Here is a 57,671-nt window from a genome sequence, read left to right on the forward strand (position 1 = left end):
CAACCCCTGATGGCGAACAACATCGCGTCGACAAGCTTGAGTATGCGAGCCTGACCATTCAGGGGCGCAATCTTGAAGCCTATCGCTTTCGGGACTCCCGAGGAATCGTCGGCTACTACGACTCAACCGGCCGGTCGCTCCGTAAGTGGCTGATGCGCACGCCGGTCGATGGGGCGCGGTTATCCTCCGGGTTCGGCAAGCGCCGCCATCCCATTTTGGGCTACACCCGAATGCACAAGGGCGTGGATTTCGCTGCACCGAAGGGTACGCCAATCTACGCAGCCGGCGACGGTGTCATCACGAAGATCGGTCGAAATGGAGGGTATGGCAATTTCATCCAGATTCGCCACAACAAGGAATACAGCACCGCCTACGGTCACATGAATGGCTTCGCGAAAAATCTGAAGAAAGGATCACGCGTCAAGCAGGGCGAAGCCATCGGTTATGTCGGTTCAACCGGTCGTTCGACCGGCCCTCACCTGCACTACGAAGTTCTTGAAAACGGAATTCAGATCAATCCGATGAAAGTCAAGAAGCAGGTCATTACCCGACTTGAAGGATCTGACCTGACCGCTTTCAAGAAGCGGGTCGCCCAAGTCATCGCCCTGATGGAAGAATCTCGCAAGGATCAACCCGTTTTGGCCAACAACGACTGATCCTTGCGGTTTTATTGACTGAATCCCCTCAGCTACAAGTTGAGGGGATTCAAGAACCGGAGTCGATTTGAGATCGACTGTCGTCCACGGGCTCGCTTTCCTGTTCCTCGATATATTGCTGGATCATTTCATCGGTGATGTTGCCCGAGCTGACTGAGCTACTCCCCGAAATTCCGACACTGAGGTAAGCTACGACTTGTTGTCTGCTGACCTTCGACGAGAAGGAGAACAGAGATGTCGAAACGGAAGCAGCATTCGCATGAGTTCAGGGCGGAAGCAGCATTCGCATGAGTTCAGGGCGAAGGTGGTGCTTGAGGCACTGAACTGAAGGGTGAGCAGACGGTGACCGAACCGTGCTTGGACTGGCGTTTTCCAAGCGGGTCGCCAACAGTCGAAAATCAGGATTTCGAACCCCGAAAACGGCCTCGCCTTTCTGGCTTTTAAAGGCGTTTCAGGAGGATGAAATGGAAATGGCGTCCCCAACGGGATTCGAACCCGTGTTTTCACCTTGAAAGGGTGACGTCCTAACCCCTAGACGATGGGGACCGCTCGGCAGCGTTTAATCGCTGGAATCGGAAAAAGCAAGGCTTTACAATCTGGCAGTCACGGGTTGCCGGTCGGAGGGCGAGGCGGTTTTTTTCACTCGATGTCGAGTGTCACTGCCTGGCGCTTTGCTGCGGGCTTGCGTTCGGGCAGGGGTGCCCTTTCGTCGAAGGTGAAGAAGGTACAACTGCCATCCGACATGATGACCGCCCGGCGACCGAACAACTGGCCGGCCGCACGTGACACCGGATAATCCAGCACGTCGAGCAGGTCGCTCTCCTCCTCGATGCCCAGGGCAAGAACACTGACGCCGGCCTCGCTGAGTGCCGTGATTTGGTGATAAAGTGGGTCGTTCGCAAGCGGCACATCGCTGCGCCCGCATAATTGCGCGCCACCCATGGCCACCTGGGATACCTTCTGGCCCGCTATCCAGCGGACATCGACGGATTGCGGTTCGTCGATCGAGACCGCGACCTTCAGGTTTGCCGGAATATTCTTCAGTTTGGGCAAGATCTTGCGGGCCTCGGCCAGATCCACCGCGAGCACCAGATGGACGCTGCCGGTCAACGGATCACCGGCAAGCTGCTCAAGACGGCGCAGGATGTTGCCTTCCAGCAAGGCCGTCATCGAAGTCTCGACCACGACCTCACGGTCGATCAGATCGGCCGCGTGGGTTTCCATCATCGCAACCGCCCGTTCCAGAATGGCGGCGTCAAACCGCAGCAATTGTTCCTTCGGTATCCGATGCCGCACGAGCTGGTCGCGACTGGCCGAACGCTTGGGCGACGTGACGATGCGTCCCTGTACATGCAGACCGACCCACCGGCGCTGCGGAACGACGACGATGGGAGCGGCAATACAGCGTATCCCGCTGTTCTCATTCCTCGCGCGGGGCCTGACCATGACCGGAGAAGCAGTCTCGATGGCACCGTTCTCCAGACCGGGAGAAACATCGCTGCCTTCGCGCTGTGCGGAGATGACGGCCCCGGACTTCCTGCCGCGAGACTTCTGCCGGTTGGCACCATCGTCAACGGTTCCGATTTCTCGAATGTCGCGGTCACCAGACTTCTTGCCGAATGTCCGTTGCGGAGAAGAGAACGTCTCGACGGGGCGGGGTCCAAGGTCATCAAGCGTCAGGTCATCGAATGTCCCCGCCGACAGGCTTGCAAGCGACGTATAGCGTTCCCGGTCATGAGACGGTACCCCTGCCGGAAGATCTGCCTGCCGGCGCGTCGGGGTCCACTCGCGAAGGTCAAGCTCCGGCTTGCGGACTCGGGTCGCTCCCAGCATGGTCGCGATCTCACCGATAAATTCCTGCATGAAGGCATTCAGCCGATCGAATGTCATGTCATGTCCTTCCAACGGCACCCCTTCACGTTGGCGCCTGGCGATATAGACTCCGAATAGTGCCGTGCCGATCAGCGTGAGAGCGGCCATGTAGCCCAGGACCGGTATCAGGAATTCGGGCGGCAGGATGAAGGCGGCGCCGACGAGACCCAGCACATATCCTGCAGCGAGAGCGATCCAGAAGAAATATGGCATGATCCCAATCCTTGGCTTGCACATTCAATGGATAATCACAGGTTCCTAAATTATGGTTAACGCTTCCGTATGGTTGATCTTCTTCATGAGCAAATGACTTCCGATATCGCAGGCATTTCGATCCTGCCGCCCGTCGTGCGGGACTGGTTTGACAAGCGGGGATGGCGGCCACGCGCCCACCAGCTTGCCCTGCTCGATGCAGCCCGCGACGGTTCCGATGTGCTGCTGATGGCGCCCACGGGTGGCGGCAAGACCCTGGCCGGGTTCCTGCCGGGCATCGCGGAACTGATCGAGCGAGGATCGAGCGGCCGGCTGCACACGCTCTACATCTCGCCACTGAAGGCGCTGACCACCGACATCGCCCGCAACCTGCAGACGCCGGTGCGCGAAATGAACCTCCCCATTCGCATCGAGACCCGCACCGGCGACACACCGCAAAACCGTCGCCAGCGGCAGAAGAGCCATCCACCGGACATGTTGCTGACCACGCCCGAAAGCCTCGCCCTGCTCCTCTCCTACCCCGATGCGGCCGAGTATTTTGCCCGACTGTCGAATGTCATCCTCGATGAACTGCATGCCGTTGCCACCAGCAAGCGCGGTGCGCTGCTCAGCCTGGGCCTGAGCCGCCTGCGCCGGCTGGCACCGTGCGCGCGGTTCACCGGCCTGTCCGCCACCATTGCCGACCCGCCCGCCATGCTGCGCTTTCTGACCCCCGAGCCTGAACAGGGTCGCGTCGTGGCTGCTGATGCGGGGGCACAGCCACAGACCGAGATCGCCCTCGCCGATGCCTACATGCCATGGTCGGGGCATGTGGCGCTCTACGCCACCTCGATGATCTACGAGCGGCTGAAGCAGGTCCGCATGGCGCTGATCTTCGTCAACACCCGGGCCCAGGCCGAGCTGCTGTTCGGTCACCTGTGGCGATTGAACAGCGATTCCCTGCCCATAGCGCTGCACCACGGCAGCCTGGCCGTGGAACAACGGCGCAAGGTCGAGGCATCCATGGCTGCGGGGCAGCTGCGGGCCGTGGTATGCACCTCCTCGCTCGACCTCGGCATCGACTGGGGTGATATCGACCTGGTCATCCAGGTGGGGGCACCCAAGGGTGTCAGCCGTCTGCTGCAGCGCATCGGCCGCGCCAATCACCGCCTCGACGAGCCCAGCCGGGCGATACTGATCCCGGCCAACCGCTTCGAGGTCCTGGAATGCCTGGCCGCCGAGGAGGCCATGGAGGAGGGTTCACTGGATGCCGATCCGCCAGCCCACGCCGCCCTCGACGTCCTGGCCCAGCATATCATCGGCACGGCCTGTTCGGCACCCTTTGATGCCGACGCGCTGTTCGAGGAAACGCGATGGGCGGCGCCTTACGCGGATCTCGACCGCAAGACCTTTGACGAAGTGCTCGAATTCGTCGCCACGGGCGGCTATGCGTTGCGCAGCTACGAGCGCTACCGCCGCCTGACCATCGGCGACGACAGGCGCTACCACCTCTCCGATCCCCGCATGGTCCGGTCCTACCGCATGAATGTCGGGACCATAGTCGAAGCGCCGGTGATGCGGGTACGCATGGGGCGCGGGGCGGTTCTGGGCGAGATCGAGGAATACTTCATTTCGATGCTGACGCCGGGTGACAGCTTCCTGTTCGCCGGACAACTGCTTGAACTGGTTGGCATTCGCAACAATGAGGTTGTCGTCCGGCGATCACGTTCGACAAGGGAGCCGAAAGTCCCGGCCTATGCCGGCGGACGGCTGCCCATGTCCAGCCACCTCGCCAGACGCGTGCGCCGGATCCTCGCCGAGCCGCGACGCTGGGCTGATCTGCCGCCGCAGGTCGGAGAATGGCTCGAACAGCAGGAACATCGTTCGGCCCATGTGCGCGACGATGAATTGCTGGTCGAGACCTTCGAGCGACGCGGCCGCCATTATCTCGTTGCCTATGGCTTCGCCGGCCGCAACGCCCACCAGACGCTGGGAATGCTGCTCACCCGCAGGATGCAGCGTATGGGTTGCCGGCCGCTTGGATTCGTCGCTTCGGACTACTGCATCGCCACCTGGGGTCTGGAGCCGGTGAGCGATGTCGAAGCCCTGTTCGCCCTCGATCTTCTTGGCGACGATCTCGAAGAGTGGATGGCCGAAAGCAGCATGACCCGCAGGCTGTTCCGCAATTGCGCAGTCGTTGCCGGCCTTGTCGAGCGCCGCCACCCGGGACGGGAAAAGACCGGCAGGCAGGTGACCTTCAATGCCGACCTGATCTATGACGTGTTGCGCAGGCACGAACCCGACCATGTCCTGCTGCGAGCCGCCCGCATCGAGGCTGCCGAGGGACTGACCGATATCCATCGCCTCTCCGACCTGCTCAACGAGATCCAGGGCCGTATCCGTCATCGCCGGCTGGAGCGGATTTCACCCTTTGCCGTGTCGATCATCGCCACCATCGGACGCGAATGGGTCCAGGGCGACAGCATCGATGCGATGCTTGACGAGATGACCCGGGAACTTGTCGACGAGGCTCTTTCATGACACCGCCAACAATCCCGAAAAGCCACAAGCCGTCGACTATCGAACACCTCACCGTGGAGCTTGCCGGCGAAGCGGTGCAACTCGACCCGCGCGGTGTGCTGCTGCTGGACCACGGGCAGACGATAGTGGTTGCCGATCTGCACCTGGAAAAGGGCAGCGCCTTTGCTCGCCGCGGCACCTTTCTCCCACCCTATGATACACTGGCCACCCTTGTCCGACTGGAGACCATCGTCAACTCGTTGCGACCCGAACGGCTGATCAGCCTCGGCGACGGCTTCCACGACAGTGCGGGCGCGCGCCTGCTCACGGGCGAAGTCGCCGACCGCCTGCAACGGCTGGCGCAACGGCTCGAATGGATATGGATCCGCGGCAACCACGACGAACTTCTACCCGATACACTACCTGGCACGATTCGCGACGACCTCACGCTGGGGCATCTGACGCTTCGCCATCTTCCCGACAGGGAGACGGGTAACCTCATCGCCGGCCACCTTCACCCGATCGCCCGCATCGGCGACCGCCGCCGCAAGACACGCCGCCCCTGCTTCGTTCACGATCGACGCCTCATGCTCATGCCCGCATTCGGCAGCTATACCGGAGGATTGAATATCCTCGACCCGGTCATAAGCGGGTTGTTCGACACGACCTTCACGCCGTACCTGCTGGGTCAGCACCGGCTCCATCGCACGCGCCCCGATCTTCTCATTCCCGACCCGCCCGACTGGCGACGGCACAGGATTTAGCCGAACGGCGATATGACCGGATTGATAATATTCCACGTCAGAGGGAGGGGACCGAAAGGGCTGCAAGGGGAAGCCCCGCCATTGCGGCGGGGCTTCTGTACAGTGACAGGGTCAGGATGCCGGTGAAAACAACCTGCCGTGAAACATCTGGCTGTCCCTGAATCGGTCGAGATTTTTCACCACGGCAAGTACGGCCAGGTCGACAAGCGGCTCCACGATGATGACCGTCATGTAGGCAGCGCCAAAGGAACCGATCTGGGCCAGATTTTCAGCACCGAAGCCCTGGCCATAAAAAGCCCAGAAGGCCACCCAGGCAACGATGCCGGATTGATAGCAGGTGGACAACGCCAAAGCCTGAGAATACCTGATATCCTTGTAAGCCGTCTTGTTGGGGATGATCTTCCGTGCAAGCAGACTCATGATGTATAATGGTACGAGAAGTGTCGTGACGTTGATCCCGTATTGGGGCAGATCGGCGGGCGCGAACAGCAGGCCCTGCGCCAACAGGCCAAACGCCAGCCCAAGTGCCGCGGCACCGCCTCCGAAGATCAGGAACAAGGTTGAACCAAGGATGAGGTGAACCTCGGAAACGCCGATGCGATAGTGAGGAAATACCTCGAAAAAGCCGAAAACGAGTGCCGTGGTTGCAACGGTCCGCGCCGCCAGCCAAGCCACTCCGCTTTCATTCTTGATCGCGCCGAAAGCCATCTTGCCGGCAAACCCGAAGGCTCCTGAGGCAGTAACGTAACTCAGTGCGATTTTCGCGCCGTGAACGACACCAGGTTCGATGTGCATTTTTCTTCCTCTCGCCGCACCCAGCGTGCGGCAACTACGAGTGATGACCAATACTCAGGCAGGTTTCCTGACTCGCGCTTCATCACCTGCTATCCGCCTTCCCAGGCTCGCGCCCAGTGGCTCACTGGATAGGGCTCGCGCTCACAGTTGCGTGGGCAGTCACGGATCAAGCCCCGATTGGGTCATCTTTACCGTGTTCCCTTTTGATCCCGGGGACTTCGTCCCGCTTGGAACCTGAGCGGAGGAAGTATGAAAAAATGCAGGACGAATTTCACGTTTTTTCTTGCACGGCAATGAAAGTGCAGCCCGGGCTGGCATGAGGGTGCCATGGTTCCCATGCCATGCCCCGGGCAGCCATTGATGCGGCAATGCCAAACGGGGGCGTGATGGTTCCTCCCTTTCCATCAGCGCGGCCCGTGAACGAAATTCCTGACAGGCCCTCCCATGGACGGGATCAAGAACGGCATGCAGCGGCAAGGACGAAGATCGTGTCGTTCAGGGGAAATTCTGCCAAAGGCGACTCTACCCGGCCGGCAAGTGCCCTGGAATTTGGTTGTGGAGGGCATCCGCCGCCATATCGCCCGGCGCCGGATCTGCGAGCCCTCTCCCCTTGCCGACCGCCTCAGGCGGGTACGAGTTCGGCCTGGGTGACCTGGCCCGTCTCGATGGCGGTGATCTCGTCGATGATCCGGCGGATGGTGCGTTCGCAGCCGTGGTTGGGGATCTGGCAGGTGCCGGCGGCATGGTGGCCGCCACCGCCATAGTTCAGGCACAAAAGGCCGATGTCGGTGCGGGCACTGCGGTCGAGGATCGACTTCCCCAGCGCCAGCACGGTGTTCTGCCTGTCACGGCCCCAGAGGACGTGGCAGGAAATCGTGCTCCGCGGAAACATGGCATAGATCATGAAGCGGTTGCCGGGCCAGATGGTCTCCTCTTCGCGCAGGTCGAGAACCGCGAGCGATCCGTGCAGGGTGGTGCAGCGGCGCAACTGATCGCGGAAGCGTTCCTGGTGGTCCATGAACAGCTCGACACGCTCGACGACATCGGGCAGTGCCAGGATATCCTCGATATCCTGATGCGTACGACAGTACTCTATGAGGTCCATCATCAACTGATAATTGGACACGCGGAAATTGCGGAACCTGCCGAGGCCGGTACGCGCATCCATGAGGAAGCTCAGCAGGTCCCAGCCCTGCGGATCGAGGATGTCCTCGCGGCTGAAGGCGGCCGAGTCCGCCTTGTCGACGGCCTGCATCATGGCCTCGGTAACATTGGGAAACCTCGCCGCGCCTCCATAGTAATCGTACACGACGCGGGCCGCCGAAGGGGCCTCGGCGTCGATGACATGGTTGGCGGGATTGCCGCTGACCCGCTCGGTCTCGCTGGCATGGTGGTCGAAGGCGAGATGGACGCCCTCGACATAGGGCAGGTTGGTGGTGATGTCCTTCGGCCCGACCCTGATCTTGCCGTCCTGCATGTCCTTGGGATGGACGAAGTCGATCTGTCCGACGATACCCAGTTCCTTCAGCAGCACGGCACAGACAAGGCCGTCCATGTCGCTGCGAGTGATGAGGCGGAAGGCCTCGCCGTGAGAATGCGCTTGATCGGTCATCGGCCGGATTCCATCATTCGGGGACAGGAGACAGGGGGACGGTTCGAATTCGTGACTGTCCGCCCAGACTACATCGAAACGGTTAAGGATCCCTCAATGACAGTCCGCGACCGGTCTTGCCCCGAGGCCGACGGAGAACGCATGGAGGCCGGCCGGCTGCTGTTCGCCCGCCCGCCCGCCTTCATGCTGGGCGTGGCCCGGATCGACCAGTTGCCACCGGCCGACATTCCCGAGGTGGCGATCGCCGGCCGGTCGAACGTCGGCAAGTCGAGCATCATCAATGCCCTGACCCGGCACAGGGAACTGGCGCGCACCTCGAACACGCCGGGGCGCACGCAGCAACTCAACTTCTTCGACATCGACGGGAGGCTGCGGCTGATCGACCTTCCCGGCTACGGCTACGCGAAGGCGCCGAAGGACCAGGTGGATGCGTGGCACGCGCTGATCTTCGACTACCTGCGCGGACGCCCGAACCTGCATCTGGTGGTGCTGCTGATCGACGGCCGGCACGGGATCAAGGACCGCGACCGCGCCGTCATGGATACCCTCAAGAAGGCCGCGGTGCCGTTTTTGATCGTGCTGACCAAGTGCGACCTTGTCGGCAGGCGCGAACTCGCCCAAAGAACGACGGCGCTGGAAGATGACCTGCGCAAGACGGTCGGAGCGCTACCGCAGGCGCTGCACACCAGTTCGCGCAAGCTGGAGGGCATCGAGGCGTTGCGGGGAGTGCTGGCCGGCTATGCGCTCGACGACGACCGGCGGGATCGGGGCGGCGGAGACAGTGGGGATGGATCGTGACGGAAGGGAAGAGATGACGCGGGGCCAGGTGGACGTACACAGCATTGCCTCCACCCTGATCGAGGCGCTGCCGCACATGCGCCGGCACAGCGGTGCGACCTTCGTGGTCAAGTATGGCGGGCATGCGATGGGACACGAGCATCTTGCCCGGGATTTCGCCCGGGACATCGTGCTGCTCAAGCAGGTCGGCATCAACCCGGTCATCGTCCATGGCGGCGGCCCGCAGATCAAGGCCATGCTGGGCCGTCTCAACATCGAAAGCGAATTCGTCGACGGGTTGCGGGTCACCGACGCCGCGTCGATGGAAGTGGTCGAGATGGTACTGGCGGGCAAGATCAACAAGGAGATCGTCGGCGCCATCCAGGCCGAGGGCGGCAAGGCGGTCGGCATCTGCGGCAAGGATGCCCGGCTGCTGACCGCGCGCAGGGTGACCAAGGAAGGGCGCGACATCGGTTTCGTCGGCGAGCCGGAAGAAGTCGACCGCACGGTGCTGGACCTCTTCACCCGCAGCGAGATCATCCCGGTGATCGCCCCTATCGGTGCGGATGCCGATGGCCAGTCCTACAATATCAACGCCGATACGGCGGCGGGAGCCATCGCCGGTGCGCTGCAGGCCCGCCGCCTGCTGATGCTCACCGACGTCAAGGGCGTGCTCGACGCGAAGGGCGAGTTGCTGCCCTATCTGGGCCTCGACGAGGCGCGGGCGCTCATCGCCGACGGCACGATTTCCGGCGGCATGATTCCCAAGGTGGAGACCTGCCTCGGTGCGGTCGAGCAGGGCGCACGGGCGGCCACGATCCTCGATGGACGGGTGCCGCATGCCGTCATTCTCGAACTGTTCACCGAACACGGCATCGGCACCCAGATCCGCTCGACACCGCCGGCCGGTTGATACCATGCAGCCTCACCCCTGGTTCAATCCGCCAATCCGCCGTCATCTCACCACGCTGTTCTGCGCCGGCTGGGTGGCGTTCGAACTGTTCTCGCGGCCGATGCAGGGCGTTTGGGTCATGATCGCCGCTGCCGCACTTGCCTGGTGCGTCTGGGACTTGTATCTCGCCGGCCATTACCCGGTGGTCGAGGCGAAACCGGGCGACGAAGCCGGGAAAGGGTCCGAGTGAGCGATATCGGATCCAACCGGCTGCTGAACCGGCTGCTCTATCGCGACGGCATGATGCTCATCATCGACAAGCCGGCCGGACTACCCGTGCACAAGGGTCCCAAGGGCGGCGAGACGGTCGAGGATCATCTCGACGCGTTGCGCTTCGGCCTCGGCGAGAGGCCGCACCTGGCCCACCGCCTCGACCGCGACACCAGTGGCTGTCTCGTCCTCGGCCGCCACAGGAAGGCGCTGCGGCGGCTGGGCAAGCTGTTCGAGCACGGTCAGGTCCGCAAGACCTATGTCGCGGTCGTCCATGGCTGCCCCGATCCGTCGTCGGGACTCATCGACCAGCCCCTGATGAAGCGCTCCACGGCCCAGCGCGGCTGGTGGATGTGCGTCGATCCTCAGGGCAAGGCCGCCCGGACCCGCTACCGCACGCTCGGCAGCGACGGCACTTTCAGCCTGGTCCAGCTCGAACCGCTCACCGGCCGCACCCACCAGTTGCGCGTTCATCTGGATTTCATCGGATGCACCATCGTCGGCGATCCGTTCTATGGCGACCGAAGCGACGATGCCCCGAACCTGCTGCTGCACGCACTTTCGATCCGCCTGCCGCTCTATGGCAGCAGGCCGCCCGTCGAGGTCAGCGCCCCCCTGCCGGACCACTGGCCCGACCCATGGCGCAGGATGCTGGATGATGTCCTCAAGTCCGCCACGACCGAAACCGAGGTGCCAGCCACCTGATTATTGTACGTCCCCGCGGCGTACCGTTCAAAGGTCGATATCGGCCCAGATCGGCCAGTGGTCGGAGCCCTTTGCATCGCTCATCACACCGGCGGCGCGTACCTGTCCCGCCAGCGCGGCGCTGACGAGGATGTAGTCGATGCGACTGCCATTGGGATGTGTCATGCCCTCGCGCTCGTCATGTCCCGCCGCCGTCCAGCTGTCCACGAGCCCGTCGCGATGGGCGATCCGGCCGTATTTCTCGGTCCAGGGACCGATCAGCGCGGTGTATTCGTCGCTGGACGGCGTGAGGTTGAGATCGCCCATGACGATCGCCTCGCGCGGCATGGGCGGCATGTCGCCCTCGGTCCAGCCGGCGGACGGATCGGGATGGCCGCCGCACCAGGCACCACCCTCGCCATGTGCATCCTTCAGGATCTGCCGGATACGGTCGATCTGCGGCAGGCGGGTCTCCCTGCACAGATGGCTCAGATGGACCGAATAGACGCGAAGCGGTCCCGATCCGGTCATGATCACGCCTTCGAGAATGCCTTGCTGAATCGAATGCTGGCTGAGCGTACCCCATTTCGGCAGCAGGTGATTGCGCGACGAAAGGATCGGCGTCTTCGACAGCAGCATGGTGCCGAACTGCCGCCGCCTGCCCGGATCGTCCGGTGTCGCCGCATGAATGTCGAGATTGGCACCATAGACCCAGTAGTAACCCCGCAGATGGCCCGCCAGCACTTCGGGAGAATCGACATTGCCGGAACGTTGCCAGAACCGGTCGACCTCCTGAAGGGCGATGACATCGGCTCCCTCGGCCTCGCGGGCGATGCGTTCGAGATCGTAGCGACCGTCGCTGCCGAGGCCATACTGGATGTTATAGGATACAAAACGCATGACTCATTCCGCCCGCAAGGTGATGGAGAGGATTTCATGATCGGAAATGGCCACGCCATTCCCGTCGACAGCCGCAAGGGTCTCGGCTGCGAGAATGTCCACACTACGGGTCATGAACCAGTCGATGCGCCCGAGCTCCTTTTCCGGATCGCCCGGACGAAGGCGCTCGCTCGCCGCATCGTCGTTGCACCGTTCGATGTCATAACCGAATACCGCCGCCACCTCGAACATCGGTTCGTGCGGAACCGGGTTCATGCGTCGAGACGGATCCTCGGCCAGCAGGCGGCCACGGATCGCGTCGTCGAGCCATTCGTCGCGTCCGGCACTTTTCGTGTTGAGATCGCCGCCGAGAATGGCCGGTCCGCCGCCAGACATGTCGTCGACAACCTCGAAGATCCGCTTCATCTGGCCCGCCCGGTGCCGCGGGTCGCTATGACTTTCGAGATGCACGCAGGCCATGACGACCCCGCCGATGCGGGCCAGCATGGCGATACGGCCGCCCACGCGCCGTTCGCCGTTGCGGTCTCCATCATACCAGGTGCCGTCACGGTCGAGCCGCAGCAGGGTCGCATCCTCGATGGGCATGCGGGAAAGGATGGCGGCACCGTGCAACCCGTCGGCATTGAATTGTCCCTCGTGCCACTTGCGCTCGCGTGCATCACCCAGCCCCAGCTCGATGAACTCGACGCCAAAGGCGTAACTCATGCCAAGTTCCCGGGCGAGATCGCGCACCGTATGCCGGTTGCCCGAACGCGCCATGCCGCAATCGACTTCGGTGATCAGCATGACATCGGCATCGACCTCCCGCAGTCGGGCAATGGACGCGTCAAGGTATTTGAGCCGCTCGGCATTCCAGGCCACCACCCGACGCGGCAGCCCCTCACGGGTGACCGGGCCGTGCAGTTCGATCTGATGCAGGCAGCGGGCATCCTCGAACCAGCGGTCGTGGCTCCCGCCGGCAAGGGCATCCCGCCGCCACTCGGGCAATGGCCGGTCGATGGCGGAAACCGTCGTCGTCACGATATCGAGCACCAGAGAGCCTCCAGCGCCAGGGGATCATTCGTCGTGATCCGGTCCGCGCCGAGACCGATCACGCGTTCCAGGACCCGGAGAGCATCGGGCATGTCGGGATCGATGGTCCAGCAATCGACCTCCTGTCCGCGCCGATGAGCGAAAGCTACCAGATCGAGATTTTCATCCAATGCGGATGACACCGCCTGATGCGCGAGATAGAGCAGGCGCGCCTCGCGCGCGTCAACACTCTCGATCAGACGGCACCAGGCCGTGAAATCCCGGTCGGCAAACCGGTCGCATGGATCGAAGCCCGCGACAATCCCGGGCGCACGGACCGCGAGGGAATGCACCAGCGGCCAGTCGTGACCGCCGATATCGAAGCGATTGGCGTGGGCGGCGACGATTTCGCCGAAGCGTTCTCCCGCCTTCCCGCTGCCCGACTTGATATCGAGTTGGACGCGCCCATGCGGAAAACCCGCCACGATCGCCACCAACTCGTCGAGGAAGAGGAGGCGATCCGGCTGTACCTGCCCGTCGACGGCACGCTGGCGCAGGCTTTCCATGGCCGCTCGCGGAGTTTCCGCGACGATGCCGCTGCCAGTGGTCTCGCCGTCGAGCGTATCGTCGTGCAGGCAGACCCAGTGACCGTCGGCGGTGGTCTGGAGATCGACCTCCAGCAACGCTCCCCGCGCCAGTCCCTCGCGCAGGCTGGAACGGTCGTGCGGTGGCACCCCGGCGGCCGAGCGCAGCTTGTGCCATTTGAGACGGACGGGGCCATGGGGTCCGCGAAGGGCGAGGCCCCGCGTGCTCAAGCAGCCCTCGCCAGGGCGGGAGCCTCGATGCGCAACCCGCTCGCACGGTCGAAGAGCAGCATGCCGTCGAGCGGCAGGTCGCAGCCCACCCTGTCCCCCTCGCGAAAGCGCCGCACGGTACCATGCTCCAGCACGTGGATGCGGCCAGCAACGCTGTCGAGGACGTAGAGGGTCTCCCGGCCCATGGGCTCGATCTGGACCACATCCGCCCTGACGACATTCTCGCCATCGGGATCTCCCAGCGTGATGTTCTCCGGACGGACACCCAGCACAACGTCACCGTCGGGAGCCTGGCTGCGCAGGTCCATCTCGCCGAGGCGCAACCGGCCGCGCGCGACCCGGCTGTCGATGAGGTTGATCGGTGGCGCGCCGATGAAGCTCGCGACAAACAGCGAGCGCGGTCGAAGGAACAGGTCGTCCGCCGTTCCCACTTGCTCGATCCGGCCCTTCGACATGCAGACGATGCGATCCGCCATCGTGGTCGCCTCGATCTGGTCATGCGTGACGAGAATGGTCGTCACCGCCAGTTGCCGCTGCAACCGCTTGATCTCCGAACGCATGGTCAGGCGCAAGGTGGCGTCGAGATTGGAGAGCGGCTCGTCGAGGAGCAGGAGCTGCGGTTCCTTGACCAACGCACGCGCCAGCGCCACGCGCTGCTGCTGCCCGCCGGACATCTGCCCCGGAGTACGGTCGAGCAGGTCCTCGACCTGCACCAGCCTTGCGGTTTCCTCGGCCCGGCGCCGGGCGTCGGCCGCCGGCACCCCCTTGAACTTCAGTGGAAACATGATGTTCCGGCGCACGTTCATGTGCGGATAGAGCGCGTAGGACTGGAAGACGATGCCGACATTCCTGTGCCGTGCCTCGACCTCGTTGACCACGGCCCCGTCGAAGCGCAACTCGCCGCCCGAAGGCGCATAGATGCCCGCCAGCATGAACAGCGTCGTCGACTTCCCGCAGCCCGACGGCCCGAGGATCGCGACAAGCTCGCCATCCTCAATGACGAGATCGGTGGGCTCGACCGCGACGACATCGCCCCAGCTCTTGGTCACGGATGAGAGTTCGATGCGTGCCATGACCCTATCCCTTGATGCCGCCGATGTTCATCTGCACCAGGTATTTCTGGCAGAACAGGTACAGCAATACCGATGGAATGACGTAGAAAACCGCGACCGCGGCGACGATGCCGTAGTCGACACCCATGATGTCGTCGCTGACCCAGAAGATGTAGAGGCTCATCACCCAGTTCTGCTTGTCGAACAACAGGGTACGGACGAAGACATACTCCTCGAACCCCTTGATGAAGGCGAAGACACCGACGGCGAGCAGCCCCACCTTGACCTGCGGCAGCACCACCATGAGAAATGCCTGCCGCCGCGACGCGCCGTCGGTCAGTGCCGACATCTCGATGTCCCACGGAACCGCGTCGAAGAAGCCCTTCATGATGAAGATGGCGAACGGCAGCTCCAGCGTGGTCACCACCAGCAGCACGCCGGTGAGCGTGTCCAGCATCCCGCTCCAGTACATGAGCAGGAAGATCGGAATGATGAGCGTCATCGCCGGAAAGGCGTGCAGGATGAGCAGGCTCTGCAGGAACGCCTGCCGTCCGGCGAACTGGAACCGCGAGAGATAATAGCCGGCCAGCGTGCTGACGAAGAGCACCAGCACCGTCTGGGCGCCGGCGAGCATGAGCGAGTTGCCGAAGGCCAGCCAGACCGACGGGAACTGGCTCTCGGTCGTCGCCTGCCGCCTTCCTTCCAGATCCTGCACGAAATTAGAATTGTGCAGAAAGACGTAATTTCCCAAATGAAGCTGGTCGCCAATCGAGACGATGATCGCCATCGCCGCCGCCACGAGGATGGCCGCAGCCGCGTAGAGCCTCCTCATCCGGTCCTCGACGAAGGCGTTGACCAGACCGATGCCGACGATGGTGGGAACGAGGATCGCCGAGGATTTCCACAGCACGATGGATTCGACGCCGCCGGTCTTGGCCGATACCGAGATCGTGAACATCCAGAAATAGGGAAGCATCACCGGCAGCGACACGGTGACGAGAAACGCGATCAGCAGACCCTGATTGCGCTTCGCCTCGAAACGGCCGCGCGCGGCGAGCGCATCCCACTCGGCCTGTTCGATCCTGCGCGTGGCGGTCATCTCACTGCACCTCGATGCGCGGATGCTGGAGCAGCCGTTTCATGTCGAAGAAACGCCACATGGCCAGCGATGCGGCAATACCAATCAGGACCAGCAACAATGCCAGTGCCGCACCATAGGCATACTGGCCGTTGTCGAAGGCCCGCTTGTAGACATAGAGGGCATAGACCGTGGTATCGTAGAATGGTCCGCCATTGGTGATCAGCCAGATGTACTCGAAGCTCACCAGCAGCGAGAGCGTCTGGTACACGGTGATGAATGACAGGGGCCAGCGGATGGCAGGAAGGGTAATGTGCCATGTGATGGCCAGTGGCCCGGCGCCATCGGCGCGCGCCGCGTGGAACAGGTGCTCGGGGATCGAGCGGATGGCGCTGGTGAAGATGATCATGCCCATCGACGCGCCGATGAAGCCGTTGGCAATGACGATCAGCACCACCGGATAATCGGTGCGCATGTCGATCGTCCCGAAACCGAGAAATCCGTGCAGCACCTGGTTGATGAGACCACGCTCGGTCGGGCTCGCCACCCATATCCACAGGAGCGAGTAGACCACCGACGGGCTCATGCGCGGAAGAAGCCACACGGCGCGGAAGAAACCGCCGATGCGGTCCGGAACCGCCGTCGTTGTCAGGGCGAGGATGAGGCCGAAGGTGACGTTGAAGATCGCCAGCGTGAAGAAGACATAGATCGCCGTCAGCGCCAGTGTCGGCAGGATGCGGCGGTCGCCGGTCAGCATCCGCTCGAAATTGGCGGTGGTGAGTTCATGGATCTTCAGCGACCTTCCCATGTCGGTGAAGGCGACGAACACATCGACGATCACCGGCAAGAGGAAGAACAGGGCGAGCAGGAAGATGGCCGGTCCGAGGAAGATGACCATGTTCTGCCATTGGCGCGATTGCGTGCTCAGGGCGTTCGTCCCGGATCATGGCCGGCCGGAGCGGAGAGAGCACCCCGGCCGGACACATGTGGCGTTCAGGTCGGTTCAGTCGAGCACGACGAGTTCGTCACCGAGTTCGCCCTGCATCTCCTCCACCACGAAGGCCGCGGCATCGGCCGGGTCGAGCTTGCCCGTCTCGACCGCCTGGATGCCCTTGTAGACCAGAGCGTTGTAGGGACCGATCATGGCATGATTGGGCATGAACGAACTGTAGTCGAGCATGGGCGCACCGGCACGCAGCGCCCAGCCCTCTTCGAGGAACAGCGGCATCGCCGTCTGGCCATAATTGATAGGCGTGTGGCCGGTGGTTACGGCATGGGCGGTATTGAGCACGTCCTGACTGGCAAGGCCGACGATGTAGGACGCCAGTTCGGGATGCTCGCTCTTGCCCGACACCACATAGATGATGGGATGGCTCAGATTGGCCGGCTGGCCGCCCTTTTCCGCCGGCGGGGCATTGGTCCAGCCGATGGCCTTGAAATAGCTGTCCTTGTCGAGGCCGCGTGCCTCAAGCTGGGCCGGGACGTTCCAGATCCCGTGAAACTTGATGAAGGCGCTCTTTTCGGCGCGGAAGGCAGCGTGCACCGAATCCCAGTCCCATGAGGTCATGTTCTCCGGAATGACACCGTTATCCACGGCATATTTGAGCCACTCGAAGAAAGCCGTCAGCCCCTTCTCGGAGACCTGGAGCTTGTTGTTCTCCTCGTCGTAGATATCGTTGCCGAAGACCGCCATCAGCATCTGGAAATCGGGACCGACATTCGGACGGTGGAGAATGCCGTACTTGGCGGCACCGGCGTCGACGACCTCCTTGGCGAGGTCGGTCATGTCGTAGATGGTGAAGTCACCGCTGTTGACCGCATCCGGCAGGCCGTCGATGAACGCCTCGTCCTTGCCGATCTTGCGCAGCATGTCCTTGTCGTAGAAGAACATGCGCACTTCGGAATCCTGCGGTACACCGTAGATGCCGCCCTTGTAGCTCACCGCCTGCCACAGGGTCCTGATGATGTCACCATACAGCTCGGGATTGGCCCCGATGTGGTCGTCGAGCCTGTAGGCGTATCCCTCCTCGACGAACGCGCCGATCCATTCATGCGCGAGCACGTAGATGTCCGGCCCCTTGTCGACGGCGAAGGCCTTCAACATGTCGAGGGCGTCGTCGTCGAAGCCCTTGGCGTTGTTCTCGAACACGTCGACCTTGACGGTCGTGTCGCTGCCGGAGGCCGCGAGCATCCGGTTGAGCTCATCGGCGGCGGCCACGATGTTGCCGGCCCGCAATGGCCCCGAGCGGTCGGCACGGGACCACAACTTGAGCACGATCTCTTCGGCGGACGCCGAAACAGGGATGTTGCTTGCCGCCATCACCGACAGACAAAGGGCGGCACCCGCAAGCAGGCGGCGGGTCAAGGGCATCGGCATGAATCATCTCCCCTGGAGGCTCGTTGGATCCCAGTGCTTTTCTCGTTGTCGCCGATGACAACCTGATGACAATAACCTCAGGCGTTGGATTTAGCCAGTTTGATGACAGAACCATGACAGGAACGCCTTCGCATCGGCGACAACGTCGACGAGCCTCGTCTACGACGTGGGGACGAGGGGCGGTGCGGCCCCTGCTTCGGGAACCTGGCGTCGCATGCGTCTGGGCCAGGGCTGCGGCCCCACCCTGCCCGCACCGGCGCGCCGGCTGTCGAGGGCGATGTAGGAGGGCGGGGGCTGCGGCTGGTCGCGGCCGAGACTTTCCTCGAAGGTGTCGATCTCCTCCCTGATCCGTTGTCGTATCGCAGAAGGTGTCAGGGTGGGGTCATTGGCCAGAAGATCGGCAATCCGCCGGGCAATCTGCGGCGATGCCACGCTCGTACCATTGAGGACCACTGTCGAACCACTGTGCGTACCGGCAGCCAGCACACCGGGCAGGCCGCGCGAGTAGTCCGCGGGTGCGGCGGCGTCGGGCCGGCGGCCGTTACCGAAAGCGGTCGACGAGTAGGCCGTCTCGTGGCTGTTTCCCCCACGTCCGGAATAGTGACCGGACGAGAGATAGGCGCCGGCGATGAAGAACGGATCGTCATCGCCCGCGCCGCCATCGGTGGCCAGTCCGTTGATCGTGCCCTCGCGGCGAACCACCGACGAGGTTTCGGCGGGGTCGCCGACAAGCACATCGCCATCCGGCGTGAACCGCTCGTAGGACGGCTCGTCGAAATAGGATTGCCTGGCCTGCACACGGCTGCCGAACGGCGGTTCGTCGCGGGCGATCCAGGCCATGATGCGCGCTTCGGCCGGAACGGCGCCACCCGGCACCTCGTAGCGCAGCTCGAAGCGCCAGATCCCGGAGGGAATGCCGCGCCGGAGGACGGGTTTTCCCGCAAGCCACGGATCGGCCGGAATCTCCGTGGGTGCCAGGCAGACGACAAGCCGCCTGAGACCACCGGGAACCGGTTGATGATACCACAGCAGACCAGCTACGTCGGCATCCTTCCCGCCATCGGGATCGACGAGCAGTTGCGCACAATCCGGATGGGAGAACTCGGTCTCCTGTCCACCATCTCCTTGCGTAACCGGTCGCCCGTCCGGCGCGGTCAGTTTCAACACGACCTTTCCGGCATTTTCCGGAAACCACACCTCCATATAGCTTGCGGTCTGGTCGGCCGGCTGCAACCGCCATGGCAACGTTATGGAAGTGGCACCGGGTGCCGAGTGGGCATGACCTCGCGCGAGATTCGAGTTGCCCGCCGGCAACAGCAATGTGACTTCTCCGCCACCACGTGCCTTGTGGTTGGCGATCAGCAACCGCGTCACCCGTTCGATCACGTGGCGCCCGTCATGTGGTCCGCTGGTGATGCCATAGCTGAAATTGACGACTACGGGCAGCTTGCGGCCGTCGGCGAAAGCTGCCTGCATGTCCCGGACCCGTTGCAGCACATATTGCAATCCGGTGAGAAAATAGTGGTGAAGACGATATCCGGATGTGTCGAGTGCGATCTCGCGCGGCAGGGCGACAGTGACGATCCGCCGGTCGGCGGCATCCTCGGCGCCCGCCGCCAGATCGGCGACAGCCGTGCCATGACCGGCGCGCCCCGCCAGCGCATTGACCCCGTGCCGGCGATAGTCGACCAGTCCCAGCGCGCGCAGGACCCGATCCTCCGGGCCACCATCCCCGTTTTCCGAAACAGCCGCGTCAATTCCGTCCCGGTCGATCTCCCGGCCGAACGGCACCGTCGTTCCGCCCGGCTCGCCATCCTGGATCCAGGCGAAGTCGATCCGGGATTGTCCATCGGCATCGCGGAAATTGCGATGAGCCAGATTGAAGGCATCGTCGATGATCGCCGTCACCACCGACGGCCGGGCCTTCCCGGGCGACCAGCTTGTGGCGGGCTCGATCGAGGCGTCTGCCGCGTCGGGACGGGTCAGGAGCGTTGCATCGACCGGTACGAACGACTCCATGGGCCTGTCGTCATCGCCCGTTGCATCGTGGCCCCCATGTCCGGCGAGTTGCCCGGCCAGCCCGCGAGCCAGCTCGTCACCGTGGTCTCCATGCTCGCGCCGGTCGGGTCGCACGAAGCGGACGATGCCCGGCTGCCGTGGCGCCACGCCGCCGCCGCCATTCTCGCCGTTCATGCTCGCGAGGGCCGCATGATCGATGACCGAAAGGCAGTCCGGCTTCCTCCTCCGACCGGTGATCGCATAATCGAAATGGCGCCCCCAGCCGGCCAGCCAGACGCTGACGGGATCGACGGGTGGATGGGGCGGGCCTTTCGCCCCACGGTGCGCCGGATCGAAGAGAGGCCCGCGAAGCTGGTAACTGGTCATGGGTCATCTCCCCTTCATGCCGCCGCGTCCTCAAGCTCCCTGCGCGCCTCGTTCCACAGCCATTGCAGCGGTGCGGAGACATCGACGGGACTGGTGCCCGCCTGAAGCGTGACGATGCCGCCATCCATGTCCGTGCGTTGTCCGTTCCTGAACAGGTCGCCCGGCAGGAAGTCCGTGGACCCCATCGCGTTGCCGTCGAAGGTGGCCGTTCCCAGTTGGAGAGTGCCACCGCCGGCACGGTTGATGAAATATTCTCCCAGGGCGAGGCCGAGCATGGCGCCCGCCACGCTGTCGGCCGGAAAATGGACACCGGCGACCGTGCGATTGATGGCGATGCGCGCGGCCTGTGCCATCAGCATGGCTTCAAGCCGGTCAGGCAGGTGCCCCGTACCCTGGGCCAGCTCCAGGAGCACACGGGCGGCACAGAAAGCCTCCGTCGAATGGCCGCTCGGCAACGCGCCATGCGCCGGAGTCCGGATGATCGGCTGGATCTCCGCCGACATGGTATCCGGCCTCTTGCAGGCGAGCGCGTGCTTGACCCGGATCGTGACATGCGAGGCGAATTTCTGGCAGGCGGCCACCAGTTCCATGACATAGCCGTGGCGTTCGGGATGCAGCCCCATGACGGTAGCAAAAAAGCCGGTGGGATAACCGACCTGGTCGAGGATCTCGGATGCGCGGTCGGCACGCAGGTCGGCATAATTCGCCACCAGTGTCAGTTGCTGGCGAAACACGTCCATCGGTGGACGAATGATGTCGACAAGCTTGTGATATTGCGCGCCCTTCGGCACGCCATCCTCGGCGGGGGCATTCATATGCAGATGCGAGACTGTGGCCATCGTATCAGACTGACTACTGGAGGTTTTCCTGTACCCGACGACAGCAACACGAGACAGGAGTTCCATATCGAACACCAGTGAGCGGACGATGGTTGACCATTTGCCCATGTTCCGTGCCGCTTCGCCATCCAGCGGCTGCGGCATGCTGGCCGGCGCATCCCAGAAACCGGCGATGCCGTCGCGCGTCGCTATGAGCGAAGTGGCGGAGGCGGGCGCTGAATTGCCCAAACCGGTGAGGCCGGTAAGCCCCGTGAGACCCGTCAGGCCGGTGAGCCCCGTCAAACCCGTCAGGCCGGTAAGGCCCGTGAGACCGGTCAATCCGGTGAGACCCGTGAGTCCTGTCAATCCCGTCAAACCTGTGAGACCCGTCAAACCCGTCATGATACAAATCCTCCTTCATTAAAATTCGGCGAATACCTTTCAGACCCAGGTCATTCCCCGATCAGGGGAAATGACCTGATCGAGATGGAATGGCATGAACCAAATATTCCCCAAGCAATGCCCGACCGGAATCGGGCGGAAAAAACTTCAGGAAAGCCCGACCTTGCGAAAGGCCCTGGCACATATCTTGCCTACCGAAAATCCCGCGGCAGGATGGTAATCTTCATAGTTCCTGACGGAAAAACCCGGCTCGATACGCATGAGGCGGGCCGCATATTTGCGCGCCTCATCCTCCCTTCCGAGTTCGACAAGCGCCGGAATCAGGCTGCGATAAGTCGAATTGTGACGTCCGTTGACCTTCAGGGAGTCCTCGGCGAACCGAACCGCATCCTCATATCGGCCCGCGGCCACGGCCGCCGACGCCGACAGCGAATCATAGAGAAATCTGTGGGGGTCGAGAGGGGACAGCCGGCAGGCCCTGGCAGCCGACTGCACCGCAGTCTCGCCCTCGTCCTTGAAGGTTTCCATCACACTCTTGAACAGCCACGCCAGTGAATTGTTGGGATTGATGCGAAGAGCCTGATCGTAGCTCTCGCCCGCATCAACGAAATTCTTCGTGAAAAACGTCTTGGCCAGGCCGTCCATCGCGAGCGAGAACGAGCAGTGCGGATTGGCATCCAGCGCCCTGTTCACGTGATCGAGCGCGATCCGGCCGTCCTTCGCCCGGTCGATGCTCCAGCCCTGCTGGATCGACAGGTTGTACCACTGTGCCAGCCATGCATTCAGGATCGACGAATTCGGTATCCGGGCCAGCAGTTCCTCAAGCTGGGTCCGCGATCTTGCGAAAAGGTTGAGGCGAAGTTCGTGCATGAGCGCGATGCTGGACATCAGCAACCGGTGGCTTTCGAGATCCGGCAACGGTTCGGTGGATGCCAGATCGATCGAATGGTAGACGATGGTCTGGCCGACCTGCTGCCCGATCTGCCAGATCGCCTCCTTGTCGCCGTTGAGGAAATCACTCAGATCCACCTGAAAATCGCTGGTCCAGATGATCTTGCCGCGATCGACGTCGATAAGGTCGATATCCAGCCGCAAGTGCCGTGCGTAGGGCACAAACTGCCCCTGGATCGCATAGTCGACATCGAGCAGCTGGCGTAGCTGTTGCAGGTCGGTCGTCCGGGAATCGATCTTGCGGCTGCTGAGATGCGAGATCACATCGATCAGCGACGAGCGGGCCATGGCCCGGGTCAGTTCCGCCGCAAGCACGTCACCGACCGCGTCATCGCCCGGTTGAACACCGAAGCCGGTAAAGGGCAGCACGGCGATCGATGGAAGCAGCCGCTGGTCAGCGGGAACATCCTTCTGCCCGGGGGTCGGCGACACCTGCTGACTGGCGCGTCTTTCGCTCAACCAGTTCCGGAAACCGGGCTCGTCGATGTCGAGACCCTCCAGCAACTGCCCATCGCCCTCGTCGCCGACGATCTCGAAGCATTCGGGGCGCAGCTGGATCTGGTCATGTCCGATGTCGAAGAAGTGCTCGCATTGCCCGCCAAATACCGCCCGCAGCGTGCGAAGGGACTGACGCAGGCTGGCACGGCCATGTTCGGTACCAACGCGGCCCCACAGCTTGTCCTGCAACCAGGACCTTGTTCTGACCCCTCGTGGATCAAGGGCCAGGAGGGCAATCATCGCCTTCAGCTTGCTACCCTTCAGGGGAACATCTTCGCCCGAAGGCCACGCAACCCAGAATGCGCCATATAGTCCTATTTTTAGCTTTTTTGGTTCCACATCCACCGCCCCTATTCACAACTTGATTTAATACGCTTAATATGCAAAGGACTAAATACGAGATTCACGAAGTATTTACATAAATTTCACGATTGATTACCCCATGAGGGCGATAGGTTGAAATTGTTCAAATTTGGATAAGAAATGAAATATGACACATGACTCAATCTCTGAAATCCGCGACTTGGCGGAATTTTGCGAACGTTGGCAGTCACTTCGCCATCTGGTGTCCAAAGATAGCCTCGACGAGACAATCCATAGTCCGCAAACAAGATCGGTAGTGGAATGGCTGGTTCTGCTGGCGGATCGTGCCTGTACGGACTTCGACCATTCCTCGGATGATCTCCCCACCAGCCGTTGATGCCCTGTTCCTGTCTTTGGCGTATCCATAAAAAAGGGGGCTCTCATGGAGCCCCCTCTCCTTTCATGCGCGAAAGGCGCGTATCACCCCGCCTTGGCAACGGCCCGCTTGGTCATCACCCCCACCAGATGCGCACGATATTCGGCACTGGCATGAATATCGCTGTTGAGATCATTGGGATCGGTGGAAATTCCCGCTACCGCATCCGCACTCCAGTTGGAGGCCAGTGCCTGTTCGGCTCCTTCATGACGGAACACTGTTCCCCCGGCACCGGTGATCGCCACTCGCGGACCATTGGCGGTCTGCGCCACGAACGAACCGACCACGGCGTAACGTGATGCAGGATTGGGGAACTTCTCGTAAGCGGCCTTTGTCGGGGCCGGAAAGTGCACCGCCGTGATGATCTCGTCCTCTTCGAGGGCGGTCTCGAACATGCCGACGAAGAAGTCGTCACCGGCGATCTCGCGCTTGTTGGTGCGGACCGTCGCACCCAGCCCGACCACGGCCCCCGGATAATCCGCCGCCGGGTCATTGTTGGCGATCGATCCGCCGATCGTGCCGCGGTTGCGCACCTGCGGGTCGCCGATCCCCTCCGCCAGGGCCGCCAGCGCGGGAATCACCCGCTTGACCGCATCGGAATGGGCCACCTCGCCATGGGTGGTCATAGCTCCCACCGTGATCCCGCCATTTTCCTCGCGAATACCCTTGAGCTCCGCGATGGCGGACAGGTCGATGACATCCGAAGGCTGTGCCAGCCGCTGCTTGAGCGTCGGAATGTAGGTATGGCCGCCAGCCAGCAGCTTGGCATCCTCCGAGCCCGACAGCAGGCTCGATGCCTCGCTGACCGAACCGGGCTTGTGATATTTGAATGCGTACATGTCTTGATCTCTCCCCGGTGACTATTCGGCAGCCTGTTGCAGGGCCTGCCAGACCTTCTGCGGCGTGGCGGGCATCTCGACCCGTACGCCAATGGCGTTGGTGATGGCGTTGATGACCGCCGGCGGCGACCCGATGGCCCCGGCCTCGCCGCAGCCCTTCACGCCAAGCGAATTGGACGTGCAGGCCGTGCCGGACGTCGTATGCACCTCGAAGCTCGGCACATTGTCGGCCCGCGGCATGCAGTAATCCATGTACGATCCGGTCAGGAGCTGACCCGCCTCGTCATAGACGGCACTCTCGGTGAGCGCCTGGCCGATGCCCTGGGCAAGCCCGCCATGGACCTGTCCCTCGACGATCATCGGATTGATCACATTGCCGAAATCGTCCACGGCAACCAGCCTCTCGATGGTGGTCACGCCGGTTTCCGGATCGACTTCCACCTCGCAGACATACGTACCCGAGGGATAGGTGAAGTTGGGCGGATCGAAGAATGCGCCCTCTTCCATGCCCGGTTCGACCAGCCCCTGCGGGATGTGGTGCGGCACATAGGCCTCGAACACGATCTCGCCGATCGACTTCGAGCGGTCGGTACCGGCAACGGTGAAATTGCCATCCCTGAACTCGATGTCCGCCTCGGATGCCTCAAGCAGATGGGCCGCGATCTTCTTGCCCTTCTCGATGATCTTGTCACAGGACCTGGCAATGGCCTCACCGCCCACCGCCAGCGAGCGGGAACCGTAGGTGCCCATGCCCACCGGGGTCTTCTCGGTGTCGCCATGGATCACCTCGATGTCCTCGTAGGGTACGCCGAGCTTTTCGGCGACAAGCTGCGAGAAGGTCGTCTCGTGACCCTGGCCGTGACTGTGGGTCCCGGTGAGGACCTGCACCTTGCCGGTGTGGCTGAAGCGCACCTTGGCACTTTCCCAAAGGCCGACCCCCGCGCCGAGCGAGCCGACGACGGCCGAAGGGGCGATGCCGCAGGCCTCGATGTAGCAGGAAATGCCGATGCCACGCAGCTTGCCGCGCGCCCCGGACTCCGCCTTGCGGGCAGGAAAGCCGGCATAGTCCGCAACTTTCAACGCCGCATCCAGCGTCGCCTCGTAGTCGCCCGTGTCGTAGGTCAGGGCTACCGGCGTGGCGTAGGGGAACGCATCCTTGGGGATGAAGTTCTGCCGGCGGAACTCGGCCGGATCCTTGCCCAGTTCGACCGCCGCCTGATTGAACAGCGTCTCCAGCAGGAAGCTCGCCTCGGGCCGTCCGGCACCGCGATAGGCGTCCACCGGGGCGGTGTTGGTGTAGTACGCCTTCACATTGCAGAAGATCTCGGGCGTCTTGTACTGGCCGGCGAGCAGCGTTCCGTAGAGATAGGTCGGCACGCTGGAAGAGAATGTCGACATGTAGGCGCCGATATTGGCCTTCGTCTCGACCTTCAGCGCGGTGACATTGCCGTCGGCATCGGTGCCGAGTTTCGCCACCGAGATATGGTCGCGGCCGTGGCAGTCGGAAAGGAAGCTCTCGCTGCGCTCGGCCACCCATTTCACGGGACGTCCGTCGGTGAATTTCGACGCCCATGTGACGAGGCATTCCTCGCCATAGATGAAGATCTTCGAGCCGAAGCCACCACCGACGTCGGGACCGATGACCCGAAGCTTGTGCTCCGGCGCCACCTGGATGAAGGCCGACATCACCAGCCGGTGAACGTGCGGGTTCTGGCTGGTGACGAAACAGGTGAACTGGTCGAGGCCGCTGTCATAGGAGCCGATGGCGGCACGGGGTTCCATCGCGTTGGGCACGAGACGGTTGTTGACCAGTTCGATGGTCGTGACATGCGCCGAGGAGGCAAGCGTCTTGTCGATCGCCCCCTCCTCGACATTGCCGAGCACCCAGTCATAGATGAGGTTGTTCCCGACCTCATCATGCACCAGCGGACCCGCGTCGGTCTTCGCCAGATCCACCGAGACCGGCAGTTCGGCATATTCGACCTCGAGCGCCTCGGCGGCATCCTTGGCCTGCGCATAGGTTTCGGCGATGACCATGGCCACCCGGTCGCCGACATAGCGCACCTTGCCCTGTGCCAGCAGCGGATGCGGCCCCGCCTTCATCGGCGAGCCGTCCCTGGAGTGGACCATCCAGCCGCAGATCAGCGTCCCGAGCCCGGCGGCGGCGATATCCGTGCCGTCGAACACCCCGATGACACCGGGCATGTTCTCGACCGCGGCCTTGTCGACGCTGACGACCTTCGCATGGGCGTGCGGGCTGCGCACGAACACCGCGTGGACCTGGCCGCGCTGGTTGATGTCGTCGGTATAGCGACCCCGGCCGGTAATGAAGCGCTGATCCTCCTTGCGGGGGACGCTGGCTCCGATTCCCTTTTCTGCCATCCGAACGCTCCTTATTCGGCAGCCGAACGCATGGTTTCGGCGGCGGCCAGAATGGATTTCACGATATTGTGGTAACCCGTGCAACGGCAGATGTTGCCTTCGAGCCACTCGCGAACCTCTCGCTCGCTCGGGTTCGAGTTGTTCTGCAACAGATCGGCCGCCGACATGATCATGCCCGGCGTGCAGAAACCGCATTGCAGCCCGTGGTTCTCGCGGAAGGCCTCCTGGATCGGGTGCAGGGTTCCATCGGCAGCAGCCATGCCCTCGATGGTGCGGACCTCGGAACCGTCAACCTGTACTGCCAGCGTGGTGCATGACTTGACGCTCTTGCCGTCCACATGGACGACGCAACAGCCGCATTGCGATGTGTCGCAGCCGACATGGGTTCCGGTGAGTCCGAGGTTCGAGCGCAGGAACTCGACGAGCAGCGTCCGTTCCTCGACTTCACCCGATACCTTCTTGCCGTTCACGCTGAGTGAAATGGCGACCATGCGTTCAACCTCCCTTACTGAACTGGATAAGCGGCTTCAACCGCCGAAGAAAAGATAGAGCAGAATGAGGACGATGATGATTGCACCGATCCACAGGGTCTTGTTGCTGCCGGCGGACTCCGTCGCGGTCGCACTGGCGCGCTGTGAAGTGGTGGCGGATGCCGGAGGTGCGGCCTGCGAGGCACTGCCGGACACGGACGAGGCGGCGGTCTTCACCGAATCGGCGGCACTGCCCGCGGCTTCGGCTGCGTCGTGAACCGCTTCGCTTGTGGCATGGGCTGCGGAGGACGCCGCAGCGGAGACCGCCCCGGCCGCATCGCCCGCAGCATGGACCACACGATCCGCGACACTCCCGGCTGCATCCTGCGCAGTCGAAGAACCTCCCGATTGGGCAGCATAGCCATCGGGAAGATCCGAGACGATCTGGGAGAACTTGCCGAAGAACTCGTCGGCCATCTTCTTCGAGGTGCCCTGGATGAGCCTCGACCCGATCTGGGCGAGCTTGCCGCCAACCTCGGCCTTGGCGACGTAGCTCAGGACCGTTCCGTCACCGTCCTCGGCCAGCGATACATCGGCACCGCCCTTGGCAAAACCGGCGGCACCGCCCTTGCCTTCGCCAACGATGGAATAACTGACAGGAGCGTTGATATTCTCCAGTCGGACATTGCCCCCGAACCGGGCCTTGACCGGGCCGACCTTCGCCGTGACCTTGGCCTCAAGCTCGGTGTCCGAGACCTTGTTCAGCTCGTCACAGCCCGGTATGGCCTGCTTGAGCACTTCCGGATCGTTGAGTGCAGCCCATACCCGCTCTCGACGCGCCGGGATACGGTACTCGCCGCTCATGTCCATCAAGTATCTCCCTGAGGCGTTCCTTCCGACACTACAGCGATGTGCTGTACACCGACACCCGCCGCGTCGCAAGCGAGAGGCGGGTGTCGCCCTCCACCATACCTCAAGTGCCGGCGGCGACAATCCCGTCTCGTTCCCCGTCACGAGTATTCCTCTCGACGGTCGGTCGCAAAGGGGCTACTCGCAAAACTGACGACCGGGGAGGAGATCATGCACGATCGGGATACGGAACCGCAACCTTCGGATATCGCCGCTGCAGCCCGGCGGGAGGCCATCAGTGCCGGACAGAAGCTGTCCGGCGAGATCCGCGAGATCACCCGCGCCCTCGATTTCGACCTCGAACCTTCGAGCTTTCTCGTCGCCCTGGAGGATCTCGCTGAAAAATCCCGCGATGTGGAAGATGATCGGTGAGTGATATTCTCGATTTGAGCCTGAGCGAACTGGCGGATGCCATCTACATGCGCAGGCTGTCCTCCACCGAGGCCACGCAGGCCTCGATCCAAGCCTTCGAGGAGCATGGCGGCAGGCTCAATGCGGTCGTCGGGATCGACGCGCAGAGCGCCCTGGCGGATGCCGAACGCTGCGACGCGGAGTTGCAGGCGGGCCATCGGCGCGGCCGACTGCATGGCGTGCCGATGGCACACAAGGACATGTTCTACCGCAAGGGCCGTCCATGCGCCTCCGGCACGCGGCTGCGCCGGGATTTCGTGCCCGACGTGACCTCGACCGCCCTGCGACGGCTCGACGATGCGGGAGCACTCGACATCGGCCGCCTCAACATGGTCGAGTTCGCGCTGGGAATCACCGGCCACAATCGCCACACGGGCCACCCGCGCAACCCCTGGAACACCGACCACATCACCGGAGGCTCGTCGAGCGGTCCGGTGGCATCGGTGGCCGCGAGGCTGACGCCGGCGGCACTCGGCTCGGATACCGGCGGCTCGATCCGCGTTCCTGCCTGCTGTACCGGCCTGGTCGGCCTCAAGCCCACCTACGGCCGGGTCAGCCGCTACGGGGCGATGCCGCTGTCGCAATCGCTCGATCATGTCGGCGTCTTCACGCGCACGGCCCGTGATACCGCCATCCTGCTGGGCATACTCGCCGGCCATGACGACAACGATGCGCTTTCCAGCCGCCGCCCGGTACCGGACTACGAGCAGGCACTGGAAAACGGCCTCGAAGGCCAGCGCATCGGCTATGTCGCCGACCCCGGTCAGGTCGATATTTCCGGCGAGATCCTCGACCTTCTGGAGGAATCGCGGCGCGTCCTGGCCGATCTCGGTGCCGAGATGGTGCCGGTCGACCTGCCTAATTTCCATGCCCTCAATACGTTGCGCCGGGCGATCATGTTCGCCGAAGCCTGCGGCCATCACCTCGACTGGCTGGAAACCAGCCGCGAGCAGTACACCAGCGAGACGCTGGCACGCATGGAACTCGGGCTGGGCATCGACGTCGCCAGCTACCTGCGCGCGCGAAGCTGGCGGACCACCGCCCTGCGCCAGTTCGTGGCGGGGACCATGGCCGGGATCGACATGCTGCAGCTTCCCTGCGTACCGCAGCCCATTCCGCGCATCGACGATACGGACACCGGCGGCGATCCACGTTTCGTCAAGCTGTCCAACGAGTTCGGCCACTTCATCTTTCCGTTCAACTATCTGGGACTGCCCTCGATCTCGGTGCCGATCGAGCACACGGCCAGTGGCCTGCCGATGGCGATGCAACTGGTTGCCCGGCCCTTTGCCGAGGCCCGGCTGCTACAGGCGGCACACCAGTTCGACCGCGCCACCCAGTTCAGTTCGCGAAAGCCTCCGCTCTGAACGGCGTCATCGAGGACTCCGCCAGCCACGCCCGCGGTATCGGCCTGCTGCTGCTGGCCATGCTGCTGATGACGTTCATGGACGTGCTGAGCAAGCAGCTGGTTCCCGTCTACGGCCCGTATCAGGTGGCCTTCCTCCGCTACGCCATGTCGCTGCCGGTCGCGGCCGCCTTCATGCTGCACGCCACCGGCGGCAAGCTGCGGCGGCCCAGGATGCTGCTGCTCCAGGTCGTGCGCTGCGTCATCATCACCATCGAGCTGACCCTTGCCATCATGGCCTTCGGCATGATGCCTCTGGCCAATGCCCATGCGGTCTTCGCCGCCACGCCGCTGGTCATCACCGCACTGGCCGTACCGATCCTCGGCGAGAAGGTCGGCTGGCGACGATGGCTGGCGGTGGCCATGGGCTTCATCGGCGTCATGATCATCCTGCGGCCGGGCGATGCCAGCTTTCAGGCGGGCTATGTCATCGTGCTGGTGGCCACCCTGATGTTCGCCGTCTTCCAGATCATGACCCGCATCCTCACCCGCCACGAGAGCGTCGGCATGATCTTCTTCATCCAGATCGCGCTGGGCACGCTGCTGCTGGCGGTCCCGGCACTACTGGACTGGAAGACACCCACGGGTGCCGACTGGCTCAAACTTGCGGGTACGGCCATTCTGGGCAGCCTGTCTCACCTTCTCCTCATCAAGGCCTACTCGCTCGCCGCAGCCTCGATCCTCCAGCCCTTCAGCTACAGCCAGCTCCTCTGGGCAATCGTCCTCGGCATCGTGTTTTTCGGCGACATTCCCGACATGGCGACACTGACGGGCGCCTCGATCGTCGTCGGCGCGGGGATATTTGCGTGGTGGCGCAGCCGCGTGACGGCCTGAAGGTTGCAAAATACCGCACGATCGAGTTGTTTGTCGTCCGTTTGAAGCCGAGCGGAGCACCATGAACGATACCCTGCCCATCGATGAGGGCGGCACCGGCCGCGCCATCCCGATCCATGGCGAAGAGGATTTCGCCGCCATGCGCCGTGCCTGCGAGCTGGCAGCACGCACGCTCGACCACATCATCCCTTTCGTGCAGCCCGGAGTCACCACCGGGGCGCTCGATGACGAGATCGACGCCTTCATGCGCAGGCATGGTGGCGTCGCGGCCACGCTCGGCTACCGCGGCTACCCCAGGAGCAGCTGCATCTCGGTCAATCACGTCGTCAATCACGGCATTCCCAGCGACACCAAGAAGCTGGCGAAGGCGGATATCGTCAACATCGACGTCACCGTCATCCTTGATGGCTGGTATGGCGACACCAGCCGCATGTTCGTCATCGGCGGCAGGACCGGCGTCAAGGCACAGAAGCTGGTGGACGTCACCTTCGAGTCCATGTGGGCCGGCATCGAGGCGGTGAAGCCCGGTGCGACGCTGGGCGATGTCGGCCACGCCATCCAGACCGTCGCCGAAGCCGCCCGCTGCTCGGTGGTGCGCGACTTCGTCGGCCATGGTGTCGGCCGCGAATTCCACGCCCCGCCGGAGGTGAAACACTATGGCCGGCCGGGCGAGGGTGTCGTTCTCCGCGAGGGGATGATCTTCACCATCGAACCGATGATCAATGCCGGCAAACCCGATGTGAAGATTCTCGCCGACGGCTGGACCACCGTCACCCGCGACCGTTCCCTTTCGGCACAATTCGAACATACGGTCGGAGTCACCGCCGACGGCGTCGAGGTCTTCACCCTCTCCCCCGCCGGACAGCACCGCCCGCCCTACGGCTGACGGACCTCACCGCCTTCGGCAGCTTCGTCCAGGGCAGCCCGTATCAGCCTTCCGACATATCTACGAGCGGCAACCAGTGTCATCGGCTCTTGCGGTCCCGGCTGGTCAAGGCCGGAATGCCGATGATGGTTGGCCGTATCGAGGAAGTTCTTCCAGACATCTTCGCCTGTGCCTGCACTCTCATGCAATCGGGCTATCCGGCATCTTCGCGCGTTTTTATCCAATTCCGGCCATTTGAACATAACTTCACGCGCATTGTATAAATCCACCCACGGATAATCCGAATTGAGGGATTGAGAATAATATTTAATCGCATCTTGAAAATATTCAGAATGAAGGATTATATTATTCCATCGATGAATATCAGAAATTGGATTATTTAAATTGACTGTAAAATTGAATCCTATTTTACCGGAAGCAGTAGATTTGGAATTCATTTTCTCTCTTATCAATTTCCAATCTCTGGAAAATGGATAATAATGCCCCGGCCTTACCTGACCGATATTTCCATAACGCGCCACGGCCGCAATGCCGTTCAGAAGTCCGAATATGTCCCTGGTTTTCAGGACAAATTCCTCACCGACAAGATCCGCCACCTCCGGAATCCAGACGCATGGCGCCATGTCCGTCCCGTCTACCTGGGTCGGCAACATGTGCACTTCATAGGGAGGCGAGGTAAAGGCTTCCTTCCAGAAATCGAGGTCCCACTGGCTGCCTTCCAGCTTGATGACCCACCGGATCTCGCCATCATCGCTCACCCGCTCACCCCCCTCACATGTTCGGGTAGTTCGGGCCGCCGCCGCCTTCGGGGGTGGTCCAGATGATGTTCTGGGTGGGGTCCTTGATGTCGCAGGTCTTGCAGTGGACGCAGTTCTGGGCGTTGATCTGCAACCTCGGGTTGGATCCGTCATCGTCGCGGACGATCTCGTAGACCCCCGCCGGGCAGTAGCGCTGCTCCGGCGCGTCATACTCGACAAGGTTGATGGCGATCGGCACCGACGCATCCTTGAGGCGCAGATGCACCGGCTGGTCCTCCTCGTGATTGGTGTTGGACAGGAACACCGATGACGGCTTGTCGAAGGTGATGACACCGTCGGGCCGCGGATAGCGGATCGGCAGGGCATTGTTCACCGTCTTCATCTTCGTGTGGTCCGCACCATGATGCGAGAGGGTCCATGGCGCCCCGCCCCTGAACACGAAGGTGTCGATGGCGTTCAGCGCCAGTGCGGGGAACAGCCCCCAGCGGAACGCCGGGCGGATGTTGCGGACACCGTGCAGCTCCTCGTACAGCCAGCTGTCGCGGAACCGCTGCGGATAGGAGGACGGCACCGGGCTCTCCGCCTCGCCGGCAAGCGCATCCATCACCGCCTCGGCCGCCAGCATCCCCGACTTCATCGCCGTGTGCGTGCCCTTGATCTTGGGCACGTTGAGGAACCCCGCGCAATCGCCGATCAGCGCCCCACCCGGGAAGATCAGCTCCGGCAGAGACTGCAACCCGCCTTCCGACAGCGCCCGCGCTCCGTAGGCGACCCGGCGCCCGCCTTCGAGCAGCTCGCGGATCTTCGGATGGGTCTTGAACCGCTGCATCTCGTCGAAGGGAGAAAGATGCGGATTGGCATAATCCAGCCCGATGACGAAGCCCAGCGAAACGAGATTGTCCTCGAAATGATAGAGCCACGAGCCGCCATAGGTATCGCTGTCCATCGGCCAGCCGATGGTGTGCATGATATGGCCGGGCCTGTGCTTCTCGGGCCGGACTTCCCACAGCTCCTTGATGCCGATGCCATAGGTCTGCGGCTGGGCGTTCCTCCGCAGGTCGAATTTCTCGAACAGGGTCCTGGTCAGGCTGCCCCGGCATCCCTCGGCGAACAGCGTGACGCGCGCGCGCAGCTCCATGCCGGGCTGGTAATTGGGGCCCTGCTCGCCGTCCTTCGTGATTCCCATGTCGCCGGTGGCCACACCCTTGACCGCACCATCCTCGCCATGAAGCACCTCGGCGGCGGCGAAGCCCGGATAGATCTCCACCCCCAGCCCCTCGGCCTGCTCGGCCAGCCAGCGGCAGAGCTGCCCCAGGCTGACGATGTAATTGCCCTCGTTGTGCATCTGCGGCGGCGTCGGCAGCGTGTAGGCGTTCTTTTCGGTCAGGAAGACGAAGCTGTCTCCGGCCGCCTCGACATTCAGCGGCGCGCCGAGTTCCTTCCAGTCGGGCAGCAGTTCGTCGAGGGCGCGCGTCTCGATGCAGGCGCCGGAAAGGATATGCGCGCCGACCTCCGAGCCCTTCTCGATCACGCAGACCGTGATCTCGCGTTCCTGTTCCGCGGCGAGCTGCATCAGCCGGATGGACGCGGCCAGCCCGCTCGGCCCGGCCCCGACGATGACGACATCGAATTCCATCGCCTCACGTTCCATCCCGCATCTCCCGGTTGTCAAAAGCGATCCGCGTGAGCCGGATAACACACCTGCGGACGGCCCTCCAAGGGCCTTGACCGCCCGTTGCCGCGGCAAGTCGCCCACAAAGACAAAGGGGCCAGCAACCTGCCGGCCCCTTTTCACCACCGTCTGAGGGAGCGGTGATGAGAGGATGGGATGACGATGATCAGAGGACGATCACCGCATCGTTGAGGATGATGGTCGCACCACCGCTGATCAGCGCGTCGCCGGCCTGGTCGCCGGTCACCTCGCCCGCCTGGTAGAGCAGGTTCTCGGCACCCTGCACCCGGATGTCGCCGAGCAGGTCGCCGCTGGCATCGTGCAGCGAAACCAGCGCCGTGCTGCCGTTCAGCTTGCTGATGTTGACCTCGTCGAGGCCGGCGACACCGGTCAGGTCGATCTGGTCATTCCAGCCGAAATCCTTGATGATGTCATGCTCGGGCGCATCGGCGCTGAAGGACGCGAAGGTGAAGACGTCGGCTCCGCCATTGCCGTACAGCGTGTCATTGCCCTCGCCGCCGTCGATGCTGTCCTTGCCGTTGCCGCCGGAGATGGTGTCGTTGCCGTTGCCGCCGGAGATGGTGTCCTTGCCGTTGCCACCCTCGATGGTATCGTTGCCGTTGCCACCCTCGATGGTGTCGTTGCCGTTGCCGCCCTCGATGGTGTCCTTGCCGTTGCCACCGTCGATGATGTCGTCGCCGTTGCCGCCGCTGATGGAATCGGCGCCGCCCTCGCCATACAGCTTGTCGTTGCCGTTCTGGCCAAAGAGGACATCGTTACCCCTGCTGCCGCTGACCCAGTCATCGCCGTCACCGGCAAAAATCAGGTCATCCTGGGCACCGCCGGTGATGACGTCACCGAGCCCGGTGCCGGCGATGATATCCGAACCGCCATTGCCGTTGATGTAGAACTGGACGGTACCGCCAACCGCGATCTGCAGGGCGACCGCGGAGGAAAGCAGGGGATCGGAAAGGATATTTGCGTTGATGACTTCCCCTGTATTATCCCCGGAAATGTAGACGTTGAGTACCTGATCGGTGCCGATACCGCCAACCATGGTTTCGGTTGCCACTGTGGGATCTCCCTTTTGCGGTTTTGAAGGAATGACTTGTTGATACTGACTGACGTATTCGCCCTATATCGCCGGGCATCGCCGCATTTTCGATTGCAAAACACGGTCGCTATGGTGATAATTTTGATCGAAAGTGCACACAAGATTTTTTTGGACCGGATGGTAATTTTCAATTTTATGGAGACTTGTTTTATAGGAACATTAACTAATGAATAATCTTGTCATTCCATAAAGTGATATTACCCTTGTACTTTTCGATCACAAGATGAAATATTTTACCGTCAGGATTATTCTGCTCATATCATCGGAGCACGAGTGAGATCGAAAGAAGAATTTATTCCTTGACTCTCGCACTGCCCTTCCATCATAACCTCCCCCATGTCCCACACCTCTCCCACACCCCCCATATTGCCGCGCAAACTTGCCGGCCGGGTCTTTCGCTGGGGCGCGCCTCGGTTTCTCAAGGTGTGCTGGCTGGTGGCGACCGGGCGGCGCGGGGTGCTGGCGGGGCCGGCGGTCCGGCTCGATTTGGCGGAGGTCGACGGGCTGGAACATCTGCCGCATGTGGCGGGTGTCCTGTCGGCGATGCGGGCGGGACTATCCCCACATGGTGGTCATGGCCTCCGGGTGATCCTCCACCGTCTGCTGCTGTTTCACTCCCGCGACTGGTTCCGCCAGTTGCAGGACAACTCCCTGGCGCAATCCGTCGCATCGGCGGATGGTGCCGAAAGGGCATGGCTGGATCGTGCCGGACGCAGGGGAATGGGGAATGTCATCACCTCGCTGCTGAAGTCGGTGGCCAGAGGGATCGACGTGCCGGATGTCTGCCCGGTGCCATGGTCGCTCACGAAGGACACTCCCGGAGCGGCGAAACCCGCAAGGGCGAGGAAATCCCGCAGCGAGGAGGAAAGGCTCCGCGCCAGGGGACGGTCCCGCCTGCTCAAAAGTCTCCACGAGCATATCCTCGACGCGATGATGACGACCCCGCAGGCGGGTGCGTTTGCCATCTTCGCGCCGGACGAGCTGCGCCTGATCCGCGCGCTCCCGCCCGGCGATTTCCCCGACCTGCCGCCGCCGCCCGTGCCGGCGAGGCGACCGCTACCGGTCTGCAAACCCCACCCCGTATTCGGAAAATCGCTCTCCGGCATCCCCTGACGCCTTCGTGCGAGGTTATTTTACAGTAAAAATAGTGGGGTTGGAGGATCTCCCGGCCCTGCCTGTCGAGCCACCTTGTCCGGTTTCATTCCCCGCGGCCGGGCTGGCCGAACTGGATCGGTCCGTCGGCATGGCCATGGATGAACTGGTGGACATACGCGTTGCCACTGTTCTCGATGTCAGCCACAGGACCTTCCCAGATGATGCCGCCTTCGTAGAGCATGGCGACGCGGTCGGCGATCTTGCGCACGCTGGCCATGTCGTGGGTGATCGAGAGGGCCGTGGCCCCCAGCTCCTGCACGCAGCCACGAATGAGGTCATTGATGACATCGGCCATGATCGGGTCGAGGCCCGTGGTCGGTTCGTCGAAGAAGATGATTTCGGGTTCGGCGGCGATGGCGCGGGCGAGGCCGACGCGTTTTTGCATGCCACCGGAGAGTTCGGCCGGGAACAGATCGGCGGTTTCGGCGCGCAGGCCGACCCGGGCAAGGGTCTGGATGGCCTTGTCGCGGGCCTCGTTGCGATCGAGCTTGCGGGTGGCCAGAAGCCCGAATGCAACATTCTCCCAGACGGGAAGGCTGTCGAAAAGGGCAGCGCCCTGGAACAGCATGCCGAACTTTCGCCGCGTCGTCTCCAGCGTGCCGCGCGAGGCGCCGACGATCTCGGTGTTGTCGACGCGTATCGACCCCTTGTCCGGCTCCATCAGGCCGAGCACGCATTTGAGCAGCACCGACTTGCCGGTTCCCGAACCGCCGATGACGACGACAGATTGTCCATCGGGTACGTCGAGGTCGAGCGAACGCAGCACATGCTTGGACCCGAAGGACTTGCTCAGACCGCGAATCTCGATCTTGTTGCTGGTCATGCGCCGGTTACGCCCATTGGCTCGACTTTCTCATCGTGTGAAAAAGATCTCGGTGACGATATAATTGGCCGTGAGAATGAGGATCGATGCCGACACCACCGCGCGTGTCGTCGCCGTGCCGACGCCCTGTGCGCCGCGCCCCGAATTGTAGCCCTGATAGCAGCCCATGAGGGCCACGAGGAAACCGAACACCGCCGCCTTGACCAGACCGGATATCACATCCTCGGCCTCGAGGAACTCGAATGTCTTGTTGATGTATTCCACCGGTCCGAAGCCGAGTTTCAGGACCCCGACAATGTATCCGCCCATGACGCCGATGACATCGGCGATCAGCACCAGGACGGGCAGCATCAGAACGCCGGCGACCAGACGCGGAAACACGAGGTAGCGCATCGGGTCGGTGGAAAGGGTCGACAGGGCGTCGATCTGTTCGGTGACCCGCATGGTGCCGAGTTCGGCGGCCATGGACGCGCCCACGCGGCCGGCCACCATCAGGCCGGCCAGGACGGGACCGAGTTCCCGCGTCATCGACAGGACGACGATGGTGGCGATGGCACTTTCGGCCTCGAAACGCGAGAAACCCGTATAGCTCTGCAGGGCCAGCACCATGCCGGTGAAGATCGCCGTAAGGCCGACCACAGGCAGGGAATAGTAGCCAATGTCGATCATTTGCCGGCCGATCTGCCGGACATAGAACGGCCCGCGAAGTCCCCTGCCGAGGGCCTGCGTGGCGAACATGAAGATTTCGCCGACTGTCTCGAACACGCCGAGGACACCGCGGCCGACTGCGCGAAAGGGATTTGTCATCGGTACCTTGCGAGCCTTGCTGATGCGCGACAGGTGAGCCTGCTAGCAGATGGGGACACGGTGCTCAATAGCCGGCTGCCTGATATTCGGCCAGTTCGAGATTGCGGAAGCGGCCGAATTGCGGATCGAACTGCACGGTCACCGGACCGATCGGACCGTTGCGCTGCTTGGCGACGATGATGTCCGCGCGATTGTGCGCACGCTCGCAGGACTCGATCCATTTCGCATAGCGTTTCTGGAAATCATCGGGCTTTTCGGCATCCCGCATCTGCGGTTCGGAGCGCGACAGGTAATACTCCTCGCGAAACACGAACATGACCACGTCGGCATCCTGCTCGATCGAGCCCGATTCACGCAGGTCCGACAGCATCGGCCGCTTGTCCTCGCGGCTTTCCACCGCACGGCTGAGCTGGGAGAGCGCCAGAACGGGTATGTTGAGTTCCTTGGCGATGGCCTTGAGCCCCTGCGTGATCTCCGAAATCTCCTGCACGCGGTTGTTCTGGCCATAACTGCCGCTACCACGCAACAACTGGAGATAATCGACAACAAGAAACGATAACCCATGGGTGCGCATGAGCCGCCGCGCTCGCGACCGCAGGGCACCTATGGTCAGCGCCGGCGTATCGTCGATATAGATCGGCCGGGCCGCCAGCGTCTGGCTGGCCGCGACCACATTCGGCCAGTCATCCTCCCGCAACTCGCCGCGACGCAGGTCGTCCGAGCCGATACCGGCTTCGGCCGACAGAAGCCTCATGCCGATCTGCTCGGCGGACATCTCCAGCGAGAACACACCCACGATGTAGTTCTCGTGCTTGAGCCGGCCTCGGTCGAGGTCTCCGGCCCTGTGGCTGGCGGCATTGGCGGCGATGGTGAACGCCAGGGCCGATTTGCCCATGGACGGACGACCGGCGAGGATCAGGAGATCCGAGGGCTGCAGACCCGCCAGCTTCTCGTCGAGACCGATGAGCCCCGTCGGTATGCCCGTGACCTTGCCGGCCTTGCGATGCGCCGCCTCGACCATCTCGACGGTGGATGCCAGGACCCGGTCGAAATTGCGGAATCCGCCCCGCGTCTCGCCCTGCTGGGCAAGGTGGAAGAGCGATTGCTCGACCTTCTCGATCTGCTCGCTGGCCGTGTCCTGCACCTGCGGGTCGTAGGCGCAGTTCACCGCCTCCTCGCCCAGCTCGATGATGCCGCGCTTGAGGGCAAGGTCGTGGATCACCCGCCCGTAGTCGGCGGCGTTGATGATGGTCTCCGCCGCCCGGGCGAGCCGCGCCAGATACTGCCCGCCGTCCAGATCGGCCAGCGCCTCGTCCTCGTCGAACAGGTGGAACAGCGCCTTGGCGTCGGCCAGCTGCCCGCGGTCGATGCGCCTCGTGCAGGCGTCGAAGATCCGCTGGTGAACCGGCTCGAAGAAATGCTCCGTACGGAGAAAGTCCGAAACCCGATGATAGGCCTCGTTGTTGATCAATATGGCGCCAAGAAGCGCCTGCTCCGCCTCGATGTTGTGAGGCTGGGTCCGCAGGTTCGCCAAGGGGCCCTGCTCTTCGAACGGACTGGGAAGGTTGTGTACATTTGCCATGCACCGGCTGTTAGCACGGCTTCACGGCAATGTGACCCGGAAGTTGAATAAGGTCGGTACGGTCTCCTGGGATAAATCGGGGAAAATGATGGGATGAAAGGCCATGATAACCGATCAACGCCTTGAATCAAAGATATTTATTATCACCATGCGGCAAATTGGCAACGTTGCCGTCACCGACCCGGCTCATCGGTTCGCCCACGCATCAGGCGAGTAGTCCATCGCGATTTCGTCAAATGCCGTTGATCAATTCATCGACCTTGAACTCGTCGAGGCGAAGCCGCTCATACTGCTTTTGCAGGAACTGGATCGAATCGCTGCTGTAGCTGAGTTCGCGACCGTCGGGAGCGACGGTCGTCTCGGCCATCTCGATGGCCATGCGCAGGGTGATGTAGTGCGGCGACGGGAAGTCGGCCTTCGCACTCAACGCCGCGAGATATCTGCGATCCGGACTGTAGGCCAGCGTACGCACGGCTGCCGGCTCCAGCTGGGCCATCAGCGAAAGCGACTGCTCGAAACTGTTGATGTCGCCGTCACGCAGGAACTTCAGGACATCCTCATGGGTCAGGTCGCCCGCCATGTAGCGTTCACGAAGACGCTGGCGCAGCTTCTGGTCGCCATGCTCGCGCGCCGTCAGGCCGATCGCCGTCCGCTCCTGGACCGCCTTCATGATCGCCTTGGCCTGCCCCGGATCCATGCGCTGGTTGCGGACAAGCTCCCATTCGATCTTCGAACCGATGATCCCGACCATCTCCTCCACCAGTTCGTAGGGCAGTTCCGGTCTCCGCACGAGCCGGTCCTGGACCTGGTCGTCGTCGCGATAATCGTCCATGACCCTTTTCATCGTGCGGTTGGAGAGCTTGGCACCGACATTGCCGACCAGCTTCACGACGACCTGCTGGTGACCGCTATCGACAAGGGCCTCGGACAGCTCCTCGGACACCCGCTCCCGGCCGGCGACCGCCAGGGCGTACTGCATGGCGTTCGTGCGGACGATTTCCACCAACTCGGAATCCGACAGCACGGGGCTCTGCGCCAGAATGGGTCCCGCAACCTCGATATCGTCGGTGGCAAGCTTGCGGGCCACCACTGCCGGCAACTTGTGACTGCTGGCAACCGTCTCCGACAGTGTCTTTCGAACCTCCTTCTCGATATCGCCCACGAGCAGCGACAAGAGCGCATTCGCGAGATCCCTAGTCCTCGACGTGGCGAGGGAGTCGAAGGATTCGCCGAACTTGCGGGCAATCAGCGCCCGCCCCTCGGCCGACGGATCGCGCTTGAGCGCCTCGACGTCCGCCAGCTGCAACGCCTGTTGTTGCGCTGCCTGGGCACCTTGCGCCATCATGGCCTGACGCCTCCGGCTGACGCCTTGAGGAGCAGGGAGGTTTTCAACTGTGTCTTTTACCATCACCGGAGAACGGGCCTCTTTCCAGCTGATCACGGGTATGCAGGCATCTTGGCCAGTCAGCGGTTCGAGGATAACGGACATGGTATTAACAAGGTGTTGACGACACGCCGGTCCTGCCGAAGATCCCATGGTCCCCGCTGACGAACTCGCGCGCGGCGTTTCGCGTCTCCTCCTCGACAGGGGATATGCGCCGATGGTCGAGGTTTCCCTGAAAAATGGCCGCAGGGTCGATGTCATGGGCATCGGCCGCAAGGGTGAGATTTGTGTCGTTGAAATAAAATCTTCGCGGGAGGATTTTTTGACCGATGGCAAGTGGCACGAATATCTCGACTTCGCCGACAGCTTCTATTTCGCCGTGGCAGCCGACTTCCCGCAGGAGATACTGCCGGCCGGGGAAGGTCTCATTATCGCGGACGGCTATCACGGCGATATCGTCCGGCCTTCGGTGCATCGCAACGTGCCGGCCGCCCGCCGCCGGTCGATCCTCCTGCACTTCGCGCGCACGGCCGCCTTCCGCACGCGCCGCCACGAAGATCCCGGCCTGCCGGCGCTGCCGGTCTGATCAGACCTCGCCCATCAACCATTCCTCGATGAGGAAGCGGGCGATACTGTCGGTATTGGGAAGCTGCACCGGTCTTTTCCCGGGATCGAGAAGTTCCTCACGGGTGAACCACCGCGCATCCTCGATCTCGTCTTCCTGCAGCTTCAGGGGCTGATAGCGGGCCGTCGCCTGAAATCCCAGCATCAGCGACTGGGGAAAGGGCCAGGGCTGGGACGAGCGGTAGCGAACCGTGTCGACCTCGATCCCCACCTCCTCGAACACCTCGCGCGCCACCGTCTGCTCCATCGACTCGCCGGGTTCCATGAAGCCCGCCAGCGTCGAATAGATGCCGGCGGGAATCCGCGCGGAACGGCCAAGTACGCATCGATCCCCGTCGCTGACCAGCACGATCACGGCGGGATCGGTCCGCGGGAAACTGTCCAGACCGCAACCGTCGCAATGGCGGGCATGTCCGCCTTCCGTGGGCCGGGTCATCCGGCCACAGGCACCGCAATGGAGATGTTTGGCGCGCCAGTGGACCAGCGCCCGCGCATAGGCCGCCATGCCGGCATCGATACGGGCGATGTCGCGGCCGATACTGCGGACCTCGACATAGTCGAGATGCCCCCTGTCCTGCCCTTCCGCCTCGACGGCGAAATGCGCGCGATTGTCATGAAGCCCGAGGAACAGCGGCTGGAGTGTCTCCACATCGGGAATGTCTCCCGGCGGCAACCATGCCAGCCTGGGTTCGGACTCCAGATCGGCCAGAACCTTCAGTCCGAACATCGGCAGGACACGGGTCCGGGGATCGCCGAGCCGCTCGCCCTGCCATGCATCGTCCCGCCGCAGGTGAGCGGCGCGGTCCAGCCCGTGCGAGGCGTAGAGATGGGGCGGCGGATTGATGACGCGCGACATGTCGAGCCTCGCCTGTTGCATGAGCAATGGTTGATTGCAGTCGTGGAAATGATCGATATGGGCTTCGGATGCGGGGCGCAAGGGGTAGGATCGCAACGCAGGGACTTGCAAGCCGGCTTTCGAACGTCAATATTGACGGACGGAAGGTTGGGGCGGACGAGGCGCTCGCCAACCCGGTCAGGTCCGGAAGGAAGCAGCCGTAACGGGTCAGCTTCGGGTCGCATTCCAGCCTTCCACCTCTCGATCCGGCAGGACGGGTCGCCCTCGATCCGGCGAGACAGCCCATCACCGACGCCAGCACTCCCTATCGCGTCCTTGCGCGGACCTACAGGCCGACAAAGCTCAGCGAGCTGATCGGGCAGGAGGCGCTCGTGCGGGCCCTGTCCAATGCCACGGCCTCCGGGCGCATCGCCCATGCGTTCCTGCTCACGGGCATTCGCGGCGTGGGCAAGACCACTACCGCCCGCATCATCGCCCGTTCGCTGAACTGCACCGGCACCGACGGCAGGGGCGGCCCGACCGTGGATCCCTGCGGGGTCTGCCCGAGCTGCAAGGCGATTGCCGCCGACAATTCGATGGACGTCATCGAGATGGACGCGGCGACACGGACCGGCATCGACGACATCCGCGAGATCGTCGAGAAGGTGCGTTACGCGCCGGTTGCATCGCGCTTCAAGGTCTACATCATCGACGAAGTGCACATGCTCTCGGAAAAGGCCTTCAACGGCCTGCTCAAGACGCTGGAGGAACCACCGGAGCACGCCAAGTTCATTTTCGCGACGACCGAGGCGCGCAAGGTTCCGGTGACCGTGCTGTCGCGCTGCCAGCGCTTCGACCTGCGACGCATCGAGCCGGAACAGCTGGCCGGCCATCTGCGCGCCATCTGCGCGAGGGAGAAGATCGAGGCCGAGAGCGAGGCGCTCGACCTGATCGCCCGGGCGGCCGGCGGTTCGGCGCGCGACTCGCTCTCGCTGCTGGATCAGGCCATCGCCCTGAGCGAGGGAACGATCCGGTCGAGCGACGTCGCCTTCATGCTCGGACTCGGTGATCGCAGGCGGATTCTCGACCTGTACGAGGCCGTTCTGGAAGGTCGGGCAGCGGCGGCCATCGACACGTTTCGCGATATCCACGACCGTGGCGCGGAACCCGCGGCGGTGCTCGAAGACATGCTGGAGACCTGCCACTGGCTCTCCGGTCTCAAGATCGATCGCGACCGGGGATCCGTCATGGCGACCGACAGGGAGGTCGAGGAACGCGGTCGCGAGCTGTCGGGGCGGCTGTCCATGGCCATTCTGGCGCGCGCCTGGCAGACCCTGCTCAAGGGTCTCGACGAGGTCCGAAACGCACCACAATCCGGTATGGCTGCCGAGATGATATTGTTGCGGCTGGCGAGCATGGGTGACCTGCCGACACCCGGCGAACTCGCCCGGATGCTGCGTGACGGCCGGAGACCGGAAACGGCCGCACGACCGGGCGCGGAGCCTGCACGGGGCGGTCCGGGAGCGCCCGTGCCCGGTGGCCGGCCGCAGGCCCGATCCTCGATGGCGCTGGCTGCGGCCCACCCGGCGGTATCCGGCGAACGCCTCGAAGCCGTGCAACGCAACCCGTCCGCATCACCCGCCGTCCAGCCGATGCCGGCGAGTTTCGAGGAACTCGTGGCGATGCTGGCGCGCTCGGGAGAGCCGTCGCTTGCAGCCTACCTCAGTCAGGGTGCCCGGCTGGTGCAGTACCGGCCGCAGCATCTGGAACTGTCGCTGGACAGCGGTCTGCCCGCCGACCTCTCCGGCAGGCTCAATGATGCGCTCGCCCGGATGACCGGCAAGCGGTGGGGAATAGTGCTCAGCCGTGACACGGCCCAGCCCACGCTCGCGGAACAGAGACTGGAGGAAAAGCAGCGGGCCATCGATCAGGCCGCCGGAATTCCCGACGTGCGGACCGTGCTGGAGGCCTTCCCCGGGGCACGGATCATCGACATTCACCGCCGCGACAGCGAGGGCTGATCGCGAAACGTCGTTGGCGGCCAGTGAGTCGTATTGCGATTTGCCGAAATCGACATACATCTCTGGCCACTTGTTTCGTCATACCTTCCCACCATTCGGACGATCATGTCGTAACGTTGGGAATTCCAGAATCGGGATGAATGCAGGATGAAGAATTTATCGGGTATGCTCAAACAGGCGCAGAAGCTGCAGCAGCAGATGCAGGAAATGCAGGAGCGCCTCGTCGACATGGAGGTCGAGGGTGAGGCCGGAGCAGGCATGCTCAAGGTCACGCTCAACGGCAAGGGTGAAATGCGCCGCATCAAGATCGACCCGCAATTGATCGACCCGCAGGATGTCGAGACACTTGAGGATCTGATCGTCGCGGCTGTCAACAACGCCAAGGGCCATGTCGAGGAGCACGTCCAGTCCGAGATGTCGAAGATGACCGGCGGGCTGCCGCTGCCTCCCGGCATGAAATTGCCGTTCTAGAGCGACAGGGACCCGACGGCCTTGGCTGCAAGCGAGATCGAGCACCTGATCAGGCTGATCGGGCGGTTGCCCGGGCTTGGCCCGCGTTCGGCCCGCCGTGCTGCCCTGAGCCTCATGAAGCATCCCGACACGCTGCTGCGACCGCTGGTGGATTCGCTTTCACAGTGCCGCGATGTCATTTCGGTCTGTTCCGTCTGCGGGAATCTCGACAGCCGCAATCCTTGCGCAGTGTGCAACGATCCCCAGCGTGAGTTGACCGTCCTCTGTGTCGTGCAGGATGTCGAGGACCTCTGGGCCATGGACCGGAGCGGCAGCTATCGCGGACAGTATCATGTCCTCGGCGGGACTCTTTCCGCACTTGATGGCCGTCACCCGGAGAACCTGCGGATCGCCGCACTCGTCGACCGGGTGGAGCGCGCCGGCATCGAGGAGGTGATCCTCGCCCTGGGTGCCACCGTCGAGGGCCAGACCACCGCCCACTATCTCGCCGAACGCCTGAAACCATTCAGCTGCAAGGTGACGAGGCTTGCCCATGGGCTTCCCGTCGGCGGTGAGCTGAACTATCTGGACCAGGGAACGCTGGATGCAGCCATGAAGGCTCGCCAGGTTCTGGCCTGATCCGACCGGTCCGCGACGCGGACATGGCGACCGGACCCCACCATGCGAGTTGAAGAACGAGAACCGCCATGAGCCTTCTGACCATCCTTGAAGTTCCCGATCCGGTCCTCAAGACACCTGGTGTCGAGGTCCGCACGTTCGATGCGGCACTGGCGGCCCTGCTCGATGACATGCTCGAAACCATGTACAAGGCACCGGGCATCGGCCTCGCCGGCCCCCAGGTGGGCGTCAGCCAGCGCATTGCCGTCGTCGACATCTCGGAGAACAAGGACGAGCCGATGAAGCTCGTCAATCCGGTGATCGAGTGGAAATCGGACAACATCGTCCAGACCGAGGAAGGCTGCCTGAGCCTGCCGGGTCAGTATGCCGATGTACGCCGTCCGGATGCCGTGCACGTGCGCTACCATGACGAGAAGGGCGAGCCGCAACGGGTGGAGGCGGATGGCCTGCTCGCACGCTGCCTGCAGCATGAACTTGACCACCTCGACGGCATTCTCTTCACCGATCACATCTCCACGTTGAAACGTGGTATCATCATGCGCAAACTGGCCAAGCGACGGAAACTCAAGGGGTAGGTCATTCATGCTGCGCATCGCCTTCATGGGTACGAGTGCCTTTGCCGTGCCCGCGCTGGATGCCCTGGCGCGCTCGAAGGTCGAGGTCGTTGCCGTCTACACCCAGCCGCCGCGACGTGCGGGACGTGGCAAGAAGCATCGGCCATCGCCCGTCCACGAGGCCGCGATCCGTCACGGATTGCCCGTGGAAACACCGCTGAGCTTCAGGGACGAGGATGCCCTCAGGACGTTTGCCGGCCTCGGCCTCGATGTGGCGGTGGTGGCATCCTACGGCCTGCTGCTGCCACGTGCCGTGCTTGATGCTCCACGACTGGGGTGTATCAACATTCATGCATCAACCCTGCCCCGCTGGCGGGGGGCGGCACCGATCCAGCGGGCCATTCTCGCCGGAGACAGGGAAACAGGCGTGGATCTTTTCCAGATGGAAGAAGGTCTCGATACCGGCCCTGTCCTCCTGCGGCGAAAACTTCTCATCTGCGAGGATGACACCAGCCAGAGCCTGCATGACCGGCTGGCCGAACTGGGAGCCTCGATGATCCCCGACCTGGTCGAGGGACTCGAAAGCGGCTCGCTCCGGCCGGTGCAGCAACCATCCGAAGGCGCCATCTACGCGCGCAAGCTGGTCAAGGAGGAGGCCGATATCGACTTCAGCCGGCCGGCCGTCGAAATCGAGCGCATGATCCGCGCCTTCGACCCGTGGCCCGGCGCATGGTGCCGGTTCAACGAACAGCGCCTGCGCATTCACAAGGCACGGGTCATCGACGGCAAGGGCTCTCCGGGCGAGGTCATCGCCCTGCCGCTGACGATCGCCTGCGGCGAGGGAGCGCTGGAAATCCTGGAGATACAGCGCGAGGGACGCAGATCCATGACGGCCGACGAACTGCAACGCGGCTTCGCCATCCCGCCCGAGAGCAGGGTCGGCTGAGCGATGCCACGCTACCGCCTCGTCCTCGAATTCGACGGCGGCCCGTTCGTCGGCTGGCAGCGTCAGGAGAACGGGCCATCGGTCCAGGCCGCCGTCGAGCGCGCGATCGGGGCCATGCTGAACGAGACCGTCACCGTCTTCGCCGCCGGCCGCACGGACGCCGGAGTGCACGCCCTGGCCATGCCCGTTCACTTCGATCTCGACCGCGACGTGGCTCCGGAGAAGCTTATGGCAGGGATCAACCACCACCTGCGTCCCGATCCTGTCGCGGTGCTCGATGCCCGGCGGACGGACGACGACTTCCACGCCCGCTTTTCCGCCGTCTCGCGAAGCTATGTCTACCGCATCCTCAATCGCCGCCCGACCCCCGCGATCGAGCGTGGCCGGGTCTGGCACGTGGCCCGCAGGCTCAGCACCGAACGCATGCAGGAAGCCTCGCAGGCGCTGCTCGGCAAACATGACTTCACCAGCTTCCGCAGCTCCGAATGTCAGGCGTCGTCACCCGTAAAGATGCTGAATCGCGTCCATGTGGAGCGCTTTGGCGACGAGATCCACTTCAAGCTCGAAGCTCCGAGCTTTCTGCACCATCAGGTGCGCAACATCGTCGGCAGCCTGAAGCTGATCGGCGAAGGAAGCCGTCCCGTCAGCTTCATTGATGACGCACTCAAGGCCCGCGACCGCAGCCAGGCAGGCCCGACCGCCCCGGCGCAGGGCCTCTACTTCGTGCGCGCCGATTATCCCGCCAGCAACTGGTGAATGACCTCTTCGACCAGCAGATCGAGTGTGAAAAGCCCGAGGACCGTAACGGCCGGTGCGCGAAGGGCGATCTTGAGCACGAACCATTGCACATAGAGCGCGCCGACAAACGCGAACAACAGCAGGAGCTGCCCGAGGGCCGGCGGCATGAGGCTGGTGACCAGCAGCACCGCGATGAAGATCGCCATGACGCAGGCCGAGACCCAATTACTGGCGATGATCAACGGAAGGTAGCGATCGCCAAGTTTGAAAAATCGCACGAATGCGAGACTCAACAACGGAAACTTTAACCACGAGAGCACGAAAATGAGACTGGTTCTCGCCAGGTTCTCGAATGTGACAGGATTTCCAGCCTGCACATTCTGCACATAGAAGATGAATATCGCACCGGGAAAGACAATCGCGGCAGAAAGGAACGAGCGCCAGAACCCCTCGATGGTCAGGTTGAAACAACGCAGTCCATCCGGTTGCAACCGCACCAGCATCGAAGCGGCCCGCAGGGAACGGACAACCTCCGCCTTCAGATCGCCTTGCTGTCGGTCAACGGGATTCATGCCGAACGATCGTCTGTCGCAAAAAATCGCGGGATGAGATCCGCATAGACCAGGGTGAGCTTTTCGATATCGGCAAGCGCGACACGCTCGTCACTCTGGTGCATCGTGCTGCCGACGATGCCAAGTTCCACCACCGGGGAATAATGGCAAATGAAACGCGCATCGGATGTCCCTCCCGACGTGCTGAGTTCGGGCGTGAGTCCGGTAACGGCCCCGATGCTGGCGACGACGGTATCGACGAAGGCTCCGGGCGTGGTGACGAACGGCCTGGCACTTTCGCTGAAGTCGATATCGAAACGCCCGCCAGCCGCCGACGCGCTGTTGCGCACCCATGTCTCAAGGCTGTCACGGCTGTGCATGTCGTTGTAGCGGATGTTGAAAACCGCCTTCGCCTCGCCGGGTACGACATTGCTGGCGGGATTGCCGATGTCGATGGTCGTCACCTGCAGCGTCGACGGATCGAAATGGGCGTTGCCCTGATCCAGCGGCTCGCGCGTCAGCCGTTCGAGCAGCCGGACGACCGCATGAGCCGCGTTCTCGGCACGATGCGGATAGGCGACATGCCCCTGGCGGCCCAGTGCTGTGACCGTGACGGTAAGCGAGCCACGCCGCCCGATCTTGACCATGTCCCCCACGGCCTGCTGCGAGGTCGGCTCGCCGACGATGCAGCCGTCGAAGCGGTGGCCCTGGTCATGCGCCCATTCGAGCACCTTCACGGTGCCATTGACGGCCGGTCCCTCCTCATCGCCGGTGATGATGAGGCTGATCGACCCCGGCATCTCGCCATGCCGCGTCCTGTGGCGGGCCAGTGCGGCAACGAAGCAGGCAATGCCGCTCTTCATGTCGGCCGCCCCCCGGCCGATCAGCTCGTCGCCCTCGATCGTCGCGGCGAACGGATCGACATGCCAGCTCGACGCATCGCCCGGCGGAACCACGTCGGTATGACCGGCAAAAGCCAGATGCGGACCGCCATCGCCGATGCGGGCGAACAGGTTTTCCACCGGGGCGGTGCCGTCCCCACCAAAGCGGAGGCGATGGACGACGAACCCCAGGCGTTCGAGCCATGAGGCAAGGAGCCGCTGCGCACCGCCGTCCTCCGGCGTCACCGAGGGACAGCGGACCAGCGCCTGCGTGAGCGCTACCGGATCTTCGAGATCGATCAAGGCCTGGCACTCCTCCCGACCGGACCCGCCATTCGGAACGGTCATCAAGCTGTGGCGTAACGTCGTTCAGTCCCGCAGGAGATCGTTGATCGAGGTCTTGGAGCGGGTGCGCTCGTCGACCCGCTTGACGATCACCGCGCAGTAGAGGCCGGGTCCCGGAGTACCGTCGGGCAGCGGCTTGCCGGGCATGGTTCCCGAGACCACCACCGAATAGGCCGGCACGCGGCCCATGTGGATCTCGCCGGTGGCACGGTCGACGATCCTGGTCGACTGGCCGATATACACGCCCATGCCGAGCACGGAGCCTTCCTCGACGATCACGCCTTCGACGACCTCGCTGCGCGCGCCGATGAAGCAGTTGTCCTCGATGATGGTCGGGCCGGCCTGCAACGGCTCCAGCACGCCGCCGATGCCGACACCGCCGGACAGGTGGCAGTTCCTGCCGATCTGTGCACAGGAGCCGACCGTGGCCCAGGTGTCGACCATGGTTCCCGTATCGACATAGGCACCGAGATTGACGAAGGAGGGCATGAGCACGACGCCGGGAGCGATGTGGGCGGAATGGCGGACCACGCAGTTGGGCACCGCCCGGAAGCCGGCGGCGCGGAACCTGTCGTCGTCCCAGCCGTCGAATTTCGATGGTACCTTGTCCCACCACGAACCGCCGCCGGGGCCGCCGCCGATCATGGTCATGTCGTTGAGGCGGAAGGACAGCAGGACGGCCTTCTTCAGCCACTCGTTGACGACCCAGCCGTGCGGTCCCTTCTCGGCGACGCGGGCCTCGCCCCTGTCCAGCGCTTCAAGCGCATGTTCGACGGCATCGCGGATCTCGCCGGTGGTCGCGGGGCTGACGCCGTCGCGCCCGTCGAACGCCCTTTCGATGATACCCTGCAGTGAAGCCGTGTCCATGTTCAGTCCTCCTCCTCGCCCAAGGCCCGCGGAAGTTAGCGTCGCCCGTCCCGCTGTCAACAAGACGCGCTGGCCATGGCGATGTCGGTTCGTCCTTGCCGCATTCGGGAGCCGACCATAGTTTGACAGCAGTCACCCGTATTCATGTTGAAGAAAATGCCACAAGCCGCCTTTCTCGAATCCGCCCGTTCCCTGCTCGGACCTTCCGGCATCATCACCGACAAGGAGGAAGCCGAACCCTATCTATGGGATTTCTGGCGCCAGAACCTCGGTGTCAGCCCGGCCGTACTGCGTCCGTCATCGACCGCCGAGGTCTCCTCCGTCGTGCGACTGGCCGGCGAGCATGGCGTACCTCTCGTCCCCCAGTCCGGCAATACCGGCCTCGTGACCGGCGGCATTCCCGATCGGAGCGGCCGACAGGTAGTGCTCAGCCTCGAACGCATGAACCGCATTCGCGATCGTGACCCGGCCGGCGACTACATCGTGGTCGAGGCGGGCTGCGTGCTGGCCGACATCCAGCAGGCGGCACAGGACATGGACCGGCTCTTTCCCCTGTCGCTGGGTGCCCAGGGCTCGTGCCGCATCGGCGGCAACATCTCCACCAATGCCGGCGGGGTCAACGTCCTGCGCTACGGCATGACCCGTCAGCTGGTGATGGGCCTGGAGGTCGTGCTCGGCGATGGCACCATCTGGAACGGTCTCCGCGCGTTGAAGAAGGACAACACGGGCTACGACCTCAAGCAGGTGTTCATCGGTGCGGAGGGTACACTCGGCATCATCACCGCCGCGGTCCTGCGCCTGTTCCCGCGTCCACGCGAGACGCAGACCCTGTGGCTGGCCATCGAACGTCCCGCCGTCGCCATCGAGTTGCTCAAGCGCTTCCAGTCCACATTCGGGGAACTGATCACCAGTTTCGAATTGCTCACCGGGTTCGGTGTGGAAGCGGCGGCCACCCATCTTCCGGGCGTGCGCCATCCCATCGAGAGCCGCAGCGACTGGCATCTGCTGATCGAGGTGGAATGGTCGCTGACCGAAGGATTGCTGCCACGCATCGAATCCATCGTCGAGGAGATCTTCGAGGCCGGACTCGCCAGCGACGGCACGATCGCACTCAGCGAGGAACAGCGGGCGATGATGTGGCGCATCCGCGAGGGCCAGAGCGAGGCAACCCGCCACATGGGCTATATCGTGCGCAGCGACGTCTCGGTGAAGGTGCGCGACCTGCCGCTGCTGATCGATCGTGCCACGGCCCGCTTTGCGGAGAGCGCTCCGGGCGTGACGCTCATCCCCTTCGGTCACGTCGGCGACGGCAACCTGCATTTCAACATGATCGCGCCGGAGGACACGGACGACATGCCCGCGCTGAAGAAGCGCCTGCTCGCCGAGCTCGCCGACATGGTTTTCGAGCTCGACGGATCGTTCAGCGCGGAACATGGCATCGGCCGTTCCAAGCGCGATGAACTGGTGCAGCGCAAGAGCGAGGTCGAGGTCTCGATGATGCGGCAGCTGAAATCGACCTTCGACCCCGCCAATATCCTCAACCCGGGAGCGGTATTGCGCTAGACATTCTCCAGGCTGACAACTGCCCGATCAGGAGGATATCGTCATGGCCGTCTCGAAGATCGCCCGCATGACCAATACCCCGGCCCATTACGAGGAACGGGTCGACCTTGCCTGTGCCTTCCGCTGGACGGTTCGACTGAACATGCATGAAGGTGTCGCCAATCACTTCTCGCTGGCCGTGAGCGACGATGGCAAGCGGTTCCTCATGAATGCCAACCAGGTCCATTTCAGCCGTATCCGCGCTTCCGAACTGCTGCTGCTGGATGCGGACGACCCGTCGACCATGGACCAGCCGCAAGCGCCCGATCCCACCGCCTGGGGGTTGCATGGGTCGATCCACCGCCACTGCCGCCATGCCCGTTGCGTGCTGCACTGCCATCCGATCTATTCGACGGTCCTGGCGTCGCTGGCCGACAGCACGATTCCGCCCATCGACCAGAACACGGCCACCTTCTACGAACGCCACATCGTCGATGACGGCTTCGGCGGACTGGCCTTCGAGGACGAGGGCGAGCGCTGCGCGAAGCTGCTGTCCGACCCGAATGTCAAGGTGATGGTGATGGGCAATCACGGCGTCCTGGTGCTGGGCCATTCCGTCGCCGATGCGTTCAATCGCCTGTACTACTTCGAACGGGCTGCGGAAACCTACATCAAGGCGCTCTCGACCGGGCGGCCGTTGCGGGTAATCCCCCACGACGTCGCCAGCCGGACGGCCCGGGAGATCGAGGACTATCCGGAACAGGACACCCGGCACTTTTCCGAACTTCGTGCCATTCTCGACGATCAGGAACCCGACTATCGCAACTGATCTCCCGGTGTTGCCGTTCCCGGATTCGTCCGATTCGCCCTTCCGCTACCCTGTGCCGGAGCCCCGACCATGACCGCCTATGAACCGCCCATCGACGATATCCGCTTCGTGCTGAAGCACATCGCGCGAATGGACGACGTGGCGGCGCTGCCGGGACTGGAAGCCGCGAGCGAGGATGTCGTCGAGGCGGTTCTGGAAGAGGCCGCAAAGCTCGCGAGGAACGTCTGGGCGCCGCTGAACGCGGTCGGCGACCGGCAGGGCTCGAAGCTCGAAAACGGCCGGGTGCGCACACCCGAGGGTTTCATCGACGCCTATCGCCAGTTCGCGGAAGGTGGCTGGATGGGACTTGTGTTTCCCGAAGAGCATGGCGGACAGGGCCTGCCATGGACCCTTTCCACGGCTGTTGGCGAGATGTGGAATGCCGCCAACATGACCCTGTACCTTTGCCCGCTCCTGACCCAGGCCGCGTGCGAGGCCCTGCTGCACCACGGCACCGACGAGCAGAAATCGACCTGTCTCGACCGTCTGATCAGCGGCGAGTGGACGGCCGCCATGTGCCTCACCGAACCGCAGGCGGGCACCGACGTGGGCGCATTGCGCACCCGCGCGGAGCGGCACGGCGACCACTACCGCATTCGCGGCCAGAAGATCTTCATCACCTTTGGCGACCAGGACTTTACCGATAACATCCTCCATCTGGTACTGGCACGCCTGCCCGATGCGCCACCGGGCACGAAGGGCCTCTCGCTGTTCATCGTTCCCAAATTCCTCATCGATTCCGATGGGAAACCCGGACGGCGCAACGACATGCGGGTCCTGAAACTTGAGGAAAAACTCGGCATCCATGCCTCCCCCACATGCGTGATGTCCTACGGCGAGGATGATGGAGCCATCGGCTATCTTCTGGGCGAGGAGAATGCCGGCATGCGCTGCATGTTCACCATGATGAACAATGCCCGACTCGGAGTCGGTCTCGAAGGGCTGGGCATTTCCGAACGCGCCTATCAGCAGGCGCTTGCCTATGCCCATGACCGGGTGCAGGGCAGACCGATCATCGAGCATGGCGATGTGCGCCGGATGCTCACTCACATGCGTGCGGTGATCGCCGCCATGCGTGCCTTGTGCCTTTACGCGTCCTCCCACGTGGATCGCAGCATCCGTCACGGCGACGAAGCCGTACGCAAGCATGCCGCCAACCGCGTCGCACTGCTGACCCCTATCGTCAAGGCGTGGTGCACGGACAGGGCCCAGGAGATCGCGTCGATGGCCCTCCAGGTGCATGGCGGCATGGGCTTCATCGAGGAAACGGGCGCCGCCCAGCACTATCGGGATGCCCGTATCACCCCGATCTACGAGGGCACCAACGGCATTCAGGCGATGGACCTCATCGGCCGGAAACTGACCATGGAAGACGGACGCCTGCCCTACGACCTTCTCGACGAACTCGCCTCGCTGGCCTCCGAGGAACTGCAAGCGGCCGTGGCCACCGTGCGCGAGGCCACCGACCGCATCCGGCGGTTCGATACCGCCGACCGCGCTGCTGCGGCCAGGCCCTATCTGGAGATGTTCGGCGCGGTGCTCGGCGCGGTCCTGCTCGAAGAAGGCGCCCGCCACGCCGCACATGACAGCCGCGGTGCCGAATGGCCGGGCCTGTCGCGCTTCTTCAACCTGACCATACTCGCCCCGGCACTGGCCCTCTACGACACCGTCATCGCGGGCGCAGGCGTCTTTGGCGATGTGGGACCGACGACCTGAACGTAGATGCTCGCGCCTGTGCACGTTCAACGCGGTGCGAGGAGTTTCCTCGCGGTCTGCTCGTCGGTGACGATGACATTGACGTAACCGCGGCTCAGGACAGCCCGGATGATCGGCAGTTTTTCCACGCCCCCCGACGCCAGGATCGAGAGACGCACCTTGCCAAGGTCCTCGGGACTGAGTCCGATGACCCTGTCGTTCATCGGATGATCGACCAGTTCCCCCGCCTCATCGAGATAGTGTCCGAGAAGATCGCCGATGGCGCCGGACAGTTGCAGCGAAAGCGTGTCTTCCGCCGACACCAGGCCGAGGCGCCTGATCGTCGACTGGCGTTCGAGGGCGCCCACCGAGACCAGTGCCATGTCGACCGACCGGCCACGCTCGATCACTTCGGTGATCGCCCCCTGTTCGAGAATGGTGGCGCGTGACTGAGGCGAGCTGGTGAAGGTCGGTGCTGCCAGGTAGTAACATTCGGCATCGAGAATGTCAGCGAATCTCGAAGCTGTCTCGTAGGTGTTGATTGCCGATCCGCGAGTAAGCCCACCCATCAGCGAGACCACCGTCATGCCCTGCCAGCGCTTGCGTTCCACCGACTGGAGGCTTGCCCGCAAGGTCCGCCCCCAGCCGATGCCGATGGACATCCGGTCGGACATGTGGTCCGAGATGAAGATTCCGGCCGCACCTCCGATCACTGCCGGGAAGTTCTCGCTATCGGACGGAGCCGGCACCACCACCGCATTGGCGAGCCGGTAATGCTTGACCAGTTCACGTTCCAGCTCGACACAATTCTTCAATCTTGAATTGATGCGAATCTGAACAATGCCCAGCTCGCGGCAAATCGCCAGTTCACGATTGACGCGCACCCGGGACAATCCCAGTTGTTCGGCAATCTGCCCCTGCGTCCGGCCCTCGACATAGTAAAGCCAGGCAATGCGCGTGCGTTGCTGGTCCTCGCGGTCGACCATCATCCCGACACCGCGCGGATCGTCACCGGCCCCGATAGTCCGTGTCCACCTGGTCGATCTTGGCCACCTTCTTGCCCGAACGTTCGGACTGGAACTCGTTGGCAAGCCAGATATCGACGAGCATGGTGGCGACCGACGGACCGGTGATCTGCGCGCCCATGGTGATGACCTGCGCATTGTTCGAGGCGATGGCCCGTTCGGCCGTGTAGGGGTCAGTGACGCAGACCGCCCGGACACCGGGCACCTTGTTGGCGACGATCGCCATGCCGGCACCAGTACCGCAAACCAGAATTCCCCGATCTGCACCGCCCTCGGCGATGCGCTCGGCCAGTTTTCTCCCGACATCGGGATAATCAACGGGATCATTGGAATTCACGCCCAGATCCTCGACCCTGACCCCCTTCTTTTCGAGATGGTTCCTGATGGTGTCCTTCAGCGGAAGGCCCAGATGGTCGGCACCGAGCAAAACGGTTCTGGTCGTCATATCGTCCTCTTCAACGGTAGAAGTCATTCCACGGAATATCGAAAGTCTCATTATCGCGAATGGCCCGCAGGATCGCCCGCGAAAGCGGCAGGCGCGCCGCGTCGAGATCGCCACGTTCGATCATGGCGAGCATCGTGCCGCCGACGGAGAGCGCGAGTTCCGCACCCTCGACCGTATCCTCCGCCATCCGTCCGGCCTTGGCCTCGCGATATCGCCAGCCCGCGCCGAGCAACCGTCCCATGCGGCTGTTGCGACCGCCCTGCACGGTAACGTAGAGGTCGCCGGTACCGGCCAGCCCGCGAACCGTCGAAGCCTCGCCGCCGAGCGCTGCATTGATGTGATCGAGTTCCAGCAGCGCCTGATTGAACAGGCCGGCAGCGTGGTTGTGCATTTGCGCCCTGTTGTCGACTGGTTCCGCGATGTCGAGTTGTCCCAAGGCGGCACCAATCCCCAGAGCCATGAAATTCTTCAGGGCGGCACAGACTTCGACACCGACAAGGTCGCGGCTGGCCCGCGCATGGTAATAGGGAGCATCGAGCAGGGCGAGCGCCTGGCGCACCAGCGCCTCGTCGCCGAACGACACGACCACGCTGGTCTGCCGGCGGACGGCGAGTTCCCCGGCGATGCAGGGCCCGCCAACGCCGCCCACGGGGCAGTTCAGGGCCTTCGATACACCAGTGGGAAAAATCCCCAATCGGTTGTTTTCGCAGACAAGTCCCTTGGTGAGCATGAGGATCGGAACGGACGAAGTCAGGTGCGGCCGGAGCCGGTCCACCGCCCATTCGACACCCGCCGAACTCACTCCGAGAACGACCAGATCCACCCCCTTCGCCAGGACATCGCCAAGCTCCTCGTGATGGCGGGCCTCGACCCGCTCGGGCAGGACGGCGTTCAGTCTCGGATGACAGCGATCCCTGCGCACACCGTCGATCAACTCACGGTCGAGATGAGTGCCCACCAATGTGACAGCGGACCCGGCATCGGCCAGCGGCAGCGAGAAGGCACTACCCATCACACCGGCACCGAGGATGACGACATGGCTCATCGGGCGGCTTCCCGCTCGGCAAACCCGGCGAGCCGGCCCGTATGCGCCGCGAGATCGAGGAACGAGAACCGGTCACGAATCTCGTGTGCGTGGGCGACCGCCTCTCCGT

54 protein-coding genes, 1 tRNA gene, 1 other RNA gene and 1 riboswitch (2 of these 57 cut by a window edge) are annotated in these 57,671 nt (G+C 63.1%); of the genes, 23 read left to right on the top strand and 33 right to left on the bottom strand.

Translation table 11 applies throughout. The annotated features are described in order from the left end of the window. Positions 1-656 carry the final stretch of a peptidoglycan DD-metalloendopeptidase family protein gene (locus tag H6851_04285; protein MCB9942821.1) on the top strand. It extends 901 nt beyond the left edge of the window, so the window shows 656 of its 1,557 coding nt (coding positions 902-1,557); the start codon falls outside the window, past its left edge; the stop codon is at positions 654-656. 471 nt (positions 657-1,127) lie between these two features. Here H6851_04285 and H6851_04290 read toward each other — a convergent pair. Then, positions 1,128-1,202: transfer RNA gene (locus H6851_04290), tRNA-Glu, on the bottom strand. A 93-nt stretch (positions 1,203-1,295) separates the two neighbouring features. Continuing rightward, positions 1,296-2,741, bottom strand: coding sequence for a hypothetical protein (locus H6851_04295; protein MCB9942822.1), 1,446 nt, complete (start codon positions 2,739-2,741; stop codon positions 1,296-1,298). A gap of 93 nt (positions 2,742-2,834) precedes the next feature. Here H6851_04295 and H6851_04300 point away from each other — a divergent pair, with 93 nt between their 5' ends. Next, complete coding sequence (locus tag H6851_04300) at positions 2,835-5,261, top strand: ligase-associated DNA damage response DEXH box helicase (GenBank protein ID MCB9942823.1); 2,427 nt, start codon at positions 2,835-2,837, stop codon at positions 5,259-5,261. Then, positions 5,258-6,004, top strand: a complete 747-nt coding sequence (pdeM, locus tag H6851_04305; protein MCB9942824.1) for a ligase-associated DNA damage response endonuclease PdeM — start codon at positions 5,258-5,260, stop codon at positions 6,002-6,004. Before H6851_04300 ends, pdeM begins: the two co-directional genes overlap by 4 nt. Before the next feature lie 111 nt (positions 6,005-6,115). Here the strand turns inward: pdeM and H6851_04310 are convergent, their stop codons facing one another. Both H6851_04310 and H6851_04315 read right to left on the bottom strand, forming a co-directional pair. Then, positions 6,116-6,799 carry an energy-coupling factor ABC transporter permease gene (locus H6851_04310; GenBank protein ID MCB9942825.1) on the bottom strand — a complete coding sequence of 228 codons (684 nt, stop codon included), beginning with the start codon at positions 6,797-6,799 and terminating at the stop codon, positions 6,116-6,118. A 39-nt stretch (positions 6,800-6,838) separates the two neighbouring features. Continuing rightward, a riboswitch (cobalamin riboswitch) is annotated at positions 6,839-7,052 on the bottom strand. Between the two features lie 369 nt (positions 7,053-7,421). After that, positions 7,422-8,411: an exopolyphosphatase gene (locus tag H6851_04315; GenBank protein MCB9942826.1), complete on the bottom strand. Its 990-nt coding sequence runs from the start codon at positions 8,409-8,411 to the stop codon at positions 7,422-7,424. A gap of 96 nt (positions 8,412-8,507) precedes the next feature. On the opposite strand from H6851_04315, the gene H6851_04320 reads away from it, so the two are divergent. The 4 genes from H6851_04320 to H6851_04335 are packed head-to-tail and all read left to right on the top strand — an operon-like array spanning position 8,508 to position 11,055. After that, on the top strand, positions 8,508-9,209 hold the full coding sequence (locus tag H6851_04320) for a YihA family ribosome biogenesis GTP-binding protein (GenBank protein ID MCB9942827.1): 702 nt from the start codon (positions 8,508-8,510) through the stop codon (positions 9,207-9,209). Positions 9,210-9,222: 13 nt separating this feature from the next. Further along, positions 9,223-10,101, top strand: a complete 879-nt coding sequence (argB, locus tag H6851_04325) for an acetylglutamate kinase (protein MCB9942828.1) — start codon at positions 9,223-9,225, stop codon at positions 10,099-10,101. Between the two features lie 4 nt (positions 10,102-10,105). Next, complete coding sequence (locus H6851_04330) at positions 10,106-10,330, top strand: hypothetical protein (protein MCB9942829.1); 225 nt, start codon at positions 10,106-10,108, stop codon at positions 10,328-10,330. A gap of 50 nt (positions 10,331-10,380) precedes the next feature. Further along, positions 10,381-11,055 carry an RNA pseudouridine synthase gene (locus H6851_04335; protein MCB9942830.1) on the top strand — a complete coding sequence of 225 codons (675 nt, stop codon included), beginning with the start codon at positions 10,381-10,383 and terminating at the stop codon, positions 11,053-11,055. 27 nt (positions 11,056-11,082) lie between these two features. On the opposite strand, the gene H6851_04340 is transcribed toward H6851_04335, so the two are convergent. The 14 genes from H6851_04340 to H6851_04405 all read right to left on the bottom strand — a co-directional run bounded on the left by H6851_04340 (position 11,083) and on the right by H6851_04405 (position 28,621). Further along, on the bottom strand, positions 11,083-11,934 hold the full coding sequence (locus H6851_04340) for an endonuclease/exonuclease/phosphatase family protein (protein ID MCB9942831.1): 852 nt from the start codon (positions 11,932-11,934) through the stop codon (positions 11,083-11,085). Between the two features lie 3 nt (positions 11,935-11,937). Further along, positions 11,938-12,966: an endonuclease/exonuclease/phosphatase family protein gene (locus H6851_04345; GenBank protein ID MCB9942832.1), complete on the bottom strand. Its 1,029-nt coding sequence runs from the start codon at positions 12,964-12,966 to the stop codon at positions 11,938-11,940. Beyond that, entirely contained in the window at positions 12,951-13,760 is an 810-nt protein-coding gene (locus H6851_04350; protein MCB9942833.1) for a hypothetical protein, read from the bottom strand. Before H6851_04350 ends, H6851_04345 begins: the two co-directional genes overlap by 16 nt. Beyond that, on the bottom strand, positions 13,757-14,833 hold the full coding sequence (locus tag H6851_04355; GenBank protein ID MCB9942834.1) for an ABC transporter ATP-binding protein: 1,077 nt from the start codon (positions 14,831-14,833) through the stop codon (positions 13,757-13,759). Before H6851_04355 ends, H6851_04350 begins: the two co-directional genes overlap by 4 nt. A gap of 4 nt (positions 14,834-14,837) precedes the next feature. Then, a complete protein-coding gene (locus H6851_04360) occupies positions 14,838-15,911 on the bottom strand; it encodes a carbohydrate ABC transporter permease (protein MCB9942835.1) in 1,074 nt (357 codons plus the stop codon). A 1-nt stretch (position 15,912) separates the two neighbouring features. Beyond that, complete coding sequence (locus H6851_04365; protein MCB9942836.1) at positions 15,913-16,788, bottom strand: sugar ABC transporter permease; 876 nt, start codon at positions 16,786-16,788, stop codon at positions 15,913-15,915. A gap of 105 nt (positions 16,789-16,893) precedes the next feature. Further along, positions 16,894-18,267 carry an extracellular solute-binding protein gene (locus H6851_04370; protein ID MCB9942837.1) on the bottom strand — a complete coding sequence of 458 codons (1,374 nt, stop codon included), beginning with the start codon at positions 18,265-18,267 and terminating at the stop codon, positions 16,894-16,896. Positions 18,268-18,426: 159 nt separating this feature from the next. Beyond that, a complete protein-coding gene (locus H6851_04375; protein ID MCB9942838.1) occupies positions 18,427-20,652 on the bottom strand; it encodes a S8 family serine peptidase in 2,226 nt (741 codons plus the stop codon). Positions 20,653-20,666: 14 nt separating this feature from the next. Next, the gene (locus H6851_04380) at positions 20,667-21,872 is read right to left on the bottom strand and encodes a phosphatase PAP2 family protein (protein MCB9942839.1); all 1,206 of its coding nucleotides are present in this window, start codon (positions 21,870-21,872) and stop codon (positions 20,667-20,669) included. Positions 21,873-22,019: 147 nt separating this feature from the next. Continuing rightward, positions 22,020-23,510, bottom strand: a complete 1,491-nt coding sequence (locus H6851_04385) for a hypothetical protein (GenBank protein MCB9942840.1) — start codon at positions 23,508-23,510, stop codon at positions 22,020-22,022. 594 nt (positions 23,511-24,104) lie between these two features. Next, positions 24,105-24,899 (bottom strand): xanthine dehydrogenase family protein subunit M, encoded by a 795-nt coding sequence (locus H6851_04390; GenBank protein ID MCB9942841.1) that lies wholly within the window; start codon positions 24,897-24,899, stop codon positions 24,105-24,107. A gap of 21 nt (positions 24,900-24,920) precedes the next feature. Beyond that, positions 24,921-27,281: a xanthine dehydrogenase family protein molybdopterin-binding subunit gene (locus H6851_04395; protein ID MCB9942842.1), complete on the bottom strand. Its 2,361-nt coding sequence runs from the start codon at positions 27,279-27,281 to the stop codon at positions 24,921-24,923. Between the two features lie 11 nt (positions 27,282-27,292). Continuing rightward, on the bottom strand, positions 27,293-27,772 hold the full coding sequence (locus H6851_04400) for a (2Fe-2S)-binding protein (protein ID MCB9942843.1): 480 nt from the start codon (positions 27,770-27,772) through the stop codon (positions 27,293-27,295). A 36-nt stretch (positions 27,773-27,808) separates the two neighbouring features. Further along, entirely contained in the window at positions 27,809-28,621 is an 813-nt protein-coding gene (locus H6851_04405; GenBank protein ID MCB9942844.1) for a carbon monoxide dehydrogenase subunit G, read from the bottom strand. 210 nt (positions 28,622-28,831) lie between these two features. Between H6851_04405 and H6851_04410 the strand changes: the two genes are divergently transcribed. The 4 genes from H6851_04410 (at position 28,832) to map (ending at position 32,196) form a co-directional block, all read left to right on the top strand. Further along, on the top strand, positions 28,832-29,032 hold the full coding sequence (locus tag H6851_04410) for a hypothetical protein (protein MCB9942845.1): 201 nt from the start codon (positions 28,832-28,834) through the stop codon (positions 29,030-29,032). Beyond that, a complete protein-coding gene (locus tag H6851_04415) occupies positions 29,029-30,438 on the top strand; it encodes an amidase (protein ID MCB9942846.1) in 1,410 nt (469 codons plus the stop codon). Before H6851_04410 ends, H6851_04415 begins: the two co-directional genes overlap by 4 nt. A gap of 59 nt (positions 30,439-30,497) precedes the next feature. After that, positions 30,498-31,310, top strand: coding sequence for a DMT family transporter (locus tag H6851_04420; protein MCB9942847.1), 813 nt, complete (start codon positions 30,498-30,500; stop codon positions 31,308-31,310). 61 nt (positions 31,311-31,371) lie between these two features. Beyond that, positions 31,372-32,196, top strand: a complete 825-nt coding sequence (gene map, locus H6851_04425; GenBank protein MCB9942848.1) for a type I methionyl aminopeptidase — start codon at positions 31,372-31,374, stop codon at positions 32,194-32,196. Here map and H6851_04430 read toward each other — a convergent pair. From H6851_04430 to H6851_04440, 3 genes are all read right to left on the bottom strand, one after another. Continuing rightward, positions 32,187-32,954, bottom strand: coding sequence for a hypothetical protein (locus tag H6851_04430; protein MCB9942849.1), 768 nt, complete (start codon positions 32,952-32,954; stop codon positions 32,187-32,189). The two genes, map and H6851_04430, sit on opposite strands and share 10 nt — an antisense overlap. A gap of 13 nt (positions 32,955-32,967) precedes the next feature. Then, complete coding sequence (locus tag H6851_04435) at positions 32,968-34,605, bottom strand: electron transfer flavoprotein-ubiquinone oxidoreductase (protein MCB9942850.1); 1,638 nt, start codon at positions 34,603-34,605, stop codon at positions 32,968-32,970. Between the two features lie 187 nt (positions 34,606-34,792). Continuing rightward, complete coding sequence (locus tag H6851_04440; GenBank protein MCB9942851.1) at positions 34,793-35,698, bottom strand: hypothetical protein; 906 nt, start codon at positions 35,696-35,698, stop codon at positions 34,793-34,795. 378 nt (positions 35,699-36,076) lie between these two features. Here H6851_04440 and H6851_04445 point away from each other — a divergent pair, with 378 nt between their 5' ends. Next, complete coding sequence (locus H6851_04445; protein ID MCB9942852.1) at positions 36,077-36,853, top strand: hypothetical protein; 777 nt, start codon at positions 36,077-36,079, stop codon at positions 36,851-36,853. Positions 36,854-36,938: 85 nt separating this feature from the next. On the opposite strand, the gene H6851_04450 is transcribed toward H6851_04445, so the two are convergent. The 4 genes from H6851_04450 to H6851_04465 all read right to left on the bottom strand — a co-directional run bounded on the left by H6851_04450 (position 36,939) and on the right by H6851_04465 (position 41,452). Next, complete coding sequence (locus H6851_04450) at positions 36,939-37,718, bottom strand: ABC transporter ATP-binding protein (GenBank protein MCB9942853.1); 780 nt, start codon at positions 37,716-37,718, stop codon at positions 36,939-36,941. Positions 37,719-37,748: 30 nt separating this feature from the next. Continuing rightward, the gene (locus H6851_04455; protein ID MCB9942854.1) at positions 37,749-38,525 is read right to left on the bottom strand and encodes an ABC transporter permease; all 777 of its coding nucleotides are present in this window, start codon (positions 38,523-38,525) and stop codon (positions 37,749-37,751) included. Between the two features lie 64 nt (positions 38,526-38,589). Then, positions 38,590-40,107, bottom strand: a complete 1,518-nt coding sequence (locus H6851_04460; protein ID MCB9942855.1) for a replicative DNA helicase — start codon at positions 40,105-40,107, stop codon at positions 38,590-38,592. Positions 40,108-40,339: 232 nt separating this feature from the next. Next, positions 40,340-41,452 carry a DUF2336 domain-containing protein gene (locus tag H6851_04465; GenBank protein ID MCB9942856.1) on the bottom strand — a complete coding sequence of 371 codons (1,113 nt, stop codon included), beginning with the start codon at positions 41,450-41,452 and terminating at the stop codon, positions 40,340-40,342. A 190-nt stretch (positions 41,453-41,642) separates the two neighbouring features. Between H6851_04465 and H6851_04470 the strand changes: the two genes are divergently transcribed. Then, entirely contained in the window at positions 41,643-42,077 is a 435-nt protein-coding gene (locus H6851_04470) for an MmcB family DNA repair protein (protein ID MCB9942857.1), read from the top strand. Here H6851_04470 and nudC read toward each other — a convergent pair whose 3' ends face one another. Next, positions 42,078-43,052 (bottom strand): NAD(+) diphosphatase, encoded by a 975-nt coding sequence (gene nudC / locus H6851_04475; GenBank protein ID MCB9942858.1) that lies wholly within the window; start codon positions 43,050-43,052, stop codon positions 42,078-42,080. It lies immediately after the preceding gene. A gap of 60 nt (positions 43,053-43,112) precedes the next feature. On the opposite strand from nudC, the gene ffs reads away from it, so the two are divergent. The 7 genes from ffs to truA all read left to right on the top strand — a co-directional run bounded on the left by ffs (position 43,113) and on the right by truA (position 48,316). Further along, positions 43,113-43,209, top strand: an RNA gene (ffs, locus tag H6851_04480) — signal recognition particle sRNA small type. Between the two features lie 46 nt (positions 43,210-43,255). Continuing rightward, positions 43,256-44,971, top strand: a complete 1,716-nt coding sequence (locus H6851_04485) for a DNA polymerase III subunit gamma/tau (protein ID MCB9942859.1) — start codon at positions 43,256-43,258, stop codon at positions 44,969-44,971. A gap of 147 nt (positions 44,972-45,118) precedes the next feature. Beyond that, on the top strand, positions 45,119-45,442 hold the full coding sequence (locus H6851_04490) for a YbaB/EbfC family nucleoid-associated protein (protein MCB9942860.1): 324 nt from the start codon (positions 45,119-45,121) through the stop codon (positions 45,440-45,442). Positions 45,443-45,463: 21 nt separating this feature from the next. Beyond that, positions 45,464-46,060 (top strand): recombination protein RecR, encoded by a 597-nt coding sequence (gene recR, locus H6851_04495; protein ID MCB9942861.1) that lies wholly within the window; start codon positions 45,464-45,466, stop codon positions 46,058-46,060. Positions 46,061-46,128: 68 nt separating this feature from the next. Further along, a complete protein-coding gene (locus tag H6851_04500) occupies positions 46,129-46,635 on the top strand; it encodes a peptide deformylase (protein ID MCB9942862.1) in 507 nt (168 codons plus the stop codon). Positions 46,636-46,645: 10 nt separating this feature from the next. Further along, complete coding sequence (locus tag H6851_04505) at positions 46,646-47,560, top strand: methionyl-tRNA formyltransferase (protein ID MCB9942863.1); 915 nt, start codon at positions 46,646-46,648, stop codon at positions 47,558-47,560. 3 nt (positions 47,561-47,563) lie between these two features. Next, on the top strand, positions 47,564-48,316 hold the full coding sequence (truA, locus tag H6851_04510; GenBank protein MCB9942864.1) for a tRNA pseudouridine(38-40) synthase TruA: 753 nt from the start codon (positions 47,564-47,566) through the stop codon (positions 48,314-48,316). Here the strand turns inward: truA and H6851_04515 are convergent. Genes H6851_04515 through dapD form a run of 3 tightly spaced genes read right to left on the bottom strand, consistent with a single transcriptional unit; the run spans position 48,295 to position 50,942 of the window. Beyond that, on the bottom strand, positions 48,295-48,870 hold the full coding sequence (locus H6851_04515) for a hypothetical protein (GenBank protein MCB9942865.1): 576 nt from the start codon (positions 48,868-48,870) through the stop codon (positions 48,295-48,297). The genes truA and H6851_04515 overlap by 22 nt on opposite strands. Next, the gene (gene dapE, locus H6851_04520) at positions 48,867-50,078 is read right to left on the bottom strand and encodes a succinyl-diaminopimelate desuccinylase (protein ID MCB9942866.1); all 1,212 of its coding nucleotides are present in this window, start codon (positions 50,076-50,078) and stop codon (positions 48,867-48,869) included. Before dapE ends, H6851_04515 begins: the two co-directional genes overlap by 4 nt. Positions 50,079-50,099: 21 nt before the next feature. Next, positions 50,100-50,942 carry a 2,3,4,5-tetrahydropyridine-2,6-dicarboxylate N-succinyltransferase gene (dapD, locus tag H6851_04525; GenBank protein MCB9942867.1) on the bottom strand — a complete coding sequence of 281 codons (843 nt, stop codon included), beginning with the start codon at positions 50,940-50,942 and terminating at the stop codon, positions 50,100-50,102. Between the two features lie 156 nt (positions 50,943-51,098). Here dapD and H6851_04530 point away from each other — a divergent pair, with 156 nt between their 5' ends. The 3 genes from H6851_04530 (at position 51,099) to H6851_04540 (ending at position 55,068) form a co-directional block, all read left to right on the top strand. Then, a complete protein-coding gene (locus tag H6851_04530; protein MCB9942868.1) occupies positions 51,099-52,505 on the top strand; it encodes an FAD-binding oxidoreductase in 1,407 nt (468 codons plus the stop codon). A gap of 43 nt (positions 52,506-52,548) precedes the next feature. Further along, complete coding sequence (locus H6851_04535; protein MCB9942869.1) at positions 52,549-53,313, top strand: class II aldolase/adducin family protein; 765 nt, start codon at positions 52,549-52,551, stop codon at positions 53,311-53,313. Between the two features lie 69 nt (positions 53,314-53,382). Beyond that, positions 53,383-55,068, top strand: coding sequence for an acyl-CoA dehydrogenase (locus H6851_04540; protein MCB9942870.1), 1,686 nt, complete (start codon positions 53,383-53,385; stop codon positions 55,066-55,068). A 26-nt stretch (positions 55,069-55,094) separates the two neighbouring features. Here H6851_04540 and H6851_04545 read toward each other — a convergent pair whose 3' ends face one another. The 4 genes in view from H6851_04545 to H6851_04560 are tightly spaced (at most 19 nt apart) and all read right to left on the bottom strand, a layout consistent with a single transcriptional unit that may run on beyond the window. Continuing rightward, positions 55,095-56,036, bottom strand: coding sequence for a sugar-binding transcriptional regulator (locus tag H6851_04545; protein MCB9942871.1), 942 nt, complete (start codon positions 56,034-56,036; stop codon positions 55,095-55,097). 19 nt (positions 56,037-56,055) lie between these two features. Next, positions 56,056-56,517, bottom strand: a complete 462-nt coding sequence (locus H6851_04550; protein ID MCB9942872.1) for an RpiB/LacA/LacB family sugar-phosphate isomerase — start codon at positions 56,515-56,517, stop codon at positions 56,056-56,058. A gap of 10 nt (positions 56,518-56,527) precedes the next feature. After that, a complete protein-coding gene (locus H6851_04555; protein ID MCB9942873.1) occupies positions 56,528-57,562 on the bottom strand; it encodes a glycerol-3-phosphate dehydrogenase in 1,035 nt (344 codons plus the stop codon). Continuing rightward, positions 57,559-57,671, bottom strand: partial view of an iron-containing alcohol dehydrogenase gene (locus H6851_04560; GenBank protein ID MCB9942874.1) — the 3' end only. Its footprint extends 1,201 nt past the window's final position; the window shows 113 of its 1,314 coding nt (coding positions 1,202-1,314); the start codon falls outside the window, past its right edge — the gene reads right to left on this strand; the stop codon is at positions 57,559-57,561. The genes H6851_04555 and H6851_04560 overlap by 4 nt, the downstream gene beginning before the upstream one ends.

Source organism: Geminicoccaceae bacterium (genome assembly GCA_020638465.1).
Classification (GTDB): domain Bacteria; phylum Pseudomonadota; class Alphaproteobacteria; order Geminicoccales; family Geminicoccaceae; genus JAGREO01.

Excerpts from the sequence above, each read along its gene's own strand:
- H6851_04465 (MCB9942856.1), bottom strand. The coding sequence starts at position 41,452 with ATGATGGCGCAAGGTGCCCAGGCAGCGCAACAACAGGCGTTGCAGCTG.
- argB (MCB9942828.1), top strand. The coding sequence starts at position 9,223 with ATGACGCGGGGCCAGGTGGACGTACACAGCATTGCCTCCACCCTGATC.
- H6851_04460 (MCB9942855.1), bottom strand. The coding sequence starts at position 40,107 with ATGGCAAATGTACACAACCTTCCCAGTCCGTTCGAAGAGCAGGGCCCC.
- H6851_04540 (MCB9942870.1), top strand. The coding sequence starts at position 53,383 with ATGACCGCCTATGAACCGCCCATCGACGATATCCGCTTCGTGCTGAAG.
- H6851_04445 (MCB9942852.1), top strand. The coding sequence starts at position 36,077 with ATGTCCCACACCTCTCCCACACCCCCCATATTGCCGCGCAAACTTGCC.
- H6851_04490 (MCB9942860.1), top strand. The coding sequence starts at position 45,119 with ATGAAGAATTTATCGGGTATGCTCAAACAGGCGCAGAAGCTGCAGCAG.
- H6851_04410 (MCB9942845.1), top strand. The coding sequence starts at position 28,832 with ATGCACGATCGGGATACGGAACCGCAACCTTCGGATATCGCCGCTGCA.
- H6851_04515 (MCB9942865.1), bottom strand. The coding sequence starts at position 48,870 with ATGAATCCCGTTGACCGACAGCAAGGCGATCTGAAGGCGGAGGTTGTC.
- H6851_04390 (MCB9942841.1), bottom strand. The coding sequence starts at position 24,899 with ATGTACGCATTCAAATATCACAAGCCCGGTTCGGTCAGCGAGGCATCG.
- H6851_04375 (MCB9942838.1), bottom strand. The coding sequence starts at position 20,652 with ATGACCAGTTACCAGCTTCGCGGGCCTCTCTTCGATCCGGCGCACCGT.
- H6851_04380 (MCB9942839.1), bottom strand. The coding sequence starts at position 21,872 with ATGACGGGTTTGACGGGTCTCACAGGTTTGACGGGATTGACAGGACTC.
- H6851_04395 (MCB9942842.1), bottom strand. The coding sequence starts at position 27,281 with ATGGCAGAAAAGGGAATCGGAGCCAGCGTCCCCCGCAAGGAGGATCAG.
- H6851_04455 (MCB9942854.1), bottom strand. The coding sequence starts at position 38,525 with ATGACAAATCCCTTTCGCGCAGTCGGCCGCGGTGTCCTCGGCGTGTTC.
- H6851_04355 (MCB9942834.1), bottom strand. The coding sequence starts at position 14,833 with ATGGCACGCATCGAACTCTCATCCGTGACCAAGAGCTGGGGCGATGTC.
- H6851_04545 (MCB9942871.1), bottom strand. The coding sequence starts at position 56,036 with ATGATGGTCGACCGCGAGGACCAGCAACGCACGCGCATTGCCTGGCTT.
- H6851_04400 (MCB9942843.1), bottom strand. The coding sequence starts at position 27,772 with ATGGTCGCCATTTCACTCAGCGTGAACGGCAAGAAGGTATCGGGTGAA.
- H6851_04335 (MCB9942830.1), top strand. The coding sequence starts at position 10,381 with ATGATGCTCATCATCGACAAGCCGGCCGGACTACCCGTGCACAAGGGT.
- H6851_04550 (MCB9942872.1), bottom strand. The coding sequence starts at position 56,517 with ATGACGACCAGAACCGTTTTGCTCGGTGCCGACCATCTGGGCCTTCCG.
- dapE (MCB9942866.1), bottom strand. The coding sequence starts at position 50,078 with ATGACCGTTCCGAATGGCGGGTCCGGTCGGGAGGAGTGCCAGGCCTTG.
- H6851_04405 (MCB9942844.1), bottom strand. The coding sequence starts at position 28,621 with ATGGACATGAGCGGCGAGTACCGTATCCCGGCGCGTCGAGAGCGGGTA.
- map (MCB9942848.1), top strand. The coding sequence starts at position 31,372 with ATGAACGATACCCTGCCCATCGATGAGGGCGGCACCGGCCGCGCCATC.
- H6851_04555 (MCB9942873.1), bottom strand. The coding sequence starts at position 57,562 with ATGAGCCATGTCGTCATCCTCGGTGCCGGTGTGATGGGTAGTGCCTTC.
- H6851_04530 (MCB9942868.1), top strand. The coding sequence starts at position 51,099 with ATGCCACAAGCCGCCTTTCTCGAATCCGCCCGTTCCCTGCTCGGACCT.
- dapD (MCB9942867.1), bottom strand. The coding sequence starts at position 50,942 with ATGGACACGGCTTCACTGCAGGGTATCATCGAAAGGGCGTTCGACGGG.
- H6851_04435 (MCB9942850.1), bottom strand. The coding sequence starts at position 34,605 with ATGGAACGTGAGGCGATGGAATTCGATGTCGTCATCGTCGGGGCCGGG.
- H6851_04300 (MCB9942823.1), top strand. The coding sequence starts at position 2,835 with ATGACTTCCGATATCGCAGGCATTTCGATCCTGCCGCCCGTCGTGCGG.
- H6851_04470 (MCB9942857.1), top strand. The coding sequence starts at position 41,643 with ATGGTCCCCGCTGACGAACTCGCGCGCGGCGTTTCGCGTCTCCTCCTC.
- pdeM (MCB9942824.1), top strand. The coding sequence starts at position 5,258 with ATGACACCGCCAACAATCCCGAAAAGCCACAAGCCGTCGACTATCGAA.
- H6851_04310 (MCB9942825.1), bottom strand. The coding sequence starts at position 6,799 with ATGCACATCGAACCTGGTGTCGTTCACGGCGCGAAAATCGCACTGAGT.
- H6851_04295 (MCB9942822.1), bottom strand. The coding sequence starts at position 2,741 with ATGCCATATTTCTTCTGGATCGCTCTCGCTGCAGGATATGTGCTGGGT.
- truA (MCB9942864.1), top strand. The coding sequence starts at position 47,564 with ATGCCACGCTACCGCCTCGTCCTCGAATTCGACGGCGGCCCGTTCGTC.
- H6851_04365 (MCB9942836.1), bottom strand. The coding sequence starts at position 16,788 with ATGGTCATCTTCCTCGGACCGGCCATCTTCCTGCTCGCCCTGTTCTTC.
- H6851_04330 (MCB9942829.1), top strand. The coding sequence starts at position 10,106 with ATGCAGCCTCACCCCTGGTTCAATCCGCCAATCCGCCGTCATCTCACC.
- H6851_04315 (MCB9942826.1), bottom strand. The coding sequence starts at position 8,411 with ATGACCGATCAAGCGCATTCTCACGGCGAGGCCTTCCGCCTCATCACT.
- H6851_04370 (MCB9942837.1), bottom strand. The coding sequence starts at position 18,267 with ATGCCGATGCCCTTGACCCGCCGCCTGCTTGCGGGTGCCGCCCTTTGT.
- H6851_04360 (MCB9942835.1), bottom strand. The coding sequence starts at position 15,911 with ATGACCGCCACGCGCAGGATCGAACAGGCCGAGTGGGATGCGCTCGCC.
- H6851_04450 (MCB9942853.1), bottom strand. The coding sequence starts at position 37,718 with ATGACCAGCAACAAGATCGAGATTCGCGGTCTGAGCAAGTCCTTCGGG.
- H6851_04535 (MCB9942869.1), top strand. The coding sequence starts at position 52,549 with ATGGCCGTCTCGAAGATCGCCCGCATGACCAATACCCCGGCCCATTAC.
- H6851_04500 (MCB9942862.1), top strand. The coding sequence starts at position 46,129 with ATGAGCCTTCTGACCATCCTTGAAGTTCCCGATCCGGTCCTCAAGACA.
- H6851_04420 (MCB9942847.1), top strand. The coding sequence starts at position 30,498 with ATGCTGCTGATGACGTTCATGGACGTGCTGAGCAAGCAGCTGGTTCCC.
- H6851_04340 (MCB9942831.1), bottom strand. The coding sequence starts at position 11,934 with ATGCGTTTTGTATCCTATAACATCCAGTATGGCCTCGGCAGCGACGGT.
- H6851_04320 (MCB9942827.1), top strand. The coding sequence starts at position 8,508 with ATGACAGTCCGCGACCGGTCTTGCCCCGAGGCCGACGGAGAACGCATG.